The organism is Bradyrhizobium sp. SZCCHNR1053 (assembly GCF_032381235.1).
Taxonomy (GTDB): Bacteria; Pseudomonadota; Alphaproteobacteria; order Rhizobiales; family Xanthobacteraceae; genus Bradyrhizobium.
The window spans coordinates 1-45,630 of sequence record NZ_JAUHJM010000020.1; the positions used below are offsets into that span (position 1 = coordinate 1).

General features: G+C 65.6%; 42 protein-coding genes and 1 tRNA gene. 22 read left to right on the forward strand and 21 right to left on the reverse strand.

The genetic code is table 11. The features are described from left to right. The first annotated feature begins 351 nt into the window (after positions 1–351). From QX051_RS28590 to QX051_RS28615, 6 genes are all read left to right on the forward strand, one after another. Positions 352–657 (forward strand): PilZ domain-containing protein, encoded by a 306-nt coding sequence (locus QX051_RS28590; protein ID WP_008963143.1) that lies wholly within the window; start codon positions 352–354, stop codon positions 655–657. Positions 658–813: 156 nt separating this feature from the next. Beyond that, entirely contained in the window at positions 814–1,536 is a 723-nt protein-coding gene (locus QX051_RS28595; protein ID WP_315778422.1) for a nucleotidyltransferase family protein, read from the forward strand. Between the two features lie 1,072 nt (positions 1,537–2,608). Next, complete coding sequence (addB, locus tag QX051_RS28600; RefSeq protein WP_315778423.1) at positions 2,609–5,755, forward strand: double-strand break repair protein AddB; 3,147 nt, start codon at positions 2,609–2,611, stop codon at positions 5,753–5,755. Next, positions 5,749–9,222, forward strand: a complete 3,474-nt coding sequence (gene addA, locus QX051_RS28605; RefSeq protein ID WP_315778424.1) for a double-strand break repair helicase AddA — start codon at positions 5,749–5,751, stop codon at positions 9,220–9,222. The genes addB and addA overlap by 7 nt, the downstream gene beginning before the upstream one ends. Positions 9,223–9,320: 98 nt before the next feature. Further along, complete coding sequence (trxA, locus tag QX051_RS28610; RefSeq protein ID WP_015663255.1) at positions 9,321–9,641, forward strand: thioredoxin; 321 nt, start codon at positions 9,321–9,323, stop codon at positions 9,639–9,641. A gap of 142 nt (positions 9,642–9,783) precedes the next feature. After that, positions 9,784–10,794 carry an ATP-dependent DNA ligase gene (locus QX051_RS28615; RefSeq protein ID WP_315778444.1) on the forward strand — a complete coding sequence of 337 codons (1,011 nt, stop codon included), beginning with the start codon at positions 9,784–9,786 and terminating at the stop codon, positions 10,792–10,794. Positions 10,795–10,796: 2 nt separating this feature from the next. On the opposite strand, the gene QX051_RS28620 is transcribed toward QX051_RS28615, so the two are convergent. From QX051_RS28620 to aroA, 12 genes are all read right to left on the reverse strand, one after another. After that, the gene (locus tag QX051_RS28620) at positions 10,797–11,537 is read right to left on the reverse strand and encodes a metallophosphoesterase family protein (RefSeq protein ID WP_315778425.1); all 741 of its coding nucleotides are present in this window, start codon (positions 11,535–11,537) and stop codon (positions 10,797–10,799) included. Between the two features lie 12 nt (positions 11,538–11,549). After that, complete coding sequence (locus QX051_RS28625; RefSeq protein WP_315778426.1) at positions 11,550–12,890, reverse strand: folylpolyglutamate synthase/dihydrofolate synthase family protein; 1,341 nt, start codon at positions 12,888–12,890, stop codon at positions 11,550–11,552. Beyond that, entirely contained in the window at positions 12,887–13,825 is a 939-nt protein-coding gene (accD, locus tag QX051_RS28630; RefSeq protein WP_315741229.1) for an acetyl-CoA carboxylase, carboxyltransferase subunit beta, read from the reverse strand. The genes QX051_RS28625 and accD overlap by 4 nt, the downstream gene beginning before the upstream one ends. A gap of 94 nt (positions 13,826–13,919) precedes the next feature. Further along, positions 13,920–14,756, reverse strand: coding sequence for a tryptophan synthase subunit alpha (trpA, locus tag QX051_RS28635; RefSeq protein ID WP_315778427.1), 837 nt, complete (start codon positions 14,754–14,756; stop codon positions 13,920–13,922). Next, a complete protein-coding gene (gene trpB, locus QX051_RS28640) occupies positions 14,753–15,976 on the reverse strand; it encodes a tryptophan synthase subunit beta (protein WP_315778428.1) in 1,224 nt (407 codons plus the stop codon). The genes trpA and trpB overlap by 4 nt, the downstream gene beginning before the upstream one ends. Beyond that, positions 15,973–16,632, reverse strand: coding sequence for a phosphoribosylanthranilate isomerase (locus tag QX051_RS28645; RefSeq protein ID WP_315778429.1), 660 nt, complete (start codon positions 16,630–16,632; stop codon positions 15,973–15,975). Before QX051_RS28645 ends, trpB begins: the two co-directional genes overlap by 4 nt. A 77-nt stretch (positions 16,633–16,709) precedes the next feature. Next, complete coding sequence (locus QX051_RS28650; RefSeq protein WP_315778430.1) at positions 16,710–17,102, reverse strand: lipopolysaccharide assembly protein LapA domain-containing protein; 393 nt, start codon at positions 17,100–17,102, stop codon at positions 16,710–16,712. Positions 17,103–17,179: 77 nt separating this feature from the next. Continuing rightward, positions 17,180–17,497: an integration host factor subunit beta gene (locus QX051_RS28655; protein WP_315716888.1), complete on the reverse strand. Its 318-nt coding sequence runs from the start codon at positions 17,495–17,497 to the stop codon at positions 17,180–17,182. A 169-nt stretch (positions 17,498–17,666) separates the two neighbouring features. Continuing rightward, positions 17,667–18,647 carry a signal peptide peptidase SppA gene (gene sppA, locus QX051_RS28660; protein WP_315741234.1) on the reverse strand — a complete coding sequence of 327 codons (981 nt, stop codon included), beginning with the start codon at positions 18,645–18,647 and terminating at the stop codon, positions 17,667–17,669. 219 nt (positions 18,648–18,866) lie between these two features. Further along, positions 18,867–20,576: a 30S ribosomal protein S1 gene (rpsA, locus tag QX051_RS28665; RefSeq protein WP_315741235.1), complete on the reverse strand. Its 1,710-nt coding sequence runs from the start codon at positions 20,574–20,576 to the stop codon at positions 18,867–18,869. Positions 20,577–20,824: 248 nt separating this feature from the next. Further along, entirely contained in the window at positions 20,825–21,463 is a 639-nt protein-coding gene (gene cmk / locus QX051_RS28670; RefSeq protein WP_315778431.1) for a (d)CMP kinase, read from the reverse strand. Beyond that, positions 21,460–22,797 carry a 3-phosphoshikimate 1-carboxyvinyltransferase gene (gene aroA, locus QX051_RS28675; RefSeq protein WP_315778432.1) on the reverse strand — a complete coding sequence of 446 codons (1,338 nt, stop codon included), beginning with the start codon at positions 22,795–22,797 and terminating at the stop codon, positions 21,460–21,462. The genes cmk and aroA overlap by 4 nt, the downstream gene beginning before the upstream one ends. 151 nt (positions 22,798–22,948) lie before the next feature. Here aroA and QX051_RS28680 point away from each other — a divergent pair, with 151 nt between their 5' ends. The 3 genes from QX051_RS28680 to QX051_RS28690 all read left to right on the forward strand — a co-directional run bounded on the left by QX051_RS28680 (position 22,949) and on the right by QX051_RS28690 (position 24,122). Beyond that, positions 22,949–23,353 carry a TIGR02300 family protein gene (locus tag QX051_RS28680; RefSeq protein WP_315741238.1) on the forward strand — a complete coding sequence of 135 codons (405 nt, stop codon included), beginning with the start codon at positions 22,949–22,951 and terminating at the stop codon, positions 23,351–23,353. Positions 23,354–23,434: 81 nt separating this feature from the next. Beyond that, positions 23,435–23,510, forward strand: a tRNA-Ala gene (locus QX051_RS28685). A 375-nt stretch (positions 23,511–23,885) separates the two neighbouring features. Continuing rightward, positions 23,886–24,122, forward strand: a complete 237-nt coding sequence (locus QX051_RS28690; protein WP_315778433.1) for a GIY-YIG nuclease family protein — start codon at positions 23,886–23,888, stop codon at positions 24,120–24,122. 5 nt (positions 24,123–24,127) lie between these two features. Here the strand turns inward: QX051_RS28690 and QX051_RS28695 are convergent, their stop codons facing one another. Beyond that, entirely contained in the window at positions 24,128–24,589 is a 462-nt protein-coding gene (locus tag QX051_RS28695; protein ID WP_315778434.1) for a MarR family transcriptional regulator, read from the reverse strand. A 171-nt stretch (positions 24,590–24,760) separates the two neighbouring features. Between QX051_RS28695 and QX051_RS28700 the strand changes: the two genes are divergently transcribed. From QX051_RS28700 to QX051_RS28745, 10 genes are all read left to right on the forward strand, one after another. Next, positions 24,761–25,186 carry an organic hydroperoxide resistance protein gene (locus tag QX051_RS28700; RefSeq protein WP_315778435.1) on the forward strand — a complete coding sequence of 142 codons (426 nt, stop codon included), beginning with the start codon at positions 24,761–24,763 and terminating at the stop codon, positions 25,184–25,186. Between the two features lie 151 nt (positions 25,187–25,337). Further along, the gene (locus QX051_RS28705; protein ID WP_315778436.1) at positions 25,338–26,540 is read left to right on the forward strand and encodes a CaiB/BaiF CoA-transferase family protein; all 1,203 of its coding nucleotides are present in this window, start codon (positions 25,338–25,340) and stop codon (positions 26,538–26,540) included. Between the two features lie 210 nt (positions 26,541–26,750). Continuing rightward, complete coding sequence (ugpB, locus tag QX051_RS28710) at positions 26,751–28,070, forward strand: sn-glycerol-3-phosphate ABC transporter substrate-binding protein UgpB (protein WP_315758162.1); 1,320 nt, start codon at positions 26,751–26,753, stop codon at positions 28,068–28,070. A gap of 49 nt (positions 28,071–28,119) precedes the next feature. After that, entirely contained in the window at positions 28,120–29,001 is an 882-nt protein-coding gene (ugpA, locus tag QX051_RS28715; RefSeq protein WP_315741244.1) for a sn-glycerol-3-phosphate ABC transporter permease UgpA, read from the forward strand. Continuing rightward, complete coding sequence (gene ugpE / locus QX051_RS28720; protein ID WP_315741245.1) at positions 29,001–29,849, forward strand: sn-glycerol-3-phosphate ABC transporter permease UgpE; 849 nt, start codon at positions 29,001–29,003, stop codon at positions 29,847–29,849. The genes ugpA and ugpE overlap by 1 nt, the downstream gene beginning before the upstream one ends. 110 nt (positions 29,850–29,959) lie before the next feature. After that, positions 29,960–31,039 (forward strand): sn-glycerol-3-phosphate import ATP-binding protein UgpC, encoded by a 1,080-nt coding sequence (locus QX051_RS28725; protein ID WP_315758164.1) that lies wholly within the window; start codon positions 29,960–29,962, stop codon positions 31,037–31,039. Between the two features lie 134 nt (positions 31,040–31,173). Then, on the forward strand, positions 31,174–31,599 hold the full coding sequence (locus QX051_RS28730) for an Hsp20 family protein (protein ID WP_006613108.1): 426 nt from the start codon (positions 31,174–31,176) through the stop codon (positions 31,597–31,599). 58 nt (positions 31,600–31,657) lie between these two features. Beyond that, positions 31,658–31,921 (forward strand): DUF1150 family protein, encoded by a 264-nt coding sequence (locus QX051_RS28735; RefSeq protein ID WP_009026315.1) that lies wholly within the window; start codon positions 31,658–31,660, stop codon positions 31,919–31,921. 169 nt (positions 31,922–32,090) lie between these two features. Then, complete coding sequence (locus tag QX051_RS28740; protein WP_315778437.1) at positions 32,091–32,597, forward strand: GNAT family N-acetyltransferase; 507 nt, start codon at positions 32,091–32,093, stop codon at positions 32,595–32,597. A gap of 186 nt (positions 32,598–32,783) precedes the next feature. Beyond that, complete coding sequence (locus QX051_RS28745) at positions 32,784–33,782, forward strand: hypothetical protein (protein WP_315778438.1); 999 nt, start codon at positions 32,784–32,786, stop codon at positions 33,780–33,782. Here QX051_RS28745 and ptsN read toward each other — a convergent pair. From ptsN to QX051_RS28780, 7 genes are all read right to left on the reverse strand, one after another. Beyond that, positions 33,743–34,204 carry a PTS IIA-like nitrogen regulatory protein PtsN gene (ptsN, locus tag QX051_RS28750; RefSeq protein ID WP_315716874.1) on the reverse strand — a complete coding sequence of 154 codons (462 nt, stop codon included), beginning with the start codon at positions 34,202–34,204 and terminating at the stop codon, positions 33,743–33,745. The genes QX051_RS28745 and ptsN overlap by 40 nt on opposite strands. Positions 34,205–34,532: 328 nt before the next feature. Further along, positions 34,533–35,135, reverse strand: coding sequence for a ribosome hibernation-promoting factor, HPF/YfiA family (gene hpf, locus QX051_RS28755; protein ID WP_315741249.1), 603 nt, complete (start codon positions 35,133–35,135; stop codon positions 34,533–34,535). A 72-nt stretch (positions 35,136–35,207) separates the two neighbouring features. After that, positions 35,208–36,845, reverse strand: a complete 1,638-nt coding sequence (gene rpoN / locus QX051_RS28760) for an RNA polymerase factor sigma-54 (RefSeq protein WP_315741250.1) — start codon at positions 36,843–36,845, stop codon at positions 35,208–35,210. 212 nt (positions 36,846–37,057) lie between these two features. Next, positions 37,058–38,068 (reverse strand): LPS export ABC transporter ATP-binding protein, encoded by a 1,011-nt coding sequence (gene lptB / locus QX051_RS28765; protein ID WP_315778439.1) that lies wholly within the window; start codon positions 38,066–38,068, stop codon positions 37,058–37,060. A gap of 346 nt (positions 38,069–38,414) precedes the next feature. Continuing rightward, complete coding sequence (locus tag QX051_RS28770) at positions 38,415–39,101, reverse strand: LptA/OstA family protein (protein ID WP_315778440.1); 687 nt, start codon at positions 39,099–39,101, stop codon at positions 38,415–38,417. Positions 39,102–39,105: 4 nt separating this feature from the next. Beyond that, the gene (lptC, locus tag QX051_RS28775; protein ID WP_315716868.1) at positions 39,106–39,807 is read right to left on the reverse strand and encodes an LPS export ABC transporter periplasmic protein LptC; all 702 of its coding nucleotides are present in this window, start codon (positions 39,805–39,807) and stop codon (positions 39,106–39,108) included. Positions 39,808–39,967: 160 nt separating this feature from the next. Beyond that, positions 39,968–40,582, reverse strand: a complete 615-nt coding sequence (locus QX051_RS28780; protein WP_315758171.1) for a ribonuclease D — start codon at positions 40,580–40,582, stop codon at positions 39,968–39,970. Between the two features lie 464 nt (positions 40,583–41,046). On the opposite strand from QX051_RS28780, the gene QX051_RS28785 reads away from it, so the two are divergent. The 3 genes from QX051_RS28785 to QX051_RS28795 all read left to right on the forward strand — a co-directional run bounded on the left by QX051_RS28785 (position 41,047) and on the right by QX051_RS28795 (position 43,922). Continuing rightward, positions 41,047–42,018, forward strand: coding sequence for a TRAP transporter substrate-binding protein (locus tag QX051_RS28785; protein ID WP_315778441.1), 972 nt, complete (start codon positions 41,047–41,049; stop codon positions 42,016–42,018). A gap of 75 nt (positions 42,019–42,093) precedes the next feature. Then, positions 42,094–42,639, forward strand: coding sequence for a TRAP transporter small permease (locus QX051_RS28790; protein ID WP_315741255.1), 546 nt, complete (start codon positions 42,094–42,096; stop codon positions 42,637–42,639). Further along, on the forward strand, positions 42,630–43,922 hold the full coding sequence (locus tag QX051_RS28795) for a TRAP transporter large permease (protein WP_315778442.1): 1,293 nt from the start codon (positions 42,630–42,632) through the stop codon (positions 43,920–43,922). Before QX051_RS28790 ends, QX051_RS28795 begins: the two co-directional genes overlap by 10 nt. A 697-nt stretch (positions 43,923–44,619) precedes the next feature. Here QX051_RS28795 and QX051_RS28800 read toward each other — a convergent pair. Continuing rightward, complete coding sequence (locus tag QX051_RS28800) at positions 44,620–45,255, reverse strand: hypothetical protein (protein WP_315778443.1); 636 nt, start codon at positions 45,253–45,255, stop codon at positions 44,620–44,622. Positions 45,256–45,630 lie beyond the last annotated feature (375 nt).

Consider the following 45,630-nt stretch of genomic DNA (forward strand, 5'->3'; position numbering starts at 1 on the left):
CAACACAGCAGTGATCGAATAGTGTCAGGGATCAGCCCGGTCCAAAATGTCAGGGATCAACCCGGTCGGTCAGGGCGAGACTCAAAGTGACGAGCGCAGACCTCTAGCCATCAGCGGCAATCATGACCGCCGGCGGCTGTCAGCTGCCGGTCCGAGTAAACCAACAAATTCAGCATCCGTGGCCCCCCCCACCCCCAACCCCTCCCCGCAAGGGGGAGGGGAGCGGACCGCCGTTGTGGGAAGAGGACGCGCCAAAACCACCCACCCGCGTCGCTTTACCGGTTCTTAGCCATCCCCCCTTACCTTGCGCCCGCGGCGCCGGTTGCGCGCCGCGCATGAATGGAGGTTGCGATGGCAGAGCGGATGAAGGGCGAACGCGTCGTCTTCGAGCGCGGCATCCCGGCTTTCATGATGGGCATCGACGGCACCTGGCGGCGCAACTGCACCATTGAGGACGTCTCGGAGACCGGGGCGAAGCTGACGGTCGAGGGCTCGGTCGAAGGCCTGCACCTGAAGGAGTTCTTCCTGCTGTTGTCGTCGACCGGCTTGGCCTACCGGCGCTGCGAGCTGGCCTGGGTCAATGGCGACCAGATCGGCGTCACCTTCCTGAAGCAGGGCAAGAAGAAGACCAACAAGCGCGCCACAGCGGAGGCCTGACGGCGCACCGGGAGACACCTGCGGCATCCTGCATCGGGACGACGGCGCCGCCGTCGCACATTCGTCATCGCGCCGGGCTATCGCAACCGACCGAGACGATAGATGTTTTTGCGTGGTATGATTCGTGCGTACCACCTTTGATCGAGATTGCCTGAGATGCCCGTCAAGCCGCACAAAGCCATGGTCCTCGCCGCCGGTCTCGGATTGCGCATGCGCCCACTGACGGAGACGATGCCCAAACCGCTGGTGCGCGTCGCCGGCCGCCCGCTGCTCGACCATGTGCTCGACCGCCTCGCCGAAGCCGGGGTCACCGAAGCCGTCGTCAATGTCCACTATCTCGCCGACCAGATCATCGCGCACACGGCCGCGCGCAGCACGCCCCGCGTGATCATCTCCGACGAGCGCGACCAGGTGCTCGGCACCGGCGGCGGCGTCGTCAAGGCGCTGCCGCTGCTCGGCCACGAGCCGTTCTTCCACGTCAACTCCGACACGATGTGGATCGAGGGCGTGCGCCAGAACCTCTCGCGTCTCGCCGACGCGTTCGATCCGGAGCGCATGGACATCATGCTGCTGATGGCGCCGACCGCGACCTCGATCGGCTACGCGGGTCAAGGCGACTACGCGATGCTCGCCGACGGTACCTTGCGCAAGCGCCGGGAGCATCAGGTGGTGCCGTTCGTCTATGCGGGAGCGGCCATCATCTCGCCCGCGATCTTCGATGGCGCGCCGTCGGGCGAGTTCTCGCTGACGAAGATGTTCGACAAGGCGAACGAGCAGGACCGCCTGTTCGGCCTCCGCCTCGAAGGCGTGTGGATGCATGTCGGCACGCCGGCCGCGGTGGCGGAAGCGGAAGAGGCTCTGATGGAGAGTGCGGCGTAGCGGACTGCCCGACGGGCGAATCAAGTCGGTGCATTGCGCGATTTGCTCCGCCTCGTCGGCGCCGACCCTGCGCTGGCATCGCTCAAGTTATCTGCGTCGAGAAACTATTTTCGTCCGCACATTCAACCCGATCCCGCTCGTCGCATTCGACGCGCACAAAATTCTTCTTTCGCTTTTACAGAATTCGTGTTCTCTCATGCGCATCCCGCCTCGTTGCGAGGGGCGTATCGCGGTCGTCACGAACGTTGAGCGCGGGATGCGATGGCCTGTCAGGACCGCAGCGTGCTCATGCGCGCCGACGAACGGTTTTGGCAGGACGGCGAAATCGTAAGGTCCCGGCATCCCGATGCTGATGCCAAGCTCGCGCCGCTGCTGACGCCGCGCGCGGGCGACGGTGGCTACAAGCCGGCACACCGAGGAGAGGACGTATAAGCCGTCAACCCATCGCGCAGGGAAGGCCGGGTCGTTCCGGCTGAACCTGTGGTTCCTGCCCCGTGCACTCTTTCACGCACGGGGGCCACGGGCCTCAGCCGAGGCCCGGCCTTCCCTGCGCCCTTGCTTCGGATGAGGGCGAACGATTTGCATCACTCGGGCGCGACGGCGTCGCGGGAATGAGGACGCATGAGGCGCGGTCGGTGGCCTGCCTAAGATGGCGAATCGGGCGAAACTGCTTCCTCATATTCAGTGTCGTCCCGGCCAAGCCCTGGCATCGCGCAGCGAGGCCAGGGCTTGGCCGGGACCCATATCCACAGGGGGGCGTGTTGCGTAGGCTAGCCATGACCATCGCGCCACAAACATCAGCCTGGGGCTATGGATCCCGGGTCGGCGCCTCCGACAGCGCTGACGCGCCGTCAGAGGCTTGCCCGGGACGACGGCGAATATGCGGAGGTCGCGTGATCACCTCACTTCATCCGAGTGGCGAACGTCATCCCGGACCGCCGCTTCACGCCGCGAACTGCCCCACCCGCAAGTTCTAGGCAGCCGCACCTGTCAACACCCATCCACACCCCCGATATGACCTGCGGCCGATCGCTCCCTATATAGACGCCTCGAGCAACCCGAATCGCAGGCCATGCGCGTCTTCACCGTTCCCATCTCGGCGCCGTTCCTGCGCAGCGTGATCGCGGCGCTGGTCGACGGCCGGCTGGTCGACGGCTTCGAGGCGCGCAGCGATCCCGCCCGGCTCGCGACCGCGACGCTGTATCTGCCGACGCGGCGCTCCCTGCGGGTGGCGCGCGAGATGTTCCTCGACGAGCTGAAGACCGATGCCGCGGTGCTGCCGCGGCTCGTGGCGCTCGGCGACATCGACGAGGACGAGCTCGCCTTCGCGGAGGATCGCGACGCGTTCCTCGGGCCGGCGCCGCTGGAGATTCCGGAACGGCTCGACGACCTGCAGCGCCGGCTCACCTTGGCGCGGCTGGTCGCGGCCTGGGCCAAGACGCCGGTCTCGGCGCCGCTGGTGATCGGCGGCCCGGCCTCGACGCTGGCCCTGGCCGGCGACCTGGCGCGGCTGATCGACGACATGGTGACGCGCGGCGTGTCCTGGGATGCGCTCGATGCGCTGGTGCCGGATCAGCTCGACAAATACTGGCAGTATTCGCTCGAGTTCCTGCGCATCGCGCGGACCGCGTGGCCTGCCTATCTGCAGGAGATCGAGCGCATCGAGCCGGCGGCGCGGCGCGATCTGCTGATCGCGGCCGAAGCGGCGCGGCTGTCGGCGCATCCCGATGGTCCCGTCATTGCCGCAGGCTCCACCGGCTCGATGCCGGCCACGGCAAAATTCCTGCTCGCCGTCGCCAAGCTGCCGCATGGTGCTGTCGTGCTGCCGGGGCTCGACACCGATCTCGACGAAGCCGCGTGGAGTTCGATCGGCGGCAGCAAAGATCGCGGCGGCCGCGTGCTGACGCCACCTGCCGTCAACCATCCGCAATATGCGATGCACCTGCTGCTCAAACGCTTCGGCCTGGAGCGGCGCGACGTGGTCCGTCTCGCCCCAACCGGCCGCGGCGGCCGCGAGGTGCTGATCTCAGAAGCGATGCGGCCGTCGGAAGCGACGGCGATGTGGCACGAGCGGCTGCGCCAGTTCGACATCGCCGCCAACATCGCCGAAGCAATGGACAATCTCGCTGTCGTCGCGGCCCCCAATCCGGAGATGGAGGCGCTGGCGATTGCGATCGCGATGCGCGAGGCGCGGCATCTCGGCAAGTCGGCCGCGCTGGTGACGCCGGACCGCGCGCTGGCGCGCCGCGTGATGGCGGCGCTGACGCGCTGGCATCTGACCTTCGACGATTCCGGCGGCGATGCGCTGTTGGAGACGTCAGCCGGCATCTTCGCGCGCCTCGCCGCCGAAGCCGCCGCGCGCGGACTGGAGCCGCCGACCTTGCTGGCGCTGCTCAAGCATCCGCTGTGCCGGCTCGGCCGCGCCGCGAATGGCTGGAGGAGTGCCATCGAGACGCTGGAGCTCGCCATGCTCCGCGGCACGCGGCCACAAGCCGGAAGCAGCGGGCTTGCGCGCGACTTCGCGCGCTTCCGCGACGAGCACACCAAGCTGCACCAGGGCGAAGCATCATCGCTGCACAAGGCCGAGCCGCGCGCGCGTCTCAGTCCCGAGCAGCTCGACCGCGCCGGCGGGCTGATCGCGCAATTGCAGACGGCCTTGGCGCCGCTCGAAAACCTCGCCTCGCCGCGCCCGCAGGATTTCGCCGAGCTCGCCGCGCGGCATCGCGAGGTGCTGATCGCGTTGTCGACCGACGATGTCGGTCTCAGCACCGCCTTCACCGATCGCGACGGCGCCGCGCTGTCGCGCTGCTTCGACGACCTGCTCGCGTCCGGCGAGCGCTGCGGCCTGATGGCGCCGCTGTCGGACTATCCGGATCTGTTCCATACCGCCTTCTCCGATCGGGCGGTGCGCCGGCCCGAGCGCCACGGTGCGCAGCTGCAGATCTACGGTCCGCTCGAAGCGCGACTGATGCAGGCCGACCGCATGATCGTCGGCGGCCTGATCGAGGGCATATGGCCGCCGGCGCCGCGCATCGATCCCTGGCTCAGCCGCCCGATGCGGCATCAGCTCGGCCTCGACCTGCCGGAGCGCCGCATCGGACTATCAGCACACGATTTCGCACAACTGCTCGGCGCGCCCGAGGTGATCCTGACGCACGCCGCAAAGTCGGGCGGCGCGCCGGCCGTGGCCTCGCGCTTCCTGCACCGTCTCGAAGCCGTCGCCGGCGCCGAGCGCTGGAAGGCGGCGACCGCGCGCGGCGAGACTTACGTCCGCTATGCCGAGGTGCTCGACCAGCCGGCTGCGGTGAAGCCGGTCGAACAGCCGGCGCCGAAGCCGCCGCTGGCAGCACGGCCGCTGCGCATGTCGGTGACCGCCATCGAGGACTGGCTGCGCGATCCCTACACCATCTTCGCGCGCTACATCCTGCGGCTCGATCCGCTCGATCCTGTCGACATGCCACTGTCGGCGGCTGATCGCGGCTCGGCGATTCACGAGGCGATCGGCGAGTTCACGCAGACTTATGCTGATGCCCTGCCGCTGCATCCGGCGCATGCGCTGCGCGTCATCGGCGAGAAACACTTTGCGCCGCTGATGGAGCGGCCCGAGGCGCGGGCATTGTGGTGGCCGCGTTTCCAGCGCATCGCCGGCTGGTTCGCGGCGTGGGAGACCGCGCGGCGCGCGCAGATCGGCGCCATCACCGCGGAGATCCGCGGCGAGATCGGCATTCCCTTGGATCAGGGCCGCACCTTCATCCTGTCGGCGCGCGCCGACCGCATCGAACAGCGTGCCGAGGGCACCTACGCCATTCTCGACTACAAGACTGGCCAGCCGCCGACGGCCAAGCAGGTGCGCATGGGGCTGTCGCCGCAGCTCACACTCGAAGCCGCGATCCTGCGCGAAGGCGGCTTCGAGGGCATCCCGGCCGGCAGCATGATCAGTCAGCTCGTTTATGTCAGGCTGTCCGGCAACAATCCGCCAGGCGAAGAGCGCATCCTCGAGCTGAAGATCAACAAGAGCGACACGCCGCAGCACCCGGACCAGGCCGCGCAGGAGGCGCGCGCCAAGCTCGAAGCGCTGATCCGCAGCTTCGAGGATGTCAATCAAGGCTACACCTCGCTGAACCTGTCGATGTGGGCGAACCGCTACGGCAGCTATGACGACCTCGCCCGCATCAAGGAATGGTCGGCGGCCGGCGGACTGGGAGTCGAAGAATGGTGAAGGCGCCCCGCCCCATTCCGCAGGCCGTGCGCGAGGCGCAGACGCGCGCGTCGAATCCGGCGGCGTCGGCCTTCGTGTCGGCGAATGCCGGCTCGGGCAAGACGCATGTGCTGGTGCAACGCGTGATCCGGCTGCTGCTCGACGGCGTGCCGCCGGAGAAGATCCTCTGCATCACCTTCACCAAGGCCGCCGCCGCCAACATGGCCGAGCGCGTGTTCTCGACGCTCGGCCATTGGGTGACGCTCGACGACGACGCGCTCGACAGCGCGATCCAATCCACCGGCATCCCAAACCCCGACAAGAAGCTGCGGGCGTCGGCGCGAAAGCTGTTCGCCAGCGCGCTGGAGACGCCGGGCGGGCTGAAGGTGCAGACCATTCACGCGCTGTGCACGCGGCTGCTGCAACAGTTCCCGTTCGAAGCCAACGTGCCGGCGCGGTTCTCGGTGCTCGACGAGCGCGACCAGACCGAGATGATGGAGCGCGCCAATCTCAAGGTGCTGCTCGACGCCGCGCGGGCGCCCAACAGCGCGGTCGGCCGCGCGCTGCAGGTGGCGATGGCCAATGCGGCGGACTCGACCTTCAAGGATGTCGTGCGCGACGCCTGTCTCAGCCGCGATCATTTCATGGCCTGGACCGATGGCGCCGGGCGCGTCGAGGTCGCGGCGCAACAGCTCGGCGAGGTGCTCGGCATCAGCGCCGACGAGACGCTGGAAGCCATCGAGCGCGACATTGTCGACGGCCCCAATCTGCCACTGAGGGATTGGACCGACATCGCCGGCCGGCTCGACGGCGGCGCCAAGACCGACCAGAAGCAGGCCGAGCAGTTGCGCGCGGCGCTGGCGTTCTCGGGCGCCGATCAGGTCGATGAATATCTCCGCGTATTCCTGACCGAGGACAAGGAGCCGCGGAAGTCCCTGCTCACCAAGAAGTTCGCCGACGCCAAACCCGGCATCGCCGGCCTGTTCGAATCGGAAGCGCGCCGGCTCGATCGCCTGATCGAGAAGCGCCGCGCGGCAGTCGTGCGCGACCGCACCGAGGCGCTGCTGCAGATCGCGACCGCGGCGGCTGCGAACTATCGCCGCGAGAAGGAGGAACGCGGTCTGCTCGATTATGACGACCTGATCGACAAGACGCTGGCGATGCTGAACCGCGTCTCGGCGGGCTGGGTGCACTACAAGCTCGACCGCGGCGTCGATCACGTGCTGATCGACGAGGCGCAGGACACGAGCCCACGGCAATGGGACATCGTCGCCCACATCATCGAAGAGTTCACCGCCGGCGCCGGCGCGCGCGACGGACTCACGCGCACGATCTTCGCGGTGGGCGACGAGAAGCAGTCGATCTTCTCGTTCCAGGGCGCCGACCCGCACGAGTTCGACGCACGCCGGCGCCAGTTGCAGAAGCGCTTCACCGATGCCGGGCTGCTGTTCGACCCGGTGTCCTTCACCTATTCGTTCCGCTCCGGGCCGACAGTGCTGCACGCGGTCGACCACGTGTTCCGCGAGCGCGACGTCTACAGCAGCATTCACTCGCCCGACATCGGCCATCCCATCCACAACGCGCTGACCGATGCCGGACCGAGCATGGTCGAGCTGTGGAGCCTGTGCGAGCGCGACGACCGCAAGGAGATCGAGGGCTGGCGCGCGCCGTTCGACGGCGTCTCCGTCACCAGCCCCGAGGTCAAGCTTTCCAGGCGCATCCAGGCCGAGATCAAGCGGCTGATTTCGACGGGCACGATGACCGGCCATGACGGCGCGCGACGGCGGCTGAGCTATGGCGACATGCTGATCCTGGTACGCCGGCGCGGCAACGCGTTCGATGCTGTCATCCAGGCGCTCAAGCACGCCGGCATCCCCGTGGCCGGCGCCGACCGGCTCAAGTTGACCGAGCACATCGCCATCATCGACCTGATGAACCTCGCCGACGCGCTGCTGCTACCGCAGGACGATCTGGCGCTGGCGACCGCGCTGAAGAGCCCGTTGTTCGGGCTCGACGACGACGATCTGTTCAAGCTCGCCTGGCAGCGCCGCGGGTCGTTGCGCGAGGCGCTCGCCGCGCATGCAGCCGACGACGAGCGGCTGCAGGCGGTCGTACGGCGCTTGCAACAATGTGAGCGCCGCGCCGCGGAGGACACGCCGTTCGCCTTCTATGCCTGGCTGCTCGGCGGCGATGGCGGCCGGCGACGCGTCCTGGCGCGGCTGGGTCACGAGGCCAATGACGCCCTCGACGAATTCCTCGAGCTCGCGCTGTCCTACGAGCGCAAGGCGCCGGCCTCGCTGCAGGGCTTCGTCGCCTGGCTGCGCGCCGCCGACACCGAGGTGAAGCGCGACATGGAGATCTCGCGCGACGAGATCAGGGTGATGACCGTGCACGGCGCCAAGGGCCTCGAGGCGTCCGTCGTCTTCCTGGTCGACACCACCTCGTCGCCAGCGGATTCGCAGCGGCTGCGGCTGATCCACGTGCCGCATGGCGAGCAGGAGATCGTGGTCTGGGCCGGCCGCAAGGCCGACGATCCGCAGCCCGTCGCGGCGGCACGCGTGGCAATGCTCAAGGAGACCGAGGACGAATATCGCCGGCTGCTCTATGTCGCGATGACACGCGCCGCGGATCGGCTGGTCATCGGCGGCTGCATGCCGGGCAACATGAACAATGTCCGCGGCGGCAGCTGGTACGACTTGATGGCCCGCGGGCTCGATGCCGCGGAGCTGCAGGTCGAGGTGATCGAAACCGAAGACGGACCGGTCAAGCGCTATGCGCGGGCCGAGGACATCGCGGAAACCGCTGCTGACGAAACGCGACGCATGGTGGAGACGGCCGTCGAGCTGCCGGCGTGGCTGCGTACGGCGGCGGCGGAGGCGCCCGGCGAGGTCGCCGTGCTCAGGCCGTCCGATCCATCCGCCGACGAGCGGCCGGTGCGCACGGGCGAATCGCTGGCGGCGCGCAGTCTTGCGATGCAGCGCGGCACGCTGGTGCATCGCCTGCTGCAGTCGCTGCCCGACGTGCTGCCGGAGCGGCGCCGCGACGCCGCGCTGCGATATCTGGTTCGCAATGCCGCCGACTGGCCGGACGACGAGCGCGCGGGTCTCGCGGAACGCGTGCTCGCCGTCATCGAAGACCCGCGCTTTGCCGCGGTGTTCGCAGCCGGGAGCCGGGCGGAAGTCTCGATCGTGGGCCGCCTCGCACTGGCCGGCCAGCCGCTGGCGCTGGTCTCCGGCCAGATCGACCGACTGGTGGTGACCGAGGCCGAGGTGCTGATCGTCGACTTCAAGACCAACCAGCAGCCGCCCGCGGAGCTGGCCGAGGTGCCCCCAGCCTATGTCCGGCAGCTCGCGCTGTACCGCGCCGTGCTCAGCCAATTGTACCCCGGGCGCGCCGTCCGGGCCGCCCTGCTCTGGACCGAAGCCGCTGAATTCATGGAGCTTCCGGCCTCCGCGCTGGACGCCATGCTGCCATCCCAGCACGTCTGAGTGAGCCCGCTTGACCCGGCATCACGCCATTCCTACTTTGACACCCACGCTGAGGCGGCGCGTCCGCGCCGCTCCCTCCAACCGAACGAGGTAATCCCATGGCCGTTGGCAAGGTTTCCGACGCCGATTTCGAAAGCGAAGTGCTCAAGGCCGACGGCCCGGTCGTGGTCGACTTCTGGGCCGAGTGGTGCGGCCCGTGCCGCATGATCGCGCCGGCCCTCGACGAGATCTCGAGCGCGATGGGCGACAAGGTCAAGATCGTGAAGCTGAACGTCGACGAGAGCCCGAAGACGGCCTCGAAGTACGGCGTGATGTCGATCCCGACCCTGATGGTGTTCAAGGGCGGCGAGATGGCCTCGCGCCAGGTCGGCGCCGCGCCGAAGGCGAAGCTGCAGCAGTGGATCTCGTCGGCGGTGTGACGCGTCGAGAACCATGATTTTTGTCGAGCGGCCGGCGGAATCGCCGGCCGTTCGCGTTGAGGGGTGTGAGTCAGCGTTTTCGGATGTCGCCATGCCCGCCCGCGCCCATCGCTCGCCCTCCCGCAAATCCGGCCTGCTGGCCATGGAGGCGCGCTCGGTGGACGCAATCCCGCGCGGCGAGGACTGGCAATACGAGCCGAAATGGGACGGCTTCCGTTGCCTGCTGACGCGCGACGGCGCAACGGTGACGATGCAGTCGAAGGCCGGCGAGGACCTCGCGCGCTACTTCCCGGAGATTGTCGCCGCTGCGCGCGAGCTGAAGGCGACCAGCTTCACACTCGACGGCGAGCTGGTGGTGCCGCAGGCGAAGTCGTTCTCGTTCGATGCATTGCTGCAGCGGATTCATCCCGCCGCCAGCCGGGTGAAGAAGCTATCGGTGGAGACGCCGGCGCTGTTCCTGGCCTTCGATCTGCTGGCGAGTGGCAAGAAGGAGCTAGTGACGCACACGCTGCACGAGCGGCGGCCGGCGCTGGAAGCGTTCGCGAAGGCGAACTTCGCCGGACATCCGAGTTTCCGGCTGTCGCCGGCGACGAGGCGCTTCGCGACCGCGCAAAGCTGGCTGGCGCAGTCCGGCGGCGGCTCGGATGGCGTGATCGCCAAGCGCCTCGACCTGCCCTACCAGGCCGGCAACCGCGAGGGCATGCAGAAGATCAAGCGCTATCGCACAGCCGATTGCGTGATCGGCGGCTTCCGCTACGCCACCAACAAGGGCGCCAACGGGCGCAAGCTGGTCGGCTCGCTGCTGCTCGGGCTCTACGACGATGACGGCCTGCTGCACCACGTCGGCTTCACCTCCGCGCTCAAGAAGGAGGAGAAGCCCGCGCTGACCGACAAGCTCGAGCCGCTGATCTCGCCGCCCGGCTTCACCGGCAATGCGCCGGGCGGGCCGAGCCGGTGGTCGACCGAGCGCTCGGCGGAATGGTGTCCGCTGAAGCCGAAGCTGGTGATCGAGGTCTGCTACGATCATTTCTCCGGCGAGCGCTTTCGCCACGGCACCTCGATCCTGCGCTGGCGCCCCGACAAGTCGCCGCGGCAATGCACCTTCGAGCAGCTCAGGCAGAAGGTTGCTGATCCCTTGAAGCTGCTCGCGTGAGGTCAGCGGATCCAGCCGGTCGCGAGCGCAGCGGCGAATTCGCCGTCGCCATTGGCGCGCGCGAGCGCGGCCATGGCCTGGTGATCATAGGGCACGTGGCGGAAGGTCACGCTCCAGCCGGCCGACCGCTGCTCCAGGATCGCGTAGCGCGCATCGGGCGTGCCCGCTTCGACGACATGCGGATACGGCACGTCGTAGGAATAGCCGGGACTGCCGACGCTGCCGGGATTGACGATCAGCCGCCCGTCGCGCAGGCGCACCGCGCGGGCCGTGTGCGTATGGCCGCACAGGATCAGCGGCTGCGAGATATCAGCGGCAAGTTTCTCGATCGCATCGAGCGGCGCGCAAGTGATCGCACCGTCCTGAGCGACGCTCTCGAGCCAGTAGACGTTATCGTCGTCGGGCGTCGCGTGACAAAGGAAGGCCTGGTCCCGATAGACGGCGGTTGCCGGGATCGCGCGCAGCCAGTCGAGATGATCAGCTTCGAGCTGGGCGTAGGCGGGTCGCTCCCAAGCCCCCATCTTCTCCGGCGGCCGATCGATCAGCCAGCGGTCATGATTGCCGCGCACATGCATCGCCTCGAGCGGCATCAGCAAGTCCATTGTCTTGCGCGCGTCGAGCGGACCACTGGCCATGTCGCCGAGGTTGACGATATCAGTCACGCCTTGCGCCCGGATGTCGGCCAGCACGGCTTCGAGCGCGAGATGGTTGCCGTGGACGTCTGCGATCGCGGCAAAGCGCATGCGCTATTCCCCTCAGGTCGGCGGCGTGCCGTTGAGGTCGAGCACGTGCCCTGCGAGATAGAGCGACCCCGTGATCAGGATACGCGGCGGGACCTCATAGGCAAGCCGCGCGATGCTGGCGAGCGCGGACGCGACGCCATCGGCGATCTCGACGCGCATGCCGAGCGTGCGCGCGGCGGCGGCCAGATCAGCCGGCGCCATCGCCTTGCTCTCATTGGGTATCGGCACGACGATGATGTGCCGCGTCAGGCCCGCGAAATTGGCGAGGAACGCCGCCGCATCCTTGTTGCCCATCATCCCGACGATCACGACGAGCTGCCGCGACACGCGTTCCTCGAGGTCGCCGATCGCCGCCGCAACGACGCGGCCGCCGTCCGCGTTGTGGCCGCCATCGAGCCAGATCTCCGCGCCCTGCGGGGCGATGGCGGTGAGCGCACCGCTCGACAGCCGCTGCATGCGTGCCGGCCATTCAGCGCCGACGATGCCGTCCTCGAACGCCTTGGTGGTGAGCTTGAACTGATCGACCGCGCGCAAGGTTGCGATCGCAAGGCCCGCATTGTCGAACTGATGCCGGCCGAACAGTTTTGGCGCCGGAAGATCAAGAAGACCACGGTCGTCCTGATAGACCAGCCGGTTGCGCTCGACACTGACGTGCCAGCTCTCGCCGGCGGCAAACAACGGCGCGCGCTGGCGCCTGGCCTCACGCTCGATCACGGCCATGGCATCGGGCTCCTGCGCGGCCGAGATCACCGGACAGCCGCGCTTGATGATGGCGGCCTTCTCGGCCGCGATCAGCGCGCGGGTGTCGCCGAGAAATTCCATGTGGTCCATGCCGATCGGGGTCAGCACCGACGCTGCGACCTGCTCGAGCACATTGGTGGAATCGAGCCGGCCACCGAGGCCGACCTCGAGCAGCACGACATCGGCCGGATGCTTCGCGAACAGCACGAACGCCGCGACGGTCTTGACCTCGAAGAAGGTGATCGGCGCGCCCGCATTGACACGCTCGCATTCCAGCAGCGCGGAGATCAGCTCCTCGTCGTCGACGAGGACGCCGCCGCCGACCTTGCCGAGCCGATAGCTCTCGTTGATGCGCACCAGCCAGGGCGAGGTGAAGACGTGGACGCGCAGGCCCGCCGCTTCGAGCATGGCACGGAGATAGGCGACAGTGGAGCCCTTGCCGTTGGTGCCGGCGACGTGGATCACCGGCGGCAGCTTGCGCTCGGGATGACCGAGCTGGCCGAGCAGCCGGTGCATGCGTTCGAGCCCGAGCGAAATCTTGCTCGGATGCAGCACGGACAGCCGCGCGATCAACTCGTCGAGCGAGGGCGGTGACTTGGCGAGATCGTTCACGCGGTCGGCGCGACCGCCGGCGCATCCGCCGCCTCAACGGCCTTCGCGGGCGGCGGCAGCTGCGGCGCGGGCTTGGCGTGTTCGACAGCCGGCGCCTTGGTCAGCAGGCGACACAGCCGCGCCAGGGTCGGGCGCAGGTCATGACGATGCACGACCATGTCGACCATGCCGTGGTCCAGGAGGTATTCAGCGCGCTGGAAACCTTCGGGCAGCTTCTCGCGAATGGTCTGCTCGATCACCCGGGCGCCGGCGAACCCGATCAGCGCGCCGGGCTCGGCGATGTGGACGTCGCCGAGCATCGCGTAGGACGCGGTGACGCCGCCGGTGGTCGGATTGGTCTGCACGACGATGTAGGGCAGCTTGGCCTCGCGCAGCATCTGCACGGCCACGGTCGTGCGCGGCATCTGCATCAAGGACAGGATGCCTTCCTGCATGCGCGCGCCACCGGAGGCCGCGAACACGATGAACGGCGACTTCTTCTCGACCGCGAGCTCGAGGCCACGCACGATCGCTTCGCCCGCGGCCATGCCGAGCGAGCCGCCCATGAAATCGAAATCCTGCACGGCGATGACAACGCCCATACCTTCGAGCTTGCCGAAGCCGACCTTGACCGCATCGTTCATGCCGGTCCGCGCCCGGGCATCCTTGATGCGGTCGGCATAGCGGCGCTCGTCACGGAATTTCAGCGGATCGGGCGTCACCTCGGGCAGGGCGACGTCGAACCAGGTCTCGTTGTCGAACATCGACTTCAGCCGCGCCACCGCGCCCATGCGCATGTGGTAGTTGGAGCCGGGAATGACGAACTGGTTGGCCTCGACGTCCTTGTAGAACACGAGCTGTCCGGAATCCGGGCACTTGATCCAGAGGTTCTCCGGCGTCTCGCGGCGCAGGATGTTGCGGATCTTCGGCCGGACCACGTTGGTAAGCCAGTTCATGTGTCGCTCCGTGTTGCGGTCGCCCGGATATATGGCGGGACGACGGGGTCACGGCAAGACGGCCGCGACGCCCGGTCGAATAGTGGTTGACGGCCTATTCCGCGGCCTGTTGCGCCCTGTGCACGCCCCTTGCCAGCGCAGCGGCCAGATCGGCGACGGCGCTCACCGTCTTGGCGGTCGCGCGTCCCTCGGCATCGAGGCTGGCGCGGAGCGCGTCGACCAGGGCGGTGCCGACCACGGCGCCGTCGGCATTGGCGGCGATGGCGCGGGCGGTCTCCGGTGTCCGGATGCCGAAGCCGACGCAGACAGGCAGCGCCGTATGCCGCTTGATCCGGGCCACGGCGGCACCGACGGCGGAGGAGTCCGCCGCCGCCGCGCCGGTAATGCCGGTGATCGAGACGTAGTAAACGAAGCCGGAGGTGTTCGCGAGCACGGCCGGCAGCCGCTTGTCATCGGTCGTCGGCGTCGCCAGCCGGATGAAATTCAGCCCGGCCTTCAGGGCGGGAATGCACAGCTCGCTGTCTTCCTCCGGCGGCAGGTCGACGATGATCAGGCCGTCGACGCCGGCGCTCTTCGCATCATCGAGGAACCTGTCGACGCCGTAGATGTAGATCGGGTTGTAGTAGCCCATCAGCACGATCGGCGTGTCAGCATCGCTCTCGCGGAAGCTGCGCACCAGTTGCAGCGTCTTCCTCAGGGTCATCCCCGCCTTGAGCGCGCGCAGACCCGCCGCCTGGATCGACGGACCATCGGCCATCGGATCGGTGAACGGCATGCCGATCTCGATGATATCGGCGCCCGCCTGCGGCAGCGCCTTGACGATGGCGAGCGATGTCTCGGGATCGGGATCACCACCCATGACGAAGGTGACGAACGCCGAGCGGCCTTCCTGCTTCAACTGCGCGAAGCGCGCATCCATCCGTCTGGTCACGATGCCTTCGCCCTTCCTCGCAGGATATCGCCGACCTGCGGCACGTCCTTGTCGCCGCGGCCGGACATGTTGACCACCATCAAGTGGTCTTTCGGCTTCTTCGGCGCGAGGTCCATGACCTTGGCGATCGCGTGCGCCGGCTCCAGCGCGGGAATGATGCCCTCGAGCCGCGACAGCAGCTGGAACGCCGCAAGCGCCTCCTCGTCGGTCGCCGACAAATAGTTCACGCGGCCGACGTCGTGCAGCCAGGAATGCTCTGGGCCGATGCCGGGGTAATCAAGACCGGCCGAGATCGAATGCGCCTCCTCGATCTGCCCGTCCTCGTCCATCAGCAGATAGGTTCGGTTGCCGTGCAGCACACCGGGGCGGCCGCCGGCGATCGAGGCGGCGTGCAGATGCGTCAGGCCGTGGCCCGCCGCTTCGACGCCATAGATCTCGACCGAGGGATCATCGAGGAACGGATGGAACAGGCCCATCGCATTGGAGCCGCCGCCGATGCAGGCAATCAGCGAGTCCGGCAGCCGGCCCTCGGCCTCCTGCATCTGCGTGCGCGTCTCGTTGCCGATCACCGACTGGAAGTCGCGCACCATCATCGGATAGGGGTGCGGGCCGGCGACGGTACCGATGCAATAAAACGTGTCGTGGACGTTGGTGACCCAGTCACGCAGCGCCTCGTTCATCGCGTCCTTCAGGGTCTTCGCACCGGACTGCACCGGCACCACTTTGGCGCCGAGCATCTCCATGCGGATCACGTTGGGCTGCTGCCGCTCGACGTCGACCGCGCCCATGTAGACGACGCAATCGAGACCGAAGCGCGCGCACAGCGTCGCCGTCGCCACGCCGTGCTGGCCGGCGCCGGTCTCGGCGATGATGCGCTTCTTGCCCATGCGGCGCGCGACCATGATCTGGCCGAGCACGTTGTTGACCTTGTGCGAGCCGGTGTGATTGAGCTCCTCGCGCTTGAAGTAGATCTTGGCGCCGCCGAGATGCTCGGTCAGGCGCTCTGCGTAGTACAGCGGCGAGGGCCGGCCCACGTAGTTCTTCAGATAGCCGTTCATCTCGGCATGAAACGCGGGATCGGCCTTGGCCTCCGCATAGGCCTTTTCCAGATCGAGGATCAGCGGCATCAGGGTTTCGGCGACGAAGCGGCCGCCGAAGATGCCGAAGTGACCGCGGTCGTCCGGACCGCTGCGGTAGGAATTGGGAATGGCTGTCGTCATTGAACGCTCAACTCTTCAGCGGCCCGCGCCGCGCGAATGAAATCCCGGATCATGTCGCAATCCTTCACGCCCGGCGCCCGCTCGACGCCCGATGACACGTCGACGCCGCCCGCGCAGGTGATCCGCACGGCCTCGGCGACGTTGTCGACGCTCAGGCCGCCAGAGACCATGAACGGGCGATCGAGCTTCAGGCCCTGTAGCAGACGCCAATCGAAGGTGGCACCGAGGCCGCCGGGGCGGGTCGCATCCTTGGGCGCCCGCGCATCGAACAGGATGCGATCGCACACATCGGCATAGCCCGCCAGCGGCACGAGATCGGCGGCGGTCGCGACCGGGATGGCCTTCATGACGGGCAGGCCGAAGCGCTGCTTGAGGTCACGGATGCGCGCGACGCTTTCACGTCCGTGCAGCTGCAAGAGATCGGGGTGCAGGGTCTCGACGATGTTCTCGACAGTCGTGTCGTCGGCATCGACGGTCAGCGCCACCTTGAGCGCGCGGCCCCTGACGTCACGACCCAGCTCACGCGCGGCCGTCAGACCGACATGGCGTGGGGACGGCGGAAAGAACACGAAGCCCACCATGTCGGCGCCCGCGTCGAGCGCCGCAGCGAGGGTGTCGGGCGTAGTCAGGCCGCAGATTTTGACGATCAGGGACATCGATGAACAACGCACGTCCGGGCGGAAGGGATCACCAGAAGCCCGCGGCTTCGAAGGCCGCCGAGCTTTGGCGCCTTCTACAACGCGGCGCCCTGCTTGTCTCGCCCATAAGGGGCGAAAAGCCGCGCCGGCGCAGCCGGAACCAGAGATTGCGCAGAGCCCTGTTTTGCACGCGCCGCGGCGCTCAACTGCGCCACCTGCGCGCGGGCCGCTTCGGCATCGGCCTGATGGCGGCGCGCGGCCCGCCGCCAGCGGCGCTGGCCGATCCAGGTGGCACAGCCACCCGCGATCACGCCCAGGATCGCGACGGCGATGATCAAGGCGAACAGCGGGACCGACGCCGCAAGCGCCGGATCAGTCGCGTTGAAGGGATCAAACGATACGGTAACGAAATGCCGATTGGCGACCGCGAAGATGACGAACAGCACCAGCAGCGGAAGGACGACCACGACAGTGAAGAATTTTCGCATGCGCTCGCTCGTGTCAGTCAGGCGGGATTCGCCTCGAAATCAGCCGCAGACGATTAGCACGGCCGGCGCGAGATGCTTCAATCGTCGGCGTCGTCAGCCGCGGCGCCGGCGGGATTGTCCCGGTTCAGCCGCTCGCGCATTTCCTTGCCCGTCTTGAAGAACGGGACGCTCTTCTGGTCCACCGGGACATGAGCTCCGGTCCGTGGGTTGCGCCCGGCGCGGGCCGGCCGATGCTTGACCGAGAAGGCGCCGAAGCCGCGCAGCTCGACGCGGTCACCGCGGGCGAGCGCCGCGACGATCTCATCGAGGATCGCATTAACGATGTTCTCGACATCCCGCTGGTAGAGATGCGGGTTGTGCTCGGCGATACGCTGAACAAGCTCGGATTTGATCATCGAGAAAATGTACCCGGGGAGACAAGTCCCATTTCCGTGAAAATATGCTGGACTGTCAAGACGCTAAATCATTCATCGCGGCCATGAATCGGGTTGCGAGGCCCGGTACGGGGCCTCGCCATGGCACACGCAAAACGGGAAGATCGCCCTGAGGATGGTCTTGGCGGGTTCAATTGCCCGGCGCGGGCGTCCAGAGCGCGAGCATGCCGTCGAGACCAATCCGATCGACCGCCTGGACCACGCCGGTGCGCTCGATCTGGCGGGCGATCCCGGAGAGGCCGACGGCATCGAGCGCGATCGAGGTCGCCGTTCGCAGGAAGGTCAGATCGCCGAACCGCGGCGTGAGCTTGTAGTCGCGCACCGGAAGGTCCTTCTTGACGTTCTTGTTGGCGACGAGCCACGCGACGGCGGCCTTCTCGTCGCCGAGCTCGTCGATGAGCTTCAGCTCGATCGCCTGCCTGCCGGTGAAGACGCGGCCGTCGGCCACCTTCTCCAACTGCTCATCGTTCATGGCGCGGCGGTCCTTCACCAGTCCGCGGAACCAGGCGTAGGAATCCTTGACCAGGGCGTCGAGCGCCGCGCGCGCTTCCGGGCTGGTCGGCTCGTAGCCGTTGGGGGCGGCCTTCAGCGGCGAGGATTTGACCTCCTCGATCTTCACGCCGACCGTCTTCAACAGCTCGCCGACATTCGGATACTGGAACAGCACGCCGATCGAGCCGACCAGCGAGCTCTGCTGCGCGACGATGTGATCGGCAGCGATCGCGCCGATATAGCCGCCGGAAGCCGCCAGGCCTTCCACGACGACGACCAGCGGCTTCTTCGCCTTCAATCGCACCAGCGAGTCGTAGAGCTGCTCGGAGCCGGCGGTGGTGCCGCCCGGCGAATTGATGTGAACGATGACGGCTTCCGCCGAGGAGTTCTCCAGCCGCTCCAGCGCCGCGACGCGCTCATGGTCGCTGCGGATCAGGCCCTCGATATTGACGCGGGCGATCGAGCCAGAGGTCGAGAGCGCGGTGCGGCCGCGCGGCGACATCGCCAGACCGATGGCGGAAAGAGCCGCAATCGCAATCAGCACCGCGACGACACGCCAGAACGTCAGCTTGCGGCGCAGCCTGCGGCGATCGACGATCACATCCGAATCAAGCGACATGGACAGCTCCTGGAAGTCTCGGCGCGTTTTGCATCCGCAGCCTGAATATCTCGTTATCCGATTACATCAATCGCGGCGCAATTTGAAGAAAGGAAGGCTTGCGGCGAAGCGGCCGGATGCCCGATCCGCCCGGAACAGAGCGCGCATCTCTGCCTCGCTGGAACAAAAAAAAGCCCCGGCTTTCGCCGGGGCTTTGATCTGATCACGCGAACCGAAGGCTTACTTCGAGTCGCGGTTCTTGAGCGCGGTGCCCAGGATGTCGCCCAGCGTGGCGCCCGAATCGGACGAGCCGTACTGCGCGATGGCTTCCTTCTCTTCCGCGACTTCCAACGCCTTGATCGACACCTGCACCTTGCGGGCCTTCTTGTCGAACTGGATCACGCGGGCATCGACCTTCTCACCGACGGCGAACCGCTCGGTGCGCTGGTCGTTGCGATCGCGCGCCAGCTCGGAGCGCTTGATGAAGGTGGTGAAGTCGGTGCCGGTGATCTTGACGTCGATGCCGCCGTCCTTGACGTCGAGCACTTCGCAGGTGACGACCGCGCCCTTCTTGACATCGCCCGGCTCGGCGAAGGGATCGCCTTCGAGCTGCTTGATGCCGAGCGAGATGCGCTCCTTCTCCACGTCGACGTCGAGCACCACGGCCTTGACCATGTCGCCCTTCTTGTAGTTGTCGATGACCTGCTCGCCGGGTTGCTTCCAGTCGAGATCCGACAGATGGACCATGCCGTCGACGTCGCCTTCGAGACCCAGGAACAGGCCGAACTCGGTCTTGTTCTTGACCTCGCCCTCGACCACCGAACCGGTCGGATGCTTCTCGACGAAGACCTCCCACGGATTGCGCATCGTCTGCTTGAGACCGAGCGAGATGCGGCGCTTGACGCTGTCGACCTCGAGCACCTGCACTTCGACCTCCTGCGAGGTCGACACGATCTTGCCGGGGTGCATGTTCTTCTTGGTCCACGACATCTCGGAGACGTGGATCAGGCCTTCGATGCCCGGCTCGAGCTCGACGAACGCGCCGTAGTCGGTGATGTTGGTGACGCGGCCATGGAAGCGGGCCTGCAGCGGATACTTCGCCTCGATGCCCTGCCACGGATCGTCGAGCAGCTGCTTCATGCCCAGCGAGATGCGGTGCGTCTCGTGGTTGATCTTGATGATCTTGACCTTCACCGTCTGACCGATGCTGAGCACCTCGGTCGGATGGTTGACGCGGCGCCACGCGATGTCGGTGACGTGCAGCAGGCCGTCGATGCCGCCGAGGTCAACGAACGCACCGTAATCGGTGATGTTCTTGACGACGCCGTCGATGACCTGACCCTCTTCGAGGTTCTGCACCAGCTCCTGGCGCTGCTCGGCGCGGGTCTCTTCCAGCACGGTGCGGCGCGACACGACGATGTTGCCGCGGCGGCGGTCCATCTTGAGGATCTGGAACGGCTGCGAGTTGTTCATCAGCGGCGCGACGTCGCGGATCGGACGGATGTCGACCTGCGAGCGCGGCAGGAAGGCCACGGCGCCGTCCAGGTCGACGGTGAAGCCGCCCTTGACCTGGTTGAAGATGACGCCGTTGACCTTCTCGTTGTTCTGGAACGCCTTCTCGAGCTTGCCCCAGCTCTCTTCGCGGCGCGCCTTGTCGCGCGACAGCACGGCTTCGCCGAGTGCGTTCTCGATGCGATCGAGGAACACCTCGACCTCGTCGCCGACCTTCAATTCACTGTCACGGCCGGGCCCGGCGAATTCGCGCAGCGCCACGCGGCCTTCGGTCTTCAGGCCGACGTCGATGACGGCCATGTCCTTCTCGATCGCAACAACCTTGCCCTTGACGACGGAGCTTTCCTGCAGGTTGCCCTTGGTGAAGGACTCGTCCAGCATCGCGGCGAAATCATCGCGGCTGGGATTGTAGGAAGAAGCAGAGGTACTCGAAGCCATTTGTTCTCCAGATGCGGACATTCTCGCCAGCTTGGGTTGATCGGCGCATCGAATGGACAGTGCCTGGAGGTCCACAAATCCCCAGACGTCCGCGTGATGCGCGATAAGCGCAAACGACGCGGGCCGGCAGTGCCTGCACATGCGATACGTATGAAGTGCGTCCGGATGATCGGACTCGATTGAACCGCAATCGAGCTATCGACGGTCAAGGGCGGGAGCGGGCATTCCTCCAATGACGCCGGCGGAAATCAAACCCGCTGACGGCCCGCTCGAACGGCCTCGACGATATCGATGGCGGCCCGGACGCCGCCTTCTATATCCAAATGGGAGTTGTCAAGCAAGACAGCATCCGGGGCTTGTTTCAAGGGGGCGACGGCGCGGTTCTGGTCGCGCTCGTCACGCGCCAGGATGTCGGCCAGAACGGCCGCCTCGTCAGCCGGTTCCCCACGCGAAAGCGCCTCGAGGGTGCGACGATGCGCCCGGATGCGGGGATCGGCGACGACGTAGATCTTCACCTCGGCATCCGGGCAGATCACGGTTCCGATGTCGCGGCCGTCGAGCACGGCGCCGGGCGGCTGGCTCGCGAACTGACGCTGGAAAGCCACCAGCGCCTCGCGCACTTTCGGCAACGCCGAGACCACGGAGGCCGCGGACCCGACCTGGTGCGACCTGAGCGCCGGGTTGTCGAAGGTCGAGGGATCCAGGGCCATGGCGACGTCCGCCGCCCGCGTCTCGTCCTTGAGATCGATGCCGGCGGTCAGTAGCGCATGCGCGACGGCCCGGTAGATCACGCCCGTATCCAGGTGCCTGAGGCCGTAATGCGCCGCAAGACGCTTGGCCATGGTGCCCTTGCCCGAGGCAGCCGGGCCGTCGATGGCGATGATCATGCGAAATCCGCGCCCGCCTTGCACATCAGCGGGATGAAATCAGGGAAGCTGGTGGCGATGAAGGCGGTGTCGTCGACGGTGACCGGCTTGTCGGAGGCCAGCCCCATGACCAGCGCGGACATCGCGATGCGGTGGTCCATGTGGGTCGCAACCAGCCCGCCGCCCGGCACATGGCCCCTGCCCTCGACGATCAGATCGTCGCCGGTGATCTCGACCTTGACGCCGTTGACACGCAGCATGGCCGCGGTGGCCTCAAGCCGGTCGGATTCCTTGACGCGCAGCTCATGCAGGCCGCGCATCACGGTCGTGCCCTCGGCATAGGCGGCGGCGACCGCCAGCACGAGATATTCGTCGATCATCGACGGCGCACGCTCCGGCGGCACCACGACGCCGCGCAGCTTCGAAGCGCGCACCCGCAGGCGGGCCATCGGCTCGCCGGCATCGCCGCGGACGTCGTCCTCCTCGATCGAGGCGCCCATCTCGCGCAAGGTCGTGAACAGGCCGGTGCGCAGCGGGTTGGTCATCACGTCCGACAGCACGAGATCCGAGCCGTCGACGATCAGCGCGGCGACCAGCGGGAACGCAGCCGACGACGGATCAGCCGGCACGATTACCGGCGCGCCTGTTAGCTCCGGCTGGCCGGTCAGCGCGATGCGGCGGCCGTGGCTGCCTTCCGGCGTGGTCACGATCTCGGCACCGAAATGCTTCAGCATCAGCTCGGTATGGTCGCGGCTCGCCTCCTGCTCGATCACCGTGGTGACGCCGGGCGCGGCGAGGCCGGCCAGCAGCACGGCCGACTTGATCTGGGCCGAGGCGACGGGAGTGTGGTATTCGATCGGGACCGGGTTGCTGGCCCCCTGCAGGGTCAACGGCAGCCTGCCGCCCTCGGCCATGGCGGTCACCTTGGCGCCCATCAGCACCAGCGGGTCGAGGATGCGCCGCATCGGGCGGCTGCGCAGCGAGGCATCGCCGTCGAAAACGGCCGAGATCGGGCAGCCGGCGACGGCGCCCATCACCAGCCGGCAGCCGGTGCCGGAGTTGCCGAAATCGAGCGGCGCGCTCGGCTGGGCGAAGCCGCCGACCCCCACGCCACGGACGGTCCACGCGAAGTCGCCGGTGCGTTCGACCTTCGCACCCAGGCCCCGCATCGATTGGGCGGTGTTGAGGACGTCTTCGCCCTCGAGCAGGCCGGAAATTCGGGTCTCGCCGACCGACAATGCTCCCAGGATCAGCGCCCGGTGCGAGATCGACTTGTCGCCGGGCACGCGAATCGTGCCCGAGAGGGGCCCGGAGGCGCGTGATTCCAGGGGAGTCGGGGCGATTGACGTGCTCACGGCAGGATCCTCGTGTTTCGGACGCGGCAGGTATCACAGCCCCCGCCCTCCGTCACGAGCGGTGATTTTCCCGTTGACAGCGCTATTGACAGCGGCGCGGCAACTAGCCAAGTGAGACACCGCTTTTCAGACATTGCCAGGACGCCTGCACGTGGCCAAATCCGAGCTCGGAACCAAACGCATTTGCCCGACGACGGGCAAAAAGTTCTATGACCTCAACAAGAACCCGGTGATCTCGCCCTACACCGGCGAGGTCGTGCCGATCGCGCCGGTGGCTCCGACCCGCGCGATGCGCGGCGAGGCTGCGCGTGCCGCGGCGGCGGCCGACGTGGTCGAGCCCGCCGAGGCCGAGGAGTTGGTGTCGCTCGAGGAGGCCGATGCCGAGGAGAACACCGGCAAGGTCAAGGCCGTCGTGCCTGAGACCGAGGACGACATCGAGATCGACGAGACCCTCGACGACGACGAGGATGATGATTCCACCTTCATCGCCGACGAGGAAGAAGGCGACGAGGACGTGACCGACATCATCGGCGATGTCGGCGGCGACGAAGAATAATCGTCGAAGACACTTGAGATCAGCCGCGAACTGTGGTTCACGGTGCTCCCCGGCGGTCACCCAGACCGCCGGCTCGGTTCAGGGGCCATAGCTCAGCTGGGAGAGCGCTTGCATGGCATGCAAGAGGTCGGCGGTTCGATCCCGCCTGGCTCCACCAGCCTTCGCTCGCTTCGCGAGCTTCGGCTCGGCAAGCCACCCCAATCTGCCAATTGCGCGAAGCGAGTGAAGGCTGTCGCGCCGTAGCCTGGACGCCGCAGCCCTCTTGGGCGGAGGCGGGAAGGCGAAGGCGGACCTTCAACGTTCGCGAGCTTCGGCTCGCCAAGCCACCCCAATCTGCCAATTGCGCGAAGCGAGTGAAGGCTGTCGCGCCGTAGCCTGGACGCCGCAGCCCTCTTGGGCGGAGGCGGGAAGGCGAAGGCGGACCTGATTGATCCACCGCGTCTCGTTAGCGGGCAATTCCAAGAAGTAGCTAGACTCCACGTGTAAGCTCACCAAAATGCCGGCCTGAACCGCACTATGGACGCGCGCGGGCATGAAGTTCGTCTATATTCTCGAAAGTTTGGATGGTGAGCACTTCTACGCTGGAATCACCGACGACGTTCCGGCCCGAGTCACGAAGCACAATGCCGGTGAAGTTCCGCATACGTCAAAATTTCGGCCATGGAGGCTCAAGACCTACGTCGCCTTCAACGACGTAAAGCAGGCAGTTGCTTTTGAGAAATATCTCAAGTCCGGTTCAGGCCGCGCTTTCGCTAAGAAGCGCCTTTAGGGCCCTCACCCCTCCACCGCCGCATTGAGATGCTCCCGCAGGCGCACCAGCTTGCCGTGCAGGTCGGCCAGCTCAGCGATCGAGCAGCCCGTCGCATCCAGGATCGCGGGCGGCACGATCGACCTTGCCTTGTCGCGCAGGCCCGCGCCCTGGGCGGTGAGGGTGACGATCACCTGACGCTCGTCCTCGGCCGATCGTGTCCGCCTGATGAAATGCAGCGCCTCCATCCGCTTCAGCAGCGGCGTCAGCGTGCCGGAATCCAGGAATAGCCGCTCGCCGATCTCCTTCACCGACAGGCCGTCGCGCTCCCACAGCACCAGCATCACCAGATATTGCGGATAGGTGAGGCCGAGACGGTCGAGCAAAGGCTTGTAGACCCGGTTGAAGGCATGGGCGGTCGAATAGACGGCGAAGCAGAGCTGGTTGCCGAGCTGGAGCGGCAGGTCTGCCGCGGACTTCTTTCGCATCGAGGTCACCACAGGTCGATCCTATCGGCATCTTGAGCCCGCACGCCTCGGGTCGACAACGGGCCCGGCGCCCCGATCACGAATTTTCTACCGAACAATTATATTGTTCACAATTCAATTGTGTGCAACATGGTGCCACTGAATTCGTCCATCCAACCCGGGAGACACCCCATGTCCGTGAACGTGCTCTACAAGACCAGCGCCAAGGCGACCGGCGGCCGCGACGGCGAAGCCGCGACCCTCGACGGCTCGCTCAAGGTCAAGCTCTCCACCCCGAAGGAGCTCGGCGGCGGCGGTGGCGCCGGCAACAATCCGGAGCAGTTGTTCGCGGCCGGCTATGCGGCCTGCTTCATCGGCGCGATGAAGTTTGTCGGCTCGCAGGGCGGCCCGAAGGTTCCCGCCGACACGTCGGTGACCTCGACCGTCGGCATCGGCCCGCGTTCAGAAGGCGGCTTCGGCATCACCGTCGAGCTCGCGGTGTCGCTGCCCGGCCTCGCCAAGGCCGACGCCGAGGCTCTGGTCGCCGAGGCGCACGAGGTGTGCCCCTATTCCAACGCCACGCGCGGAAATGTCGATGTCAAGCTGACCGTCGTCTGAGGCTGAATTCCGCCCTGCGGCAGCGTTTTCCCGCGTCCGCCGCAGGGCAGGCCTCGCGTTTTCGCGACGGCGCCATTCGGCGAGCCGCGTTTGCACCAGCGCCGCAGCAATGCTTAATGGCCGCGAGCTGAAACCAACCTCGCGACATCCGATGACACCCCAATTTGCTCCCGGCGCCATGGCCGGACTGCGCGTGATCGATCTGACGCGCGTGCTCGGCGGGCCCTACTGCACACAGATCCTGGCCGATCACGGCGCCGACGTGATCAAGGTCGAACCGCCGGCCGGCGACGAGGTCCGCGACTGGGGCCCTCCCTTCCACGACGAGGACGCTGCCTATTTCGTCGGGATCAACCGCAACAAGCGTTCGATCGGCCTCGATCTCGCTTCCGAGGGTGGCCGCGTCGTGCTGATGCGGATGCTCGAGACCGCCGACGTGCTGATCGAGAACTTCAAGCCCGGCACCTTGGAGAAGTGGGGCATCGGCAGCGACACGCTGCGCGAGACATTCCCGAAGCTGGTGCACTGCCGCATCTGCGGCTTCGGCGCAGACGGTCCGCGCGGCGGCAATCCCGGCTATGACGCGATCATCCAGGCGATGACCGGCATGATCGCCGCGACCGGCTCGTCGCAGAGCGGACCGATGCGGATCGGCGTGCCGCTGGTCGACATCACCACCGGACTCTATGCCGCGATCGGCATCCTGATGGCGCTGTCGGAACGGCAGCGCTCTGGGCTCGGCCAGTTCCTCGAGGTCACGCTGTATGAGACCGGCCTCGCGATCATGCATCCGCATACCGCAAACTACTTCATGCACGGCAAGCCGCCGTCGCTGACCGGCAACGAGCATCCGAACCTCGTTCCCTACGCAATCTTCCCGACCAAGACGGACGATATCTTCATCGGCGTCGGCAATGACGGCACCTTCCGCAAGCTCGCCAAGGAAATCGGCCGGCCGGAGCTCGGCACCGATCCGCGCTTCGCCCGCAACAAGGATCGCGTCGCCAATCGCGAGGCGCTGCGCGGCGAGCTCGCCGCCGTCTTCAGCCAATTCGAGGCGGAGCCGCTGTGCGACCGGCTGCTCGCGGCCGGCCTGCCGGCGGGACCCGTGCAGAAGATCGACCAGGCGCTGACCAATCCGCACACGATCTACCGCGGCGATGTCATCGAAAAGGACTGGTATAAGGGCGTCGCGTCGCCGATCCGGCTCGAACGCAGCAAGCCGACCCTGCGCTCCACCCCGCCGAAATTCAGCCAGCATGCGCAGGAGGTGCTCAGCGAGTTCGGCTACTCGGAGCACGAGATCCAGGCCCTGCTGTCCCAGGGCACGGTGTGCGCCGAGCGCAAGCGCTGAAGCGCCATCAGCCTGTCGTCTCCCCACGCTAGCGTCGCCTGGGGCATCGCCCCGGCGCCGCGCCGTCTCGCGCAAGTCGCGGCATTCCGCCGCGAAGCCGCGACGAACGCGCTTTCCGCTGACGATCCAACCGGTTATACATTCACAAAACTGTCATCTCGCGCTGCTACGGCCGCGACGCCGATGACGTTCCATGGGAGGTATTTTTTAATGTCACTTCGACAATTCTGGACCGCCGCCGCTGCGGCAGCCACGCTGGTCCTTGGCGCCGCCGCACCCGCGCATGCGGTGACGGAGATTCAGTGGTGGCACGCGATGACCGGCGCCAACAACGACGTCATCGTCAAGCTCGCCAACGATTTCAACACCTCGCAGACCGACTATAAGGTCGTTCCGACCTACAAGGGCAACTACGCCGATACGATGAATGCCGGCATTGCCGCCTTCCGCGCCGGCAATGCGCCGCATATCATGCAGGTGTTCGAGGTCGGCACCGCCACGATGATGGCCGCCACCGGCGCCGTGAAGCCGGTCTACAAGCTGATGCAGGACGCCAGCGAGAAGTTCGATCCCAAGAGCTACCTGCCGGCCATCACCGGCTACTATTCGACCTCGAAGGGCGAGATGCTGTCGTTCCCCTTCAACTCGTCCTCCACGGTCATGTGGGTCAATCTCGACGAGCTGAAGAAGGTCAACGCCGAGATCCCGAAGACCTGGCCCGAGCTGTTCGAGACCGCCAAGAAGCTGAAGGCGGCCGGCCATCCGACCTGCGGCTTCTCCGGCTCGTGGGTCACCTGGGTCAATCTCGAGCAGCTCTCCGCCTGGCACAACGTGCCGCTCGCCAGCAAGGCGAACGGTCTCGACGGCTTCGATACCGTGCTGGAGTTCAACGGTCCGCTGCAGGTGAAGCATCTCGAAAACCTGGTCGAGCTGCAGAAGGACAAGACCTACGACTATGCCGGCCGCACCAACACCGGCGAGGGCCGCTTCACCTCGGGCGAATGCCCGATCTACCTGACCTCGTCGGCGTTCTTCGGCAACGTCAAGGCGCAGGCCAAGTTCGCCTTCACCGCTGCGCCGATGCCCTATTATCCCGACGCCAAGGGCGCACCGCAGAACTCGATCATCGGCGGCGCCTCGCTCTGGGTGATGGGCGGCAAGAGCGCGGACGAATACAAGGGCGTGGCGAAGTTCCTGACCTTCCTCTCGGACACCGATCGTCAGGTCTATATCCACAAGGCCTCGGGCTATCTGCCGATCACCAAGGCTGCCTACGCGAAGGCCAAGGCCGAGGGCTTCTACAAGGATCAGCCCTACCTGGAGACGCCGCTGCTCGAATTGACCAACAAGGAGCCGACGGAGAATTCCCGCGGCCTGCGTCTTGGCAACATGGTGCAACTGCGTGACGTCTGGTCGGAGGAGATCGAGCAGGCTCTGGCCGGCAAGAAGACCGCCAAGCAGGCGCTGGACGCCGCGGTCGAGCGCGGCAACCAAATGCTGCGCCAGTTCGAAAAGACGGCCGTGAAGTGAGGCCAAGAGCCGGCAGGCCACCCGCGGCCTGCCGGCTCGCCGACCGACCATGCAGAAGAACGCCATCTTCCAATCAAAACTGCTGCCGTTCGTGCTGGTCGCTCCCCAGCTCGCGATCGTGCTGATTTTCTTCTATTGGCCCGCGATCCAGGCCGTTATCCAGTCGTTCCTGCTGCAGGACGCGTTCGGCCTGTCCACGAGCTTCGTCTGGTTCGAGAACTACGCCGACCTGCTCAGTCAGCCGGACTATTTTCAAGCCATTCTCCGCACATTCGGCTTCTCCTTCGCCATCGCGCTCTCGTCGCTCTCGGTCGCGCTGCTGCTCGCGGTCATGGCGGACAAGCCGCTGCGCGGCGTCACGCTGTACCGGACGCTGCTGATCTGGCCCTACGCGGTCGCGCCGCCGGTGGTGGGCGTGCTCTGGATCTTCATGCTGCATCCGTCGCTCGGCGTGATCTCGCGCTATCTGCGCGCGATGGGCATCGACTGGAATCCGCTGCTCGACGGCGACCAGGCGGCGCTGCAGATCATCCTCGCTGCCGCCTGGAAGCAGATCTCCTACAACTTCCTGTTCTTCCTCGCCGGGCTGCAGAGCATCCCCCGCAGCGTGCTCGAGGCCGCCGCGATCGACGGCGCGCGGCCGATGCGGCGGTTCTGGACCGTGACCTTCCCGCTGCTGTCGCCGACCATCTTTTTCCTGCTGGTCATCAACATCGTCTACGCCTTCTTCGAGACGTTCGGCATCATCGACACGATGACCCGTGGCGGCCCGGGCAAGTCCACCGAGACGCTGGTCTACAAGGTCTACACGGACGGCCTGCTCGGCGGCAATCTCGGCTCGTCGGCCGCACAATCCGTCGTTCTGATGGTCATCGTCATCGTGCTGACGGCGATCCAGTTCCGCTTCGTCGAGCGCAAGGTGACCTACTGATGGTCGAGCAAGAAGGCATTCGACGCTACGTCGCGCACGCCATCCTGTGGATCGGAATCGCGATCGTGGCGTTCCCGGTGTATCTCGCGTTCGTCGCCTCGACGCAGGACAATGCGGTCATCGCCAACGGGCAGATGTCGCTGCTGCCGGGCGGGCACTTCCTGTCGACCTACTATCAGACCATCTTCGTCGGCACGAGCGGCTCGACCCGCGAGCCGGTGGCGACCATGCTGCTGAACTCGCTGGTCATGGCGCTGCTGATCGCCGTCGGCAAGATCGCGATCTCGATCATCTCGGCCTATGCGGTCGTCTACTTCCGCTTCCCGTTCCGCATGGCGATCTTCTGGCTGATCTTTATCACCCTCATGCTGCCGGTCGAGGTTCGCATCTATCCGACCTACAAGATCGTCGCCGACCTGCACATGCTCGACAGCTATGCGGGGCTGGCGCTGCCCCTGATCGCCTCGGCCACCGCCACGCTGCTGTTCCGCCAGTTCTTCATGACCGTGCCGGATGAGCTCCTGGAGGCATCCCGCATCGACGGCGCCGGGCCGCTCCGCTTCTTCTGGGACACCCTGCTGCCGCTGTCGCGCACCAACATGGCGGCGCTGTTCGTGATCCTGTTCATCCTCGGCTGGAATCAATATCTCTGGCCGCTGCTGATCACCACGCGCGACGACATGCAGACCATCCAGATCGGCATCCGCAAGATGATCACGACGACCGACGCGCTGACGGAGTGGCCGGTCGTCATGGCGACCGCCGTGCTCGCGATGCTGCCGCCGGTGTTCGTCGTCGTCGTCATGCAGCGCCTGTTCGTCAAGGGGCTGGTGGAGACGGAAAAGTGACGAGGGGGCGAATAGCGAATGGCGAGTGGCGAACAGGGATGTTCGCGCAACGGCTCGCTTCGTCCCCTTCCCTGTTCGCCACTCCCCATTCGCTATTCGCTAGGTAACCCATGGCCAACGTCACACTCCGCAACGTCCGCAAGGTCTATCCCGGCGGCTTCGAAGCCATCAAAGGCGTCGATGTCGATGTCGGCGATGGTCAGTTCTGCGTGCTGGTCGGGCCGTCGGGCTGCGGCAAATCCACCTTGCTGCGGATGGTCGCGGGGCTCGAGACGATCACGTCGGGCGAGATCGACATCGGCGGCCGCATCGTCAATGCCATCGAGCCTGCCGATCGCGACATCGCGATGGTGTTCCAGAACTATGCGCTCTATCCGCACATGACCGTCTATAACAACATGGCCTACGGCCTGCGCAATCGCGGCATGGCGGAGAAGGAGATCAGGACGCGCGTCGAGGACGCCGCGCGCATTCTCGAGCTCGGCTCCATGCTCGAGCGGAAGCCGCGGCAGCTGTCCGGGGGCCAGCGTCAGCGCGTGGCGATGGGCCGCGCCATCGTGCGCCAACCCAAGGTGTTCCTGTTCGACGAGCCGCTGTCCAACCTCGACGCCAAGCTGCGCATCGCGATGCGGGTCGAGATCCGCAAATTGCAGCGCCGGCTCAACACCACCGCGATCTACGTCACCCACGACCAGCTCGAGGCCATGACGCTCGCCGACATCCTGGTGGTGATGAACGGCGGCAAGGTCGAGCAGATCGGCAATCCGCTCGACATCTATCAGAAGCCCGCGACCACCTTCGTCGCGTCCTTCATCGGCGCACCGCCGATGAACCTGATGCCGACCGATGGCGTGCGCGCCCAGTTGCACGGCGCCGACGCGGTTCCCGCAGAGGCGGGCCAGCTCGGCATCCGGCCTGAGGATTTCCAGCTCGGCGACACCGTTCCGGCGGGCGGGGTCGGGCTCGACCTCCGCGTCGAGGCGATCGAGCATGTCGGCGCCGAGACCTATGTCTATGGCGCGCGCCAGGATATGGGCAGCGATGACCGGCTCACCGCGACCGCCAACGACATCATCGTGCGGCTGCCGGGCACCGCCGCACCGGAGATCGGCGCGCGGATCCGCGCCGTGGCGCCGCGGGCCAAGCTGCATCTGTTCTCGGCCGACGGCCGGCAGCGGCTGTCCGTTTAAACCCTTCCACAGGCTGGCCGTTCCGGCGCATTCGGGGTGCTTGAACGCGCCCCGGATCGTGCCCATATTGCTGCTCAAGGGGTGCCGTCAGGGCCCTGATACATCAAAGTCGCTTCGAGAGGACTTTGTAAACCATGTCTCGTGTTCCTTCGCTCTCCAGTCCGTTCCTGCTGGGCTTCGACGAGATCGAGCGCGTGCTCGACCGCGTCGTCAAAGGTGCCGACGGTTATCCGCCCTACAATATCGAGCGGTTCGAGCGCACCAATGGCCAGCCCGAGCGTCTGCGGATCACGCTGGCGGTGGCGGGTTTTACCCGCGACCAACTCGATGTCACCATTGAGGAAAACCAGCTCGTCATCCGCGGCCGGCAGCAGGACGACAAGACCAGGCAATACATTCATCGCGGCATCGCCGCGCGCCACTTCCAGCGCACCTTCGTGCTGGCGGAGGGAATGCATGTGCTCGGTGCGGACCTGAAGAACGGGTTGTTGTCGGTCGATCTGGCCAGGCCGGAGCCTGAGCGGATCGTTAAGACAATCGCTATCAATGAACACGAATAATGGTTTGATGGAACGAGTAGCGGACTCGACCGCTTGAGTCTCAGAAGGAGTCGAGACCATGACTGAAGGTAATGTCGCGTCGGAATCCCCCGTCTCCCTGGAGTCACTGGCAACCCTGGGCGAGGGCCACATCGCTTATGTGAAGCAGATCCGCTCTGAAGACGTACCGGGACTGTTTCCGCAGGCGCCGCACATCGCGCCGGGACTGAAGCTGTTCGCCTTGCATGCCGCCGACGGCACGCCGATCATGCTTACCGACAGCCGCGAAGCAGCGATTGCGAATGCGTGGAGCCACGAACTTCAGGCCGTGAGCGTCCACTGACGCAAAGGCCGAGCCGCAGCGCTTGCAGCGACCGCTTCTCGTGAGACTCAATGCTCATTGAGACGCGATGCTCATGAGGAGCATGCAGCTCACGGACTGACACGAGGGCGGTCCCCGGAAACGGGGACGGCCCTTTTTTCTGCTGGGCTGCCCGGAACGATCGCCGCACATGACCTTGCTGACAACACCCATGAGCGCGGCCGGGTTGCGTGCAGATCCTGCGCTCGCGGACGCACTGCTCGCGCTCAACAACGCGCATGCCTCCGAGCTGTCGTGGCTCACGCCCGAAACGCTCATGCAGCTGCTCGATCAGGCATGGCGGGCCTGGCGGATTGGCGAGGCCGATGCGCTGATGATCGCGCTCGACCACTCCGCCGTCTACGATAATCCCAATCACCGCTGGTTTCGCGCGCGCTACGATCGGTTCGTCTATGTCGACCGCATCGTGGTGGCGCCGGCCGCCCGCGGCCGGGGCCTGGCGCGGCAGCTCTATGAGGAGCTGATTCGGGAAGCGACCGCGGCGGGCCACGACCGCATCGTCTGCGAGGTCAATCTGGATCCGCCCAATCCGCAGTCGGACGCGTTCCATGCTGCGCTCGGCTTCGCGCCGCTGGCGGCGGCCAGCATCCATGGCGGCGCCAAGACGGTGCGCTACATGGCGAGATCATTGCGATAGCCGGGGAAGGACGAAGCGGCTGCCGAAGTGCTTTTGAGAAATTTGTTTCCGTCGATGTCCGGAACGGTCGATTTGACAACCAGATACAATCCGACCCGGTTTAAGGCGAAGGTGTCCAATCCTTAAGTTGTCCCTGTTGCGGCACGCGCTAGTCCGCTGTGTGACGAGCATGTGTAGGGATGGCAAATGCATGGATCACGGCTTGATGCAGGCGTCTTTCGAGAACTTGCACTCGGGACCCTACCCAACCGGCACGTCTTTCTTGACAGTCCTCCGCCGGGGCCGAGCCCTTACTACGTCATCTGCAACAGCGTGCCGAAAGCGGGGACGTACCTGCTGGTCGAACTCGTGAGAGCGCTGGGCGGTCATGTCGATGTCGGCTATCACACCTACACGTCATCGATCAGCAAGCTGAATCCCGACGGTTCGCTCGACTACGGACGCGCGCTTCCGGCCCCGCTCTGGGCGTCGGCCCTGCGCGCCGGCTACTCCTGCGCCTCGCACACCGAGTATTGTCCGTATCTTGAGCAATACCTCCTGGGCAGACCAGAACACAAGATGCTGTTCATCGTCCGCGACCCCCGCGACATCGTCGTGAGCTGGGTCGACTTCGTCTACCACTCGGCGGCCTATCCGAAGATGCGGAAGTGGAACGCCTATCTGCGGTCGGCCGGATCGGCCGCTCACCCCGATGACGCCTCCCGAATCACATCGACCCTCCTCTCTTTGCCCCGATCGGGCATCAAGAAGTTCATGAGCTGGCTGGACTCGCCAGCCTGCCTGACCGTGAAGTTCGAAGAGCTCTATTCAGAGCTCGCGATCGACGATGTGGCGCGGTCGTCGTTTCCTGTCCTTAACCGCATCTGCGACTACCTGGGACTTCCGCGCAAGACGGCCGCGGAGCTCGATGTGCTCGGCCGCGGCCTGACGTCGTCGGGACGCGGCCGGAAGGTCGGCATCTACAAGGAGCGAATGATGCCGCATCATTTCGACCTGCTCCGCAGCGAGGCATTCCAGGAGCTCATCGTCGAGTTCGGCTACGAGCCGACGCCGTTGCACACGCCCGCGCGGACGAACGGGTTCGGGGCCGCGCGGAGGCTCGTCAGCAGGCTTTCTCGGTCGTTGCAGGGCGGCGCGATACGACGTCAGGCCGCGGAAGCGGGCGGCAGCGCCAGCACCGAATAGATCGCCTGGGCGTCGCGCGAGGCACGGAGCTTCTTGGCGACATCCTGGTCGCGGAGCAGGCGGGCGATCCGCGCCAGGGCCTTCAGATGGTCAGCACCGGCGCCTTCCGGCGCCAGCAGCAGGAACACGAGATCGACCGGCTGGCCGTCCATGGCTTCGAAATCGATCGGCCGCTCCAGCCGGGCGAACAGGCCGAACAGCTTCTCCAGCTTCGGCAGCTTGCCGTGGGGAATCGCGACGCCGTAGCCGACGGCCGTGGTTCCGAGCTTCTCCCGCTGCAGCAGGACTTCGAACACGTTGCGCTCGTTCTGCCCGGTCAGCGCAGCCGCGCGCGCTGCCAGCTCCTGCAGCGCCTGCTTCTTACTGATGACCTTCAAAGCCGGCACGATCGCCTCGGGTGCGACCAGATCGGTAATCGGCATAGGGCGTTCCGAGGTGATTGAACCGTCAGGGTGCGAAATAGGTCGGGACAGACCAGCGTCAAGAAGCTGAGGCGGCAGGCGGGCTTAACCCGTGTCCGATGGGTGGGGCTTCTACCCCAACGCAACGGCCGTGCCAACACCCGCAAGCGTGTTCCCGCAGCCTATCCTTAAAGATCGCCGGAGCGTGGCGGCCTGAAGGCGCCAGCGCCCCAACCGCTTGATCGCATCTATTCATTGCCGTGGCGTGACGTCGCAACCGGTCGGCCAACCGCCTGATCGGGAACCGGTTTTCGCGCCGCCGGAAGATCCCTGGAACGCATCCGCGGGACTACGGCTTCACCGCCGGCGGATCGACCCAGCCGATATTGCCGTCGGCGCGGCGGTAGATGATGTTCACCCGGCCGCTGGAGCCGTGCTGAAACACCATGCAGGGTGCCCCCGAAAGATCGAGCTCCATCACGGCTTCGGACACCGACAGGCGCTTCAACGCCGTGGTGTTCTCGGCGATGATCACCGGGCTGTAGCCGGTGATCTCCTCGTCGCCCTCGGCCGGCGCCTCGATCACGTAGCTCGGCGCATCCAGCACCGCGCCGTCGAGATTGGCGAGCGCTGCATTGGCGGCATGGGATTTGCGCCCCGAGCGGTCCTTCAGCCGGCTCTTGTAGCGGCGTAGGCGCTTCTCGATCATCAGGAGCGCCTGGTCGGCGCTGGCATAGGCGTCCGGCGCGTTCGATTCGGCCTCGAGCGTGATGCCCGAATCGAGGTGCAGCGCGCAATCGGTCTTGAACCCGAAACCGTCCTTGGAGAGCGTGACATGGCCGGAATAGTTGCCGTCGAAGTATTTTCGCAAGACCTCGTCGGTGCGCTCGCTAACGCGCCCACGCAGCGCTTCGCTGACGCTGATGCTCTTTCCGGAAATCCGCAGGGTCATGTGCCGCCTCGATTCATGTGAACCAAGTATGACACTAAGCCTATTTGGTGAAGGCGCAATCTTGCGCAGCGGTCAAACTGACGCGGTATCCCGGGTGCGGTCGGCGCTGGCGGGGGCCGAGAGGGCATGCGCCAGCATGCTCTGCTTATCGCGGCGGCGCTGCACCGAGGACGGGATCCGCATCGCCTCCCGGTATTTCGCGACCGTGCGGCGGGCGATGTCGATGCCCGCGGCGCGCAGCTTCTCGACGATCGTATCATCGGAGAGAATTGCGGAGGGATCTTCCGCATCGATCAGTTGCTTGATGTGGTGACGTACGGCCTCTGCCGAATGCGCCTCGCCGCCATCGGCCGATGCGATCGAGGCGGTGAAGAAATATTTCAGCTCGAACGTGCCGCGATTGGTCGCCATGTATTTGTTGGCGGTAACGCGCGACACGGTCGATTCGTGCATCTGGATCGCATCCGCAACGGCCTTCAAGTTGAGCGGACGCAGATGCGCGACACCATGGGTGAAGAAGCCGTCCTGCTGGCGCACGATCTCGGTCGCCACTTTCAGGATCGTGCGGGCGCGCTGATCGAGCGCGCGCACCAGCCACGTCGCGTTCTGCAGGCAGTCGGTGAAGTAGGACTTGTCGCCGTCCTTGCGGATCGTCTTCGACAGCTCGGAGTAATAGACCTGATTCACGAGGACGCGCGGCAGCGTGTCGCTGTTGAGCTCGACCAGCCAGCCGCCGTCGGGACCGGGACGGACGTAGACGTCGGGCACCATGGTCTGCGTGCGCGTGGTGCCGAACTTCAGCCCCGGCTTCGGATCGAGCCTGCGGATCTCGCCGATCATGTCGACGAGGTCCTCGTCGTCGACGGCGCACAGCTTGCGAAGGGCAACGAAGTCGCGCTTGGCGAGGAGATCGAGATGCTCGACCAGCGCCTGCATCGCCGGATCGTAGCGGTCGAGCTCGCGCAGCTGGATCGCGAGACATTCGCTCAAGTTGCGCGCGCAGATGCCGGGCGGATCGAAGGTCTGCAGCACGCCGAGCACGGCATCGACGTCGGCCTGCTCGGCGCCGAGGCGGTCGGCGGCCTGGCCGAGATCGGCCGGCAGATAGCCGGCCTCGTCGACCAGATCGATCAGGTACTGGCCGATCATGCGGTCCGCCGGCGCGGTGAAGGCCACCGCCGCCTGCTCGGCGAGATGATCCGACAGCGTGGTCTCGGCCGCGACAAAGGCTTCGAGATTGTAGTCCTCGTCACCGGAGGCGCCGCCACCCCATTCGGTGTAAGTGGTCGGCGCTGCGTCCTGTGCGGTGCGCGCGGCGGCCTCAGCCGGCTCCTCGGAGAACACGTTGTCGAGCCCGGTGTCGAGCGTCTGTTCGATCTCCGTACGGGTGCCGAGATCGCGGCTCATCCAGTCTTCCTGGGCGCCCTCGAAGCTCTCGCCGCCGCCGCTCGCACCCTCGCCGAAATCGTCGCCGTTGGCTTCGCTGCCTTCCGAGAACTCGGCGCGCTCGGACATCTGCTGCTCGCCGGCGACCGGCGCTTCCGGACCGTCGCTCGCGCGCTCCAGCAGCGGATTGCGCTCCAGCTCCTCTTCGACGAACGTGGAGAGGTCGAGATTGGACAGTTGCAGCAGCTTGATCGCCTGCATCAGCTGCGGCGTCATCACCAGCGACTGCGACTGGCGGAATTCTAATCTCTGCGTCAACGCCATGGGAGCAAGAACATTCCCTTACTGGTCCAATTCTTGCTTATCCTAATCCGCGCGCGATGTACACGGCTTGACGAATAAGAAAAACGGAGTATGGCGCGCGGAGAAGACGAGGTTACCGGTCCACGCGAACCTGCTGGAAACAGCGTTGATCGTAGCGTTTCCGCCTGATGTCGCGCAGACGACAAAAGCCGACAAACACCGCGTCCGTAATCCTACAGCCGGAATTCCTCACCGAGATACAGCCGGCGCACGTCGGGATCGGCGACGATCTCCTCCGGGCTGCCTTCGGTAAGAATCTGCCCGGCATAGACGATGTAGGCGCGGTCGGTGAGGCCGAGCGTCTCGCGGACGTTGTGGTCGGTGATCAGAACACCGATGCCGCGATTGGTGAGATGGCGCACCAGCTGCTGAATGTCGCCGACCGCGATCGGATCGATGCCGGCGAACGGCTCGTCGAGCAGCATGTAGTTCGGGCGCGTCGCCAGCGCGCGCGCGATCTCGACGCGGCGGCGCTCGCCGCCGGACAGCGCGATCGACGGCGACTTGCGCAGCCGCGTGATGGTGAATTCTTCCAGCAGCGCGTCGAGCTCGCGCTCGCGCTTCTTGCGCGAGGGCTCGACGACCTCGAGCACGGCGCGGATGTTCTGCTCGACGGTGAGGCCGCGGAAGATCGAGGCTTCCTGCGGCAGATAGCCGATGCCGAGCCGGGCGCGCTGATACATCGGCAGCCGCGTGACGTCATGGCCGTCGAGCTCGATGGCGCCGCGATCGGCCTTGATCAGTCCGGTGATCATGTAGAACACGGTGGTCTTGCCGGCGCCGTTCGGCCCGAGCAGGCCGACGGCCTCGCCGCGGCGGACGTAGATCGACACGCCGCGCACGACCTGGCGGCTGCCAAAGCTCTTCTCGATCGAGTGCACGGCGAGGAAGCCTGGCCGGCGCAGCAGCTGCGGGCCGCCGCTGCCATTGTTGCGCGGCTTGGCTGGCATCGGCTGCGAGGCCGGCCGCTTGCGCTGGATCTGCTCGGTGTTCTGCGGCGAGCGCGGATTGATGCGTGGCACCGTTTCGTCGCGCACGGAGTCGGCGAGCGCGGCGAGCGGATCATCGCTGTAGGAACCGCCGAACGGATCGTCCATGGCCGTGATGTCGTCGCGCCGGCGCGAGGAGCCTCGCTGGCCGCGCTTGGCGGGACGCCCACGAAACATGCCGAGTAGATCCACCATCCCCGCTTCGCTTACGCCCTTCGAGGCTGCCCGTCACCGACCGCAGCGCTGGCTCGCCCGCTCACCGCGAGCGAACGCATGTCACCTCTCTCGCGGATCACAGGGAGCGCGAGGCCGGCCAAAGCGCGGGAGGCCGCGCTCCGGAGTTCGTCGTCTGACGGCGAAGTCGCGGTCGCCACGCAAGCGACCGATCGCAATCGTGTCCGGCATCACTCTTTCGCAGCGATGCAACGGGGTCCACGGCATCCCGCTGCGCCGGTCCTGCGACAGAACCGCCCGCCCGCTAGATAGAGGCAGCAGCGGCGCGGTTCAACTGGCCCGCCGGCGTTTTGCTAAATAATTGAAGTCACTTCGATTTGCCTGGACCGAGCTGCAGCGGCCCGGCGCCGCCCGGAGCCGAGGCCGTCGACGGGCCGCAGCCGCCGCTCGCGCCCGCGCCCGCCTGCGGCAGCAGCACCTGCACCCCGCGCCCGCTGTCCGATTCGACCCGCGACACGCCGGTCGTCATGTCGACCGTCAGCCGGTCGCCGCGCATCACGTTCTTGCACTGGGTCAGCACCACGCCGCCCTGCATCGAGATCATGTTGGTCTTGGTGTCGTAGACCGCGGTCTCGCCGGTCACGACCTGGTCCTTCTGCGTCACCTTGACGTCGCCGCGCGCCTCGAGACGGCGAATCGCCGAGCTGCCATCCGGCCCGGGCGTCGCAGCCGGCGTCGCCTTGGTCGCCTTGGCGCCGCCCTGCTGGGCGCCGCCGTCGTAGAACACCACCAGCGACTTCGAGGTCATGGTGGTATCGCCCTGCACGACCTTGACGTTGCCGGTGAAGGTCGCCTCCTTCTTCTTGTCGCGCATCTCGAGCGCAGCGGCCTCGATCTGGATCGGCTGGTCGCGGTTCTGCGAAAATCCCTGCAGCGCGTTCGGAACACCGGTGGTCGCGCTCTGCGCCTGCGATGAGTCGGCAAGCGCGAGCAACGCCAGCGCGGCGAGGCCGGCGCCGCGAATCGCTACGGGAATGAAACGGCACGTGGTCATGAGGTCACTTCACGTTGCGGGCCGGACGGCCGGGATCGGCGCTCGCCGTCGTGGCCGGAGCGGCATTCATATTGTCGAGGTTCATCATCACATTACCCTCGAAGCGGATGACCTCGCCATTGTCGGTGATGCGCAGGCGGTCGGCGGAAAGCGTACCGTTGGTGAGCTTGACGTCGACGCGCTCGTCCGAGCTCACGGTGCCCTTGGCCATGTCGACCGAGGCCCGGCTCAGCCGCGCCTCGTAGCCGGTCGACGTCGTCAGCAGGATGTCCTTCGTCAGCTCGAGCTGCTGCTGCTTGGTGTCGAACACGCCGGTATTCGCCTTCAACGTCACCGTCGACTGATCCTCCATCAGCACCTTGGCGCGGAGGATGTTGAGCTCGACGTGATCGGGATCAGTCAGGTCCTGCACCGCGCTCCGGGCGACGAGATCATACGGCCGCTGGTCCGGCGTGAAGCCGGTGAGATGCGGCGTCTCCATCGTGATCTTGCGGCCGGAGATGACGAGGTTGCCGGTGAGATTCGGGGTGTTGATCTCCATGTGGAACGGATTGAACAGCGCGATGCCGATCACGACCGCCATCGCCAGTCCCACCGCCGCCGGCACCGCGACCCGCAGCACGCGCACGAAGCGGCTGTGGCGCGCCGCGACCGCGAAGCGCGCCTGCAGGGTGGGATCATAGGCGGGGTTGTGGACCGAGTTCACCAGGGCTCCGACGGACACGGGATGCGCGCGAAACAGCACCCATCCTACCATGGGGGGCCCCACCATTGCAGCCTGGAACTGGCGCGAAATCGCGACGCGGGGCGGCTTGCGATCATTACGAGACATTAATGATCGTGAACGCGCCCGCGATTCGCCGGCTTCAGGAATGCGCGAAGATGTCCTCAGCCTCGAATCCGCCCAGATCGAGCGTCGCCCGGTGCGGCAGGAACGCGAAGCAGGCCTGCGCCAGCGCCAGCCGCCCTTCGCGCGCCAGCATCACGTCGAGCTTTTCGCGCAGCGCATGCAGATGCAGCACGTCGGAGGCGGCGTACGCGAGCTGCGGCTCGCTGAGCTGCTCGGCGCCCCAGTCGCTCGACTGCTGCTGCTTGGAGAGATCGACGTTGAGCAGCTCGCGCACGAGGTCCTTGAGACCATGGCGGTCGGTATAGGTGCGCGCCAGCCGCGAGGCGATCTTGGTGCAATAGACCGGCTGCGGCATCACCCCGAACGCGTGAAACAGCGCCGCGACGTCGAAGCGCGCGAAGTGGAAGATTTTGGTGATGTCCGGGTTGCCGAGCAGCGCCTTCAGATTCGGCGCATCGGTGTGCCCCTTGGGAATCTGCACCACGTCGGCCGAGCCGTCGCCGGGCGACAGCTGCACCACGCACAGCCGGTCGCGGTGCGGATTGAGCCCCATCGTCTCGGTGTCGATCGCGACCGACGAGGTATAGCGGGAAAGATCAGGCAGGTCGCCGCGGTGCAGGCGTACGGTCATGGCTCAAAACCTCGTCGAATCGAAATCGGATGCGACGGCCGGAGCAACGCCGCGGGAAGCGCTCGGGAACCGGCTGTAGCCCGGCGCTGGTAACCAACCGGCAAACGCGCCGGGCCGGTCCGGAGATCAGTCGTGGGAATGCCAGCCCCGCCGCCCGGGCGCAAGTGCCGGACGGGGGCCAGGTGATCGCATCTGAAGTGGCGCCGGCAATGTCTCCGCGGCCGTTCGAGGCGGCGCCTTCGTCATTGAGGCGGTCGATCCGCTGGTTGCATCGCGCCAGATCGCACCCAATCGATCGATGCAACTCTTGCATTGATCGATGCCGCCTTTGGCTTGGACAGAAAATGCCACTGGCCGTACGCGTGATATTGTCGCATGACTTCGCATCTGGAGTGCAGCGACCCAAGGCGGCCTGCAGCATCTGCCCAACAACAACGACATAATCAATTGAGGAGGAAGCCAAGATGAAGGCACTTACAGGTATCATTGCGGCCGCTGTGCTGGCGGTCTCGTCGCCTTTGGCGACCGCGCGCGATTTCCGCTCCGCCGATGTGCACCCCGCCGATTATCCGACCGTCGAAGCCGTCAAGTTCATGGGCAAGCAGCTCGCAGCCGCGAGCGGCGGCAAGCTTGGCGTGAAGGTGTTTCCGAACGGCGCCCTCGGCTCCGAGAAGGACACGATCGAGCAGCTCAAGATCGGCGCGCTCGACATGATGCGGATCAACTCGTCGCCGCTCAACAATTTCGTGCCGGAGACCGTCGCGCTGTGCCTGCCCTTCGTCTTCCGCGACACGCAGCATATGCGCAATGTCCTGGACGGGCCGATCGGCGATGAGATCCTGGCCGCCATGGAGCCCGCCGGCCTGGTCGGCCTGGCCTATTACGACAGCGGCGCGCGCTCGATCTACACGGTCAAGGCGCCGGTGAAGTCGCTCGCCGATCTCAAGGGCCTGAAGATTCGCGTCCAGCAGTCCGACCTCTGGGTCGGCATGATCCAGAGCCTCGGCGCCAACCCGACGCCGATGCCCTATGGCGAGGTCTACACCGCGCTCAAGACCGGCCTCGTCGACGCCGCCGAGAACAACTGGCCGTCCTACGAATCCTCGCGTCACTTCGAGGCCGCCAAGTTCTACAACGTCACCGAGCACTCGCTGGCGCCCGAAGTCCTCGTGATGTCCAAGAAGGTCTGGGACACCTTGAGCAAGGAAGATCAGACGATGATCCGCAAGGCGGCCAAGGACTCCGTGCCGGTCATGCGCAAGCTCTGGGACGAGCGCGAGCAGACCTCCCGCAAGGCCGTCGAAGCCGCTGGCGTGCAGGTCGTGACGATCGCCAACAAGCAGGAATTCGTCGACGCGATGAAGCCGGTGTACCAGAAGTTCGCCGGCGACGAGAAGCTCTCCAGCCTCGTCAAGCGCATCCAGGACACCAAGTAAGAACCACATAAAAATAGGGACCGGGTCCGGCGTCGCCGTGCGGCGGCACCGGACTCAGGCCAGGGAGGGCCGGGAATGACAGATCCTCATGTTGGAGACCACGAGCAGCAGGAGGGACGTCCGTCGACCGGCCTGCTCTCGCGGATCAACGCCGTCATCGCGCGCGTCGGCATGTATCTGTCCGTCGCCGGCCTGCTCGTCATCGTCACCATCGTGTTCTACCAGGTGTTCGGACGCTACGTTCTCAACTCCAGCCCGACCTGGACCGAGAATCTGGCGCTGGTCCTGATCCTCTATGTCACGCTGATCGGCGCCGCCGTCGGCGTTCGCGACGCCGGCCATATCGGCATGGACAGCCTCCTCGTGATGCTGCCGGATCATATGCGGGAAAAGATCGAGCTCGTCATCCACGTGCTGGTCGCGATGTTCGGCGTCGCGATGGCCTACAACGGCTGGATCCTCGGCGCCTCCGTGGGCACCGTGAAGATCGCCAATCTCGGCCTGCCCGAAGTCGTCCGCTACGTGCCGCTGATCGCTTCGGGAATCCTGATCGTCATGTTTTCCATCGAGCACATCATGGCTCTCTTGCGCGGTGAAGAGGTCGTCCCGTCATGGAACTGATCATTCTCGGCGTCACCTTCTTCGGCTTCCTGGTCCTCGGCGTTCCCGTTGCGTTTGCGATCGGCCTTTCGGCGATCTGCACCATCCTCTATGAAGGCCTGCCGGTTGCCGTCATCTTCCAGCAGATGATGTCGGGGATGAACATCTTCTCGTTCCTCGCCATCCCGTTCTTCGTCTTCAGCGGCGAGCTGATGCTGCATGGCGGCGTCGCCGACAAGATCGTGCAGCTCGCCAAGAATCTCGTCGGTCACATCCGCGGCGGGCTCGGCATGTCGAACGTCGTCGCCTGCACGCTGTTCGGCGGCGTCTCCGGCTCGCCCGTGGCCGACGTGTCGGCGATGGGCGCGGTGATGATCCCGATGATGAAGAAGGAAGGGTTCGACACCGACTACGCCGTCAACGTCACCACCCACGCCTCGCTGGTCGGCGCCCTGATGCCGACCAGCCACAACATGATCATCTATGCGCTCGCCGCCGGCGGCAAGGTGTCGATCGGCGCGCTGATCGCCGCGGGCCTCCTGCCGGCGCTGGTGCTGATGATCTGCATGCTGGTGGCCGCCTACGCGGTCGCCGTGAAGCGCGGCTATCCCGCGGGCAAGTTTCCAGGCTGGGCGGAGGTGGCCCGCTCGTTCGCGGCGGCGCTGCCCGGGCTTCTGATCGTCGGCATCATCCTGGCGGGCATCCTGTCCGGCGTGTTCACCGCCACCGAGTCCGCGGCCGTCGCCGTCACCTACACGATCCTGCTGACGTTCTTCATCTACCGCACCATGACCCTGCAGAACTTCCTGCGGGCTGCCGCCAAGGCCGTCAAGACCACCGGCGTGGTGCTGCTGCTGATCGGCGTCTCCACCATGTTCCAGTACCTGATGGGACTGTACGAGGTCGCCGATTTCGCCGGCGATCTGATGAGCAAGGTCTCGACGCAGCCCTGGATGATCTTCCTGCTGATCAACATCATCCTGTTCCTGCTCGGCACGTTCATGGACATGGCGGCGACGATCCTGATCTGCACCCCGATCTTCCTGCCGATCGCGATGAAGGCCGGCATGGATCCGGTGCAGTTCGGCATGCTGATGCTGATCAACTGCGCGCTCGGCCTCAACACCCCGCCGGTCGGAACCACCCAGTTCGTCGGCTGCGCCATCGGCGGCATCTCGGTCGGCGCCGTCATGCGCACCATCCTGCCGTTCTACGCCGCGCTGATCGCCGCCCTGATGTTCGTGACCTACGTCCCCGCCTTCTCACTGTGGCTGCCGCGCCTGTTGATGGGCTACAAGGGATAGCTGGACTGGGCGGTCGCCGGCCTCGGCCGCGAGCCTCGGCCGGCGAACCGCCGCCTGCGATCGTTGGCGTGACAGCCACATGCTCCGCTGTCGTCCCGGACAAGCCTGCCGACGCAACGCGTCGGCGGGCGCAGATCCGGGACCCATAACCACCGAACGGAGTGGGGCACGCGGAACGTGCCGACTGCCCATTTCAGACATCACGCGGTATGGGTCCCCGCGTTCGCGGGGACGACACCGGTTATGAGTGGAAGGGTCGCGTAAGAAATTCACTACGGGATTAAGTCGATCAAGGGCGCCGGCTTCTTGCTCCAGACATTTCGTCACCTTTAGCCTATGGCTGCTCTGGAAGGTCGACCCGGCAAACACCGACTCATCATCATAGATATTCGTGCCTTTGCTGGATCAAATTCGCGATATCTAGAGCATCACCACCAGCCTATGGTGTGGCCGACGCTGGCGGCGCCAGTGATAGCAGTGATCAGGGTGGCAACGGCCACAACAACCTTATTGAAGCTGTCGAACCTGTCGCGCGAGCTCATTTCCGATCTCTCCCGTATTGGGGCCAGTAGCGCTAACCGATGCAGGCGAGCGTCAACCGCTACGGTCGGCGCTGCAACGCACCAGTAATGTGCTGATCATCATGCGGAAGTTCGGGCCTAACGTCGGGCAGGTAAGAGTAGAAAGGGCCAGAAACCTAGTTTTTGCCTTTTATGGCTGCCCACAACTTGCGGGCACGCGGCCGCACGGTACTTTCATTGGCATTGTGGCCCTTGGCCGTGAGCCACGTAAGCATGGCCTGTTCGATGTCAGCTTGCTTCTCTGGTTTCAGGTCGCCCTCGTATAGCTGTCGGCATATCTCGACCCATAGGTCATCCCACCACTCAGCCGGTGGACGACCGCCAGCTACGAGCGGAACAACTTCAGGCTTCACGGCTTCCACCGGCAAAATCTTCTCGATCGCGGCACGATCAAACTTCACGCCGTACGCAAAGATCTGAATCTTGCTATCCAGCCAAGTGGAAAAGTCGCCGGAATCCCATTGTTGTTTTAGCGCGATCTCTCCGTGAGCCCACCAAAACGCACGGGGAATGTCCCTATCCTCGAACTGCTTCTCATTTATTTGAAGGCGTTCAGCACAAGCACGGATAAGTCCATGGTTAGCTCGCTCACAGATCCGCCGCGTTGCGATCGAAAGTTGGAGGCTCTTTAACATCTGCAAGGCGCGACTTGCGCTGATCCATTCAATTTCATCGCTCTTTGGATTCTTATGTAATTCGTCCCACTCGTCGCTGAATCTCTTTAGATTACCGTATCCGTACGCTGATGCCATTGTTATCGCTCCCTGTGCGGCAGCAAAGCCTGGACCGTCACCTGCACCAGATGTGATCTACTTCAGAACTCCAACAACATTTCAATGATATCTGCGCAGCATGATCCCCGCCAGGTGCGGCGATTGATAAACACTTCGGCTACGGCTTCATCCCGCCAGGATTGTTGTGCAATCAACCCAGATTTCTGTCACGGCAGCCCCCCGAGGGACCGACGTTTGACGGCTGCGATAATGGTTTCGAGGACTACCTGTTTGAGGCAGCCCGTCGAGTTATTATGTCGCATGCTGAAACGTTGCGCCGTCGAGGCTGGGCAAGAATCCGAATTAGGGGGGTGAGAGGGCTCGGCGCGGTGCAATTTCGAGCCATGACTGCAT

What these genes read in the sequence shown, in the direction of transcription:
- QX051_RS28590 (WP_008963143.1), top strand. Translation starts at nt 352, where the DNA reads ATGGCAGAGCGGATGAAGGGCGAACGCGTCGTCTTCGAGCGCGGCATC.
- QX051_RS28595 (WP_315778422.1), top strand. Translation starts at nt 814, where the DNA reads ATGCCCGTCAAGCCGCACAAAGCCATGGTCCTCGCCGCCGGTCTCGGA.
- addB (WP_315778423.1), top strand. Translation starts at nt 2,609, where the DNA reads ATGCGCGTCTTCACCGTTCCCATCTCGGCGCCGTTCCTGCGCAGCGTG.
- addA (WP_315778424.1), top strand. Translation starts at nt 5,749, where the DNA reads ATGGTGAAGGCGCCCCGCCCCATTCCGCAGGCCGTGCGCGAGGCGCAG.
- trxA (WP_015663255.1), top strand. Translation starts at nt 9,321, where the DNA reads ATGGCCGTTGGCAAGGTTTCCGACGCCGATTTCGAAAGCGAAGTGCTC.
- QX051_RS28615 (WP_315778444.1), top strand. Translation starts at nt 9,784, where the DNA reads ATGGAGGCGCGCTCGGTGGACGCAATCCCGCGCGGCGAGGACTGGCAA.
- QX051_RS28620 (WP_315778425.1), bottom strand. Translation starts at nt 11,537, where the DNA reads ATGCGCTTTGCCGCGATCGCAGACGTCCACGGCAACCATCTCGCGCTC.
- accD (WP_315741229.1), bottom strand. Translation starts at nt 13,825, where the DNA reads ATGAACTGGCTTACCAACGTGGTCCGGCCGAAGATCCGCAACATCCTG.
- trpB (WP_315778428.1), bottom strand. Translation starts at nt 15,976, where the DNA reads ATGACGACAGCCATTCCCAATTCCTACCGCAGCGGTCCGGACGACCGC.
- QX051_RS28645 (WP_315778429.1), bottom strand. Translation starts at nt 16,632, where the DNA reads ATGTCCCTGATCGTCAAAATCTGCGGCCTGACTACGCCCGACACCCTC.
- QX051_RS28650 (WP_315778430.1), bottom strand. Translation starts at nt 17,102, where the DNA reads ATGCGAAAATTCTTCACTGTCGTGGTCGTCCTTCCGCTGCTGGTGCTG.
- QX051_RS28655 (WP_315716888.1), bottom strand. Translation starts at nt 17,497, where the DNA reads ATGATCAAATCCGAGCTTGTTCAGCGTATCGCCGAGCACAACCCGCAT.
- sppA (WP_315741234.1), bottom strand. Translation starts at nt 18,647, where the DNA reads ATGTCGCTTGATTCGGATGTGATCGTCGATCGCCGCAGGCTGCGCCGC.
- rpsA (WP_315741235.1), bottom strand. Translation starts at nt 20,576, where the DNA reads ATGGCTTCGAGTACCTCTGCTTCTTCCTACAATCCCAGCCGCGATGAT.
- cmk (WP_315778431.1), bottom strand. Translation starts at nt 21,463, where the DNA reads ATGATCATCGCCATCGACGGCCCGGCTGCCTCGGGCAAGGGCACCATG.
- QX051_RS28690 (WP_315778433.1), top strand. Translation starts at nt 23,886, where the DNA reads ATGAAGTTCGTCTATATTCTCGAAAGTTTGGATGGTGAGCACTTCTAC.
- QX051_RS28695 (WP_315778434.1), bottom strand. Translation starts at nt 24,589, where the DNA reads ATGCGAAAGAAGTCCGCGGCAGACCTGCCGCTCCAGCTCGGCAACCAG.
- QX051_RS28700 (WP_315778435.1), top strand. Translation starts at nt 24,761, where the DNA reads ATGTCCGTGAACGTGCTCTACAAGACCAGCGCCAAGGCGACCGGCGGC.
- QX051_RS28705 (WP_315778436.1), top strand. Translation starts at nt 25,338, where the DNA reads ATGACACCCCAATTTGCTCCCGGCGCCATGGCCGGACTGCGCGTGATC.
- ugpB (WP_315758162.1), top strand. Translation starts at nt 26,751, where the DNA reads ATGTCACTTCGACAATTCTGGACCGCCGCCGCTGCGGCAGCCACGCTG.
- ugpA (WP_315741244.1), top strand. Translation starts at nt 28,120, where the DNA reads ATGCAGAAGAACGCCATCTTCCAATCAAAACTGCTGCCGTTCGTGCTG.
- ugpE (WP_315741245.1), top strand. Translation starts at nt 29,001, where the DNA reads ATGGTCGAGCAAGAAGGCATTCGACGCTACGTCGCGCACGCCATCCTG.
- QX051_RS28725 (WP_315758164.1), top strand. Translation starts at nt 29,960, where the DNA reads ATGGCCAACGTCACACTCCGCAACGTCCGCAAGGTCTATCCCGGCGGC.
- QX051_RS28730 (WP_006613108.1), top strand. Translation starts at nt 31,174, where the DNA reads ATGTCTCGTGTTCCTTCGCTCTCCAGTCCGTTCCTGCTGGGCTTCGAC.
- QX051_RS28735 (WP_009026315.1), top strand. Translation starts at nt 31,658, where the DNA reads ATGACTGAAGGTAATGTCGCGTCGGAATCCCCCGTCTCCCTGGAGTCA.
- QX051_RS28740 (WP_315778437.1), top strand. Translation starts at nt 32,091, where the DNA reads ATGACCTTGCTGACAACACCCATGAGCGCGGCCGGGTTGCGTGCAGAT.
- QX051_RS28745 (WP_315778438.1), top strand. Translation starts at nt 32,784, where the DNA reads ATGCATGGATCACGGCTTGATGCAGGCGTCTTTCGAGAACTTGCACTC.
- ptsN (WP_315716874.1), bottom strand. Translation starts at nt 34,204, where the DNA reads ATGCCGATTACCGATCTGGTCGCACCCGAGGCGATCGTGCCGGCTTTG.
- hpf (WP_315741249.1), bottom strand. Translation starts at nt 35,135, where the DNA reads ATGACCCTGCGGATTTCCGGAAAGAGCATCAGCGTCAGCGAAGCGCTG.
- rpoN (WP_315741250.1), bottom strand. Translation starts at nt 36,845, where the DNA reads ATGGCGTTGACGCAGAGATTAGAATTCCGCCAGTCGCAGTCGCTGGTG.
- lptB (WP_315778439.1), bottom strand. Translation starts at nt 38,068, where the DNA reads ATGGTGGATCTACTCGGCATGTTTCGTGGGCGTCCCGCCAAGCGCGGC.
- QX051_RS28770 (WP_315778440.1), bottom strand. Translation starts at nt 39,101, where the DNA reads ATGACCACGTGCCGTTTCATTCCCGTAGCGATTCGCGGCGCCGGCCTC.
- QX051_RS28780 (WP_315758171.1), bottom strand. Translation starts at nt 40,582, where the DNA reads ATGACCGTACGCCTGCACCGCGGCGACCTGCCTGATCTTTCCCGCTAT.
- QX051_RS28785 (WP_315778441.1), top strand. Translation starts at nt 41,047, where the DNA reads ATGAAGGCACTTACAGGTATCATTGCGGCCGCTGTGCTGGCGGTCTCG.
- QX051_RS28790 (WP_315741255.1), top strand. Translation starts at nt 42,094, where the DNA reads ATGACAGATCCTCATGTTGGAGACCACGAGCAGCAGGAGGGACGTCCG.
- QX051_RS28795 (WP_315778442.1), top strand. Translation starts at nt 42,630, where the DNA reads ATGGAACTGATCATTCTCGGCGTCACCTTCTTCGGCTTCCTGGTCCTC.
- QX051_RS28800 (WP_315778443.1), bottom strand. Translation starts at nt 45,255, where the DNA reads ATGGCATCAGCGTACGGATACGGTAATCTAAAGAGATTCAGCGACGAG.